This window comes from Leisingera methylohalidivorans DSM 14336 (genome assembly GCF_000511355.1).
In the GTDB taxonomy this organism is placed as follows: Bacteria; Pseudomonadota; Alphaproteobacteria; order Rhodobacterales; family Rhodobacteraceae; genus Leisingera; species Leisingera methylohalidivorans.
This window is the reverse complement of the sequence record NC_023135.1, coordinates 1,858,281-1,915,669: the sequence shown is the minus strand read 5'-3', so window position 1 is coordinate 1,915,669 and position 57,389 is coordinate 1,858,281. Positions and strand designations below refer to the sequence as shown.

Sequence of the window (57,389 nt, the reverse complement as noted above, 5' to 3'; positions counted from 1 at the left end):
TAGTCGTTCACATAAATCCAGTCGCCGCCCTGGATATGGCCTTGCCTCGCATGGCGTTTCTTAACCTGGCCGGGCGCATAATGGGCGGCGCTGTTTTTGTGGCCCGGGGCTCCTTTTTTCGGTCCGGCAAGGGTGGCGGCGGGGGCAAAGGCGAGGCTTGCCGCAGCAATTGCGGCCGCTATCGCTGTCTTGTGCATTGCGGGTTTCCTGTGATCACCGTGTTGGGTGTCTAGATGATCAGGGCTGACGGAAAAGGCAAATCCGTTGCGCTGGAAAACGCCGGTGCAGGGCGGAAACCGGCGGTCCGGCGCCGGTTTCTTGCTGCGCCCTGGCCAGCTGCGTTTTTCTGAGGATTGCCGCATTCTTGCATAGGCGCCCGCCGTGAGCTTGAAGGCGGCAGCGCAGGTTGCAGGAACGCAGAGCACCGCGAGTGCAGCGGAAGGGAAGCGGATCAGGCTTCGCCTGTGAACCGCACCTTGCCAATGTGCGGCAGGTTCCGGTTGCGCTGCGCGTAGTCGATCCCGTAACCCACGACAAATTCGTCCGGGATCTCAAAACCCACCCAATCCGAGCGGAAATCCACCTCGCGCCGGGATGGCTTGTCCAGCAGCGCAATGGATTTCAACCGTGCAGGATTGCGGCTTTGCAGCAGGTGGGTCACGTGGTTCAGCGTGTGGCCGGTGTCGACGATATCCTCGACCACCAGCACGTCGCGCCCTTCAATGGCACCGCGCAAGTCTTTGAGAATGCGCACTTCCCGGCTGCTTTCCATCGCGTCACCGTAGGAAGACGCCTCCAGGAAATCAACCTCGATCGGCAGGTCCAGCTCGCGCACCAGATCGGCGATGAACACAAAGCTGCCGCGCAGCAGGCCAACCACGATCAGTTTGTCGGTATCGGCGAATTCGGCCTGAATTTCCCCGCAAAGCTCTTCGATCCGTGCTGCAATGGCCTTGGCCGAGATCATCACATCAATGACATATGGACGCTGTGACATGGCTGCCCCCTTGAATTTTCCGCGCGTTCATAGGACATGACGCGGCACAATTGTAGCAGAAAAACAGCAGGCCGATGCCCACACACTCGGAAACCCGCCAGATGCCGTATTCCGCGCAGCAGATGTACAATCTGGTGGCCGATGTCGCGCAGTACCCGAAATTCCTGCCCTGGTGCGCTGCAGCCCGTATCCGCAGCCGCGCACCGCTGGGGGAAGCCGAGGTGATGGAAGCGGATCTGGTGATCTCCTTCAAAGTGTTCCGCGAACGCTTCGGCAGCCGGGTGACGCTGTATCCGGACGAGCGCAGGATCGATACCGAGTATCTGGACGGCCCGTTCCGCTATATGAAATCCCACTGGTCCTTTGCCCCGCGCGAGGATGGGTCGTGCGACGTATCCTTCTACGTCGATTTCGAGTTCAAAAACGCGGTGCTGCAGGGGATCATAGGCGTGGTCTTTAACGAGGCGATGCAGCGGATCGTGCGTGCCTTTGAACGCCGTGCGGCGGAGCTGTACGGCTAAGCCTCTGCTGGGCAGAAACCTGTTGCCCTGAAGCGGGCTTCAAGTCGTATCAATTTCTGGAAACGGCATTTTCCACGGAAGGAGCACCCCGCAATGGAGCAGGAATTCTGGCAGACACGCTGGCGCGAAAACCGGATCGGGTTTCACGAACCGGCACCTAACTCATTGCTGAAGAAGTATTTTGACCGGCTTGATCTGATAACTGGCCAGTCGGTCTTTGTGCCGCTTTGCGGTAAGGCGCTGGATCTGGACTGGCTGTGCGCGCAAGGGCTGCGTGTGACCGGAGTGGAGTTCAATCAGGGCGCGGTGGAGGACGTGTTCGCACGGCAAGGGCTGGCGCCTGAGATTTCCCGGCAGGAGGGCCTCATCCGGTTTCAGGCAGGCAATTTGACCCTGTACGCCGGAGATTTTTTTGCCCTGTTACCGGCGCTTCTTGGGCAGGTTGATGCGGTCTATGACCGGGCGGCGCTGGTTGCGGTGAAGCCGGAGGACCGGCAGGCCTATGCGGCGCATCTGAACCGGATCACGGGCACGGCCAAGCAACTTCTGATCGGGTTCGATTATGACCAGTCCCTGATGGAAGGGCCGCCGTTTTCGGTGCCGGGGCCAACTGTGCAGGCGCTTTATCAGGGCAGCCATGACATCAACCTGATCGAGGAACGAGCCGCGGACGGCCGCATCGGCGAACACTGCAACGCGCTGGAGCAAGCCTGGCTGCTGAAACCCCGGCGCTGAAGCCGCTGATTGAAGCAGAAAACGGGCCCCCGCAGGGACCCGTCCGGTGCCAATATTGCACCGTCTGCCGTGAGTGGTGGCATTCGTCATTGCCGGGGTCAGCTGTTCATGTCGTATGCGCGCTCACCGTGAACTGAAAGATCGAGGCCATTGGTCTCACTTTCAAGATCAACGCGCAGGGATGTGATCGCGGCGGAGACTTTCACCACCACGATGGTCACAACCACCGTGAAGATACCGACGATGACCAGCCCGCCCAGCTGCGCGGCCCAGCTGCCGGCGCCGAAGACCGCAATCATCAGGGTGCCGAAGATGCCGCCGACACCATGCACGGCAAACACATCCAGAGTGTCGTCGATCTGTATCTTGTTGCGCACAAGGTTGACCATCTCCTGGCACAGCACACCGGCAATGGCCCCGATGATCAGTGCTTCCACCGGGCCGACAAAGCCGGAAGCCGGGGTGATCGAGGCAAGGCCCGCAATGGTGCCAGTGACCAGACCCACCAGCGAGGCCTTGCCGTATTTGATCTTTTCCCACAGCGCCCAGCTGAGCGAGGCCGTGGCGGCTGAAAGATGGGTTACGGTCAGCGCCATCGCAGCACCTCCGTCCGCGGCAAGTTGCGAGCCGCCATTGAAGCCGAACCAGCCGACCCAAAGCATCGCGGCACCGATCATCACATAGCCGGGGTTGTGCGGCGGGATAGCGCGGTTTTTGCGCGGGCCAAGGTAAAAGGCGATGATCAGCGCCGCGATACCTGCAGTCTCATGCACCACGATGCCGCCGGCAAAGTCCTTGACACCGGTTTCGCCGAAGATGCCGCCATCCGCCAGGAAGCCGCCGCCCCATATCCAATGCACTACCGGCGCGTAGCACAGCAGCATCCAAAGGCCCGAGAAGACGAGGATAAAGCCAAAGCCCACGCGCTCGACATAGGCGCCGACGATCAGCGCGGGCGTGATAATGGCAAATGTCATCTGAAAGGCAAAAAACAGAACCTCGGGCAAAGTGCCGGACAGGCTGTCGGCGCTCACACCGTTCAGGAACATCTTGTCCAGCCCGCCCCATAGACCGCTGGTACCGCTGCCAAAGGCAATTGTGTAGCCGAATGCGAGCCACAGAACGCTCATCAAACAGGCAATGGCGTAGCAATGCATGAAGACGCTGAGCACATTGCGGGCACGTACCAGCCCGCCGTAAAACAGGGCCAGCCCTGGCAATGTCATGAAGAGGACCAGGGCCGTGGCCACAATGATCCATGCGGTATCCGCTCCGTTCATCCGAGTGTTCCTTCCCCTCAAAAACCGGTGAGGTCAGGACAAAGCGGAAAGTCTGCGCGAAAAAAAGCGGCAGAGGTGCGGAAGCCGCACAAATCGGGGGCTTTTCTGCAAGTGCTGGTTTTTTGGGCAGGCGTTTGCCGGTGCTGCCCGGAATGCGGCCGGTTTACGAAATTGCCCGCATCAGCAGAAAGAGCGCATGGTCGCGGGCGGCCATTCGGACATTGGCGCGGCCAATGGCGCCGAATTCCACGGTCTCAGTGACCGTTGAACGGCCTGCACGGGCCAGGCCAAAACAGACGCGGCCCTCGGGTTTGAACTCAGATCCGCCAGGGCCTGCGATGCCGGTGACGGAAACCGCGAGCGAGACTCCTGCTTTTTTCACGGCACCTTCGGCCATTTCAGACGCGACGTCCTCGCTGACCGCACCTTTGGCGTCCAGTGTTTCCGCCTTCACGCCCAGCATCTGCATCTTGGCGCCGTTGGAATAGGTGACAAAACCGCGGTCGACCACGGCGGAGGATCCGGGGATATCCGTCAGTGCCGCTGCAATCATGCCGCCGGTGCAGCTTTCAGCGGTGGCAATGGTCACCCCTGCAGCTTTAGCTTGGGTGACCAGCTTTGCAACATCAGGACTCATAACCCCAGTACCCCGTGCGAGAAGGCGGCCAGCAGGGCAACGCCGATGGCGGCCATGGCACCGGCGATGACATCATCCATCATAACACCAAACGGGCCTTCCTGGCGATCTGCCCAGCCGACAGGACCCGGTTTCCAGATATCGAACAGACGGAACAGCAGGAACGCGCTGATCCAGCCCGGCCAAAGCACCGTGATGGCAATGCCATGCGCCCAAGCCGGATAGGAGATGGCCCAAAGCGCGATCCACTGGCCTGCGACCTCATCCACCACGATTTCAGACGGGTCGTGATTGTCGCTGCCTGCGGTCATGACCCTGGTGGCCCATAGGCCTGCAGGAATGCTGGCAAGGGTTGCCAGCGCCAGCAGGGGGAATCCGCCCAGTTGATGCAGCCCGTAGGCCAAAGGGAGAGCCGCCAGAGAACCCCAGGTGCCAGGCGCTGGGCGCAGAAAGCCGACGCCGCAGACGGTGCCGATCAATTGCGCCGGAGTCATGCTTTCACCAGTGCGGCGGTGGCGATGGCCGCGATGCCTTCGCCGCGGCCGGTGAAGCCAAGGCGCTCAGAAGTGGTGGCCTTGATCGACACCCGGTCTGCAGCGATGCCCAGAATTTCCGCCATCACTTCGCGCATCCTGGCGGCGTGGGGGCCGACTTTGGGGTATTCGCAGACCAGGGTGCAATCGACATTGGAGAGGGTGAAGCCCATTTCACGCGCCAGACTGGCAGCATGGCGCAAAAAGATCTCGCTGGCTGCCCCTTTCCACTGCGGGTCGGAGGGCGGGAAGTGCTGGCCGATATCGCCGCGGGCCAGCGCGCCATAGATCGCATCGGTGACGGCGTGCATGCCGACATCGGCGTCGGAGTGGCCCTGCAGGGTCTTGTCGTGCGGGATTTCCACACCGCAGAGGATCACGCTGTCGCCGGGGCCGAACCGGTGCACGTCGTAGCCGTTGCCAAGCCTGATATCCATGTCAGCTCCCAGAATACGTTCCGCCCGGGCAAAATCCTCGGGGCGGGTGATTTTGATGTTGTCCGGCTCGCCCGGAATGATGCGGACGTCAAGCCCTGCAGCGCGCGCGACCTCAACGTCATCCGCGGCGCCGCCGGGGTGGGCGTTGTGGGCAGCGAGGATCGCGCCGTAGCGGAACCCTTGCGGGGTTTGCGCCGCAAACAAGCCGCTGCGGTCCTGGCTGCCGGTCACGCTGCCCTCCGCGCCGGTCCACAGCGCGTCGGTCACCGGGAGGGCCGGAGCTGCGGCCGGGCTTTCATCCAAGGCGCTGATAATGCTGTGGATCAGATCGCTGCTGACACAAGGGCGGGCAGCATCGTGGATCAGCACCTTGTCTATGCTGTTCTGTTGCAGCGCCCTTAGCCCGTTGACCACCGACGCCGCGCGTTCGGTCCCGCCTTCGGCAAGGATCAGGCCGGGTTTTCCCGAAAACTCATCCCAAGCCCGATGATCGTCTGACGAGAGCACAAGCACGGTGAGGTCCACACCTGCTTTTTCGAAGGCGCCCAGCGTCCAATCGATCACCCGCCGGGTTTTCAGCGGGCGCCATTGTTTCGGCGTGCCGCCGCCTGCACGGGTGCCGCGGCCGGCGGCGACGATCAGGGCTGCTGTGGTCATGCGGGCCTCTTGATAAGTTCGGCATTTGTTTATGAGGTGGCGCGGGGATAGGCAATCACCCCGCGGAATGCGCCTGAAAAATAGGCAAATGATGATTTGCTGTGCCTTGCAAGGGGCAGTTTCATTGCTGCATAGCAGAGACTTCAGTTAAACACCTCTCAATTGCACAAGGATTAGGCAGTTGTCCTTCACGCTTGGAACCACTTCCATGTCGCCGCCGATCGCTCTGGCACCGATGGCTGGAATCACCGACCGGCCGTTCAGGGATCTGGTCCGCTCTTTCGGGACCGGGCTGATGGTGAGCGAGATGGTGGCAAGTCAGGAGATGGTGCAGGCCAAGCCCGGTGTGCGCGAGCGGGCGGAACTGAGCGCGGATGTGGAGAATACAGCGGTGCAGCTGGCCGGGCGTGATGAATACTGGATTGCCGAGGCCGCCCGGCAGGTCGCAGGGCAGGGCGCGCGGATCATCGACATCAACATGGGTTGCCCGGCGAAAAAGGTGACCAATGGCTATTCCGGATCAGCTCTGTTGAAGACGCCGGACCACGCGCTGCGGCTGATCGAGGCTGTTGTGGGAGCCGTGGATGTGCCGGTGACGCTGAAGACCCGGCTGGGTTGGGACGATAATTGCCTGAACGCGCCGGATGTGGCGCGCCGGGCCTGCGCGGCAGGCGTGCAGATGGTCACGATCCATGGCCGCACCCGCTGCCAGTTCTACAAGGGGGCGGCGGATTGGAGGGCGATCCGGGCAGTGAAGGATGCAGTCAGCGTTCCGCTGCTTGCCAACGGCGATATTGTGGATACGGCAACCGCACGCCGGGCGCTGGAGCTGTCCGGTGCTGACGGTGTGATGATCGGGCGCGGCGCGGGAGGCAAGCCCTGGCTGCTGGCCGAAGTGGCGCATGAGCTGTGGGGGACGCCGGCACCGGATGTGCCGGCAGGCGATGCGCTGATTGCAATGGTTGCAGAACATTACCGGGCGATGCTCGACTTTTACGGACTGGATCTGGGCATACGCGTCGCGCGTAAGCATCTGGGCTGGTACATGGATGAGGCCGGAACCGGTCCTGCAATGCGACGTGCTGTGCTGACAGAGAAGGACCCGGAAGACGTGATTGCGTTGCTTCCCGAGGCGCTGACCGCGCAACAGCCGGAGGCCGCCGCATGAAGGACAGCATTGCCCTCTGGGCCTCTTTGCCGGTGCCTGCGTTTCTGATCGATGCCTGGGACAAGATTGCCGATGTAAATGCGGCTGGCGAGGGGTTCTTGAATACCTCGCGCAAGGCGCTGGTGGGGCTGCCGGTTTGGGATGCGCTGGCCATTGATGCGCCCATTGAGGTGGCCTTTGCCCGTGCGCGGGTGCAGGGCACGCCGCTGTTCGTGAATGACATCGACGTCGGCTCCGGCAGCCGGGCACCGCTGCAATGCGGGGTTCAGATTGCGCCGCTGCATGGGCAGGAGGGGGTGATGCTGCTGATGGTCACCCCGCGGGAGCTGGCCGGGCGGATGACCCAGACCCATTCCGCCAAATCCGCTGCCGCCTCGGCCATTGGCATGGCAGAGATGCTGGCGCATGAGATCAAGAACCCGCTGGCCGGCATCACCGGGGCGGCGCAGCTTCTGAGCATGAACCTGAGTTCTGATGACTTGGAGCTGACCGAACTGATCGTCAGCGAAAGCCGCCGGATTGTGAAATTGCTGGATCAAGTGGAACAATTCGGCAACCTGACCGGGCCGGCGTTCAAGCCGGTGAACCTGCACGATGTGCTGGACCGGGCGCGGCGATCAGCGCTGCTGGGGTTCGGCGCCCGCATGACCATTACGGAAAACTATGATCCCTCGCTGCCATTGGCCTGGGGGGATGCGGATCAACTGCTGCAAGTGGTGCTGAATTTACTCAAGAACGCCTCGGAGGCTGCTGGTTCGAAAGGCGGAAATATTTCTATCCGCACTTTCTATGAACATTCTTTCCGGCTGCGCCGCAGTGATGGAACCGGCAAACTGCTGCCTTTGCAGATCGAAATCTGCGACGATGGGCCGGGGCTGCCGGAGAAGATCAAGGATGACATTTTCGACCCGTTTGTGTCGGGCCGGGAGAATGGCACCGGGCTGGGCCTTGCATTGGTGAGCAAGATCATTTCGGAGCATAATGGCTGGATATCCGTAAGCTCGGTTCCCGGGCGCACGGTGTTCCGGCTGTCGCTGTCGCGCGTTCCGCGTGACGGAAAACCGCAGGAGAGCTGATCCATGGACGGCACCGTACTGGTCGCAGATGACGACCGCACCATCCGCACCGTTCTGACCCAGGCGCTGACGCGCGCGGGCTGTAAGGTGCATGCGACCTCTTCGCTTACCACGCTGATGCGATGGGTGGCAGAGGGCAAGGGTGATGCAGTCATTTCGGATGTCATGATGCCGGATGGGAACGGGTTGGAAATGCTTCCCAAAATCCAGGCGGACCGGCCCGGTCTGCCGGTGATCGTGATTTCAGCGCAGAATACCATCATGACTGCGATCAAGGCGGAGGAGGCCGAAGCCTACGACTATCTGCCGAAACCGTTTGACCTTCCGGAGCTGATGAAGCGCACGGCCAAAGCATTGGCGGCCAAGCGGGTGGCGCCTGTAGCCGCAAAGGCCGAATCGCAAGATCATCCGGAAGAGTTGCCGCTGATTGGCCGCAGCGAGGTGATGCAGACGCTGTACCGGCTGATCGCGCGGGTGATGAATACGGAACTGCCGCTTCTGATCACCGGTGAAAGCGGCACTGGTAAATCACTGATCGCGCAGGCCATTCACGACTTTTCCGACAGACGGACTTTGCCCTTCGTTCATGCTGATGCCGCGGCATTGATCGAGCTGGAAGGGCCGGCGCGGCTGCTGGCTCAGGCCAAGGGCGGCTCGCTGGTGATAGATGAACTGGCCGACCTGCCGGAAGAGGCCCAGGCGCGGCTGGTGCGGATGATGGACACGCCGGGTGACCATGCGCCGCGGTTCATCGCCTCCAGTCAGAAAGATCTGGCCGCGGCGATCGAGGCCGGAGAGCTGCGCCAGGATCTCTACTACAGGATTTGCGGAACTGCACTGCATGTGCCAGCGCTGCGCGAGCGGGTGGAAGACATACCGCTGCTGGCGGAGCATTTTCTGATCCGGGCTGAAAACGAAGGCGGGCCGCACCGCGAGCTGAGTGAAGGTGCGCGGGACGTGCTCCGCAATTTCGGCTGGCCTGGCAACGTGCGCCAGCTGGAAAACACCGTCCGGCGGCTGGCGCTGACAGCCCGCGGCGAGGAAATCAGCCAGGCGGATGCGGCAGCGGTGCTGGGGCCGCAGAACGGGCCGGAGCCTGCCACGGCGGGCCTTGCCAATGAAAAACTGTCGGAGTCGGTGGCCCGCCACCTGCAGCGCTATTTCGATCTGCATGGCGACTTGCTGCCGCCGCCGGGGCTTTATATGCGGCTGCTGCGCGAGGTGGAAGCACCGCTTATCGAAATCGCGCTGGCGGCGACCGGCGGCAATCAGGCAAAATGCGCCGAATTGCTGGGGATCAACCGGAATACTTTGCGAAAGAAGATCACGGATCTGGATATTGAGGTGACACGCCGCCGCAAACTGATGTAATATCGCCACAGAAATGTGGCCTTGTTGTGAATTCCCTAGGCAGGGCCACGAGATATGGCGGTGACTCGCAAAGAGTTGCACATCAGGATGAGGGCAGTCAGTGGCGCATAAGTCACATCTGAGGGCGGCATACGGGCCTTTTGCGGCCTTGGACCGGTGGCGGAGAACCCGCCGGGCGCGCAATATCGGCACCATTGGCCTGGTTCTGCTGGGACCGGTGCTGGCATTGGCGACTTTTTTCATCATCGGCCCGTTGGGGCAGGGGGCGTCCTCCAGACCGCTGCGGCTGATACTGTTGGCAGACCTGGTTTACATCCTGACCATTGCGGCGCTGGTGATGACGCAGATCGTCCGGCTGTTTGCGGCCCGGCGTTCCAAATCGGCGGGCTCCCGGCTGCACTTGCGGCTGATCGGGGCCTTTGGATTTCTGGCGTTGATCCCCACTGTCATTGTTGCCGTATTCGCCGTGCTGACGGTGAATGTCGGGCTTGAGGGCTGGTTTTCCCAGCGGGTGCGGCAGGTGATCGGCAGTTCACTGGCTGCGGCGGAAGCGTATCAGGCGCAGCAGAAAAACGACCTGACCGAAGATGCCCGCGCGCTGGCGCGCTACTTGGACAACAGCCGTGCCCGCAGTTTCTTCATCAATGACGCAGAGCTGCGTCTGGTGCTGTCACAAGGCCAGCTGCAGATCCAGCGCGGGCTGCGCGAGGCGTATATCGTCGACAGCGCCGGCCTGATCCGGGCGCGCGGCGAGCGGTCTTACGAGTTCGACTTTGAGAAGCCGAATGACCGCCAGATCAGTGCCGCCCGCGAGGATGGCTTTCTGCTTATCGAGGACTGGAGAGATAGTGAGTTCCGCGCGCTGGTGCGGCTGGAGGCGTTTGTCGACCGGTTTCTCTACATCAGCCGTGATGTGGACGGGGAGCTTCTGAACCTTCTGGATGACACCCAGGAAACCGCGCATCTGTATCAGCAGCTGGAAAGTGAGCGCGGAAGGGTGCTGTTTGAATTTGCGCTGCTCTATATCGGTTTTGCGGTGATCCTGATCCTCGCGGCGATGTGGCTGGGCATGTGGTTTGCCGAGCGGTTGTCGCGCCCGGTCGGGCGTCTGACAGTGGCGGCGCAACGGGTTGGATCCGGCAACCTGGATGTGCAGGTGCCGATAGATGACGGTGGCGATGAAATCTCGCAATTGGGTCAGTATTTCAATCAGATGACGCGGGAACTTAAGGCGCAGCACGGGCGCCTTCTGGACAATACCCGGCAAATCGAACGCCGCCGCCGACTGTTTGATTCTGTGCTGTCATCGGTAACGTCGGGGGTTGTCGGGCTGGACGCCGCCGGGCGTGTCACCTTTGTGAACCGGTCGGCGGAGCGGCTTTTGGACTGGCAGGAGGATCAGCAATCCCTGGCCTTGTCGGTGGCAGTGCCGGAGTTCGGACCGCTGTTTGCCGAATTGGTGGAAACCAGCGCCGAAGTGGTGCAGGAGGAAATCAAAGTCTCCCGTCAGGGCCGGCTGGAAAACCTGCTGGTGCGGATGTCGTTGCGCCGGTCGGAACAGGGACGGCTGGAAGGCTATGTGGTGGCCTTTGACGATGTGACCGATCTTGTCAGCGCTCAGCGGATGGCGGCCTGGGGCGATGTGGCGCGCCGGATTGCCCATGAGATTAAAAATCCGCTGACTCCGATCCAGCTGAGCGCGGAGCGGATCAAACGCAAATTCGCGCCCAAACTGGGAGAGGAAAACAGCGACCAGCTGCAATCGATGACCGATGTGATTGTGCGCCAGACAAATGATCTGCGCAGGATCGTTGATGAATTCTCGAAATTCGCCCGCATGCCGGAACCGGAGCGGCGCGAAGAGGATCTGGTCCAATTGCTGCGGGATGCGGTCATCCTGCAGCAGCAGGGCCAGCCTGGTGTCCGGATCAAGGCTGAGTTGCCCGAAGCAGCCATGCCCTCCGATCTGGATGCCACCATGATTGGCCAAGCATTGACCAATCTAATTAAAAACGCGGGCGAAGCCATTGAAAGCCTGCAGATAAAGGAAAACCCGCAAGGGCTGGTGCCGGAGATCCGGGTGACGGCAGCCAAGGCGGGAAATTTCTATGAAATCCGTATTGCCGACAACGGCATCGGCTTGCCCGAAGACCGGGCCCGGCTGTTCGAGCCTTATGTGACTACGCGGGATGCGGGCACCGGGCTGGGGCTGCCGATTGTTAAGAAAATCATCGAAGAGCACGGGGGCACGCTGACGCTGGAAGATGCCCCGGTATTCGAGGGACACGCGCATTACGGCGCGATGGCGGTAATCCGCCTGCCAGCCGTGAACCGGACGGCGGCGCCAAACAAGAGCACAGTGAAAGCAGGTCTGACATGAGTGACATTCTGATTGTAGACGACGAGCGCGACATCCGCGAACTGGTCTCGGACATTCTGGAGGATGAAGGCTACGCCACCCGCAAGGCGGCCAATTCCGACGAATGCATGGCCCGTTTGGAAGAATCCGAGCCGGCACTGATGATTCTGGACATCTGGCTGAAGGACAGCCAGATGGACGGTATCGATATCCTTAAGGCCGTTAAACGCGACAACCCGGAGATCCCGGTGGTGATCATTTCCGGCCATGGCAACATCGAAATTGCAGTCGCGGCGATCAAGCAGGGGGCCTATGACTTCATCGAGAAGCCCTTTAACATCGACCAGCTGATGGTGGTGATCCGACGTGCGATGGAAACTTCGCGCCTGCGCCGGGAGAATTCGGATCTCAAGCGCAAGGATACCGGTCCGGCGGAAATGATCGGAACCTCTGCGTCGTTCCGGACACTGATAAGCCAGCTGGACAAGGTGACCAAGTCAAACGGCCGGGTGATGCTGACAGGCCCGGCCGGCAGCGGCAAGGAAATTGCCGCGCGCTACATCCATGCCAATTCAAACCGGGCCTCCGCCCCCTTCATCACCGTGAACTGCGCCAGTATCGAACCCGACCGGATGGAAGAGGTTCTGTTCGGCCGCGAGTCGTCGGAGCGCGGGGTGGAACCCGGGCTGCTGGAACAGGCCCATGGCGGTGTGGTGTTCTTTGACGAAGTTGCCGATATGCCGCTCGGCACCCAATCCAAGATTCTTCGGGTGCTGGTGGATCAGCAGTTCCAACGGGTCGGCGGCTCGGACAAGGTCCGGGTCGATCTGCGGGTGGTGTCTGCAACCAACAAGAACCTCGACGCTGAAATCGAGGACGGCCGCTTCCGCCAGGAGCTGTATCACCGGCTGAATGTGGTGCCGGTTGCGGTGCCCTCGCTGGCGGATCGGCGCGAGGATATTCCGCTGCTGGCCGGCCATTTCATCGCCCAATTCAATGAGGCCCAGGGGCTGCCGCTGCGGGAGCTGACCGAAGAGGCTGTGGCGCTGATGCAGACCATGCTGTGGCCTGGCAATGTTCGCCAGCTCAAGAACCTGGTGGAGCGGGTGCTGATTCTTGGCGATGGCAGCGGTCCGATCGAGGCCAAGGATTTGCCGCGTGAAGAAGACAAGCCGCAGGAAGAAGGCCGGGTGGTCCTGTCCGGGGCGCTGGCGACACTGCCGCTGCGCGAGGCACGGGAGGCGTTTGAACGTGAATACCTGCTGACCCAGATCAACCGCTTTGGCGGCAACATCAGCCGCACGGCGTCTTTTGTCGGCATGGAGCGTTCAGCGCTGCACCGTAAGCTGAAGTCGCTGGGGGTTGTGACCTCAAACAAGGCGGGCGCCCGTGTGGCGCATGTGGAGGCCGAGGAGGAACAGGCCTGATCAAGCCGCCCTTGCGCCCGGAATTTCCGGGCGCGGGCGGTTTTGCATCGCCGGATCAGAACAGGTCTTGGCGGATCGGGTTCAGCGCGAAATGGACCTGTGCGGCCAGTTGCAACTGGCTGATGGCATCACTGGGAACGGTTGCGGGCAGACCTGCTTGGCGCGCCCAATTCGCCAGCTGATTGCGAGACGCCGGGCCGAACTGGCCGTCAATGGCGATCCCCGCCCCCAGCTGGCGCAGGATGTATTGGGTGCCTGCGGCGATGTCTGATTCCGCCATGCCGGACAACAGCTCCCGCGCTGCGGCGCGTGCATCGGGATTATTCAACGCCATCGCCTTGCCCGCCCGCGCCGCGGCGGCGTGGGCAGGGATCCGGTCCGGCAGCCTGTTGAGGGCAACCCAGGCGCCGTTGGCGCCGCCCCAGGCGTCGCCGCGCGACAGCCCCATGTCATACCATTCCAGCGCTTCGGCTGCGTCGCTGCCAGGCAGGTCGCCGCTCATGATCATCCGGCCGATTTCAGCCGGCGCATGGGGATGGCCCAGCTGTGCGGCCTCGGCAAACAGCGTGCGTGCTTTTTCCTTGTCCACTGTCTGGCCCGCACCGCCATCGCGGTACACATAGCCAAGGTTGGCAGTGCCATAGATATCGCCGCGCCCGGCAGAAGCCTGCAGGTAGGAAAAGCCGCGTTCCGGCTGCGCCAGTTCATCCCCGCTCCACAGAAAGAAAACCCCCAGCTCATTCATTGAATAGGTATGGCCCAGCTCCACTGCCCGGCTGAGCAGGTCAAAACCGCGCTGCTTTTCTTCCGGCGTGCCGTTTTTGCGCAAAAGCCGCTTGCCGCGAGCGTGCATCGAAAAGGGGTCGCCCGCCTCGATCCCCTTGTCCCATAAGGCAAAGGCCTTGTCCGGGTTATAGGGAATGGGCACAGTTTCGCGATCGACATTCGGGGTGACATGGAGATAAGCGACCGCGTTGTAGGCGCGGACATGGTTCAGTTCCGATGCCTTTTCAAAGGCCTCATAGGCTTCGATCAAGCGCCCCTGGCCCTGCAGAGCGCGGCCGAGCTGATAGTGCAGGCGGCCGATTCCCGGAGCGGCCCCGATAGCGTCACGGCAGGCAGACTCGGCTTCCTTAAGGTTGATTTCGTTGGGATAACGGTACAGGCCAACCCCCTGCAAATCCAGTAAATCACCGGCTTCGAGGTCGCATTGCCGGGCGATCATTTCCAGGTTCACGGTCACGTCGCGCACCGCGCCGGCCTGGGCCAGCCGCAGCACCATCCGGTCTTTGCGGACCTGACCGCCGTCTTTGCGGGCAGGAAGCTCGGTCAGTTTCGGCGCGTAGCTGAGGCTGAGACCGGTACTGTCCCCGGTTTGCAGCGACGTCACCCCGGACGAGGGCGATTCAACAATCGACACGGTGGTTCCGGAGCGGACATATGGGCTGATTTCCGGCGCCAATTCCAGCGCACGGCCCAAGGGGATTTTCACCGACAGTTCGGCGGGCATCCGGTGAAGGCCGGCCACTTCGGTTTCGGATTCAGCCATGGCAATATTCAATGATCGCTCCGCCGGGCGCAGGTAGACCTTCTGCATCAGAGTCGAGCTTTCCCAAGGCACCTGCGTGTTGCCGGTCGCCGCATAGACATCGCCGCGTATTGCTGAAAGGACGGTCATCGCATCTTCGTCAGGCCGGTCCGGAAAATGCCGCACGACCGAGGCGGTATAGGGGCTGTTGCCGCCAGGCTCGCCATCCAGCGCCGTTGCGCCGGGCGACGTGGAAAATGCCACCAATGTGTTGAGCGGCGGTCGGAACACGTCGAACCCTTCGCGCGCTTCATAAAGCTGGGCGCCGACCTCGGCGTTAAGCTTGGCGTCTGGCACCGGGTTGTCGCGGCAGGAATCCAGCATCAGGATCTGGCTGCCCGCCTTGCCGCCGAGAATGGCAGAGACACGGTCAAGGGTGACCGACTGAAAGGGCAGATCGTGAATGCCGGTAAGCTCCGCGTCGCTGGTCAGCAGGTAATTGCGCCGCCCCAGCTGGATACCGTGGCCTGCATAATAGAAGAACACCTGGCTGCCGTCGCGGATGTTGAGAGCGGCCTGGCGCAGCAGCGCTTCAAACCCGCGCTTGTCCAGGTCGTAGCCCTCGTAGACCGTGTAGCCGAAGGAGCTGAGCATCTCTGCCATTGCCTTGGCGTCCTGGCGGGTGTTGGTCAGGTCGGTGACGTGGTCATAATCCTGAATGCCGATCACGATGGCGGTTTCCGGAGCATTGCCCCGCTCGCTGGTTTCATAGGCCGCCTGGGCAGCTGAGGACAGCAGCAGTGCTGTACCGGTCAAAAGGGCTGCTGCAAGGGAGGGAAATCTAGACAGATGGGGGATCATGGCAGCGCCCGGGTTTAACCCCAGCCTCCGCCGCCGCCGGACCCACCGCCGCCTCCGCCGGACCCTCCACCGCCGCCGCCGCCGCCGGCTCCGCTGCCCGACCCGGGGCCACTGCCTCGATAGGCGGGCTCAGGCGATTCTTCTGCCGGGATGACCGGGGCCCTGGTGGCCGCCGCAGGTGCCGGGCGCGCTGACGGCGTGGTATAAGATGCAGGCGCAGACGCCGGGGCTGCTGCCGGAGGCGGGGCAATCGGAGCCACGGGCTCGCAGGCTGCTGTCACGGCTGCAAGAGGGAGCGCGGCAAACAGGAAATGTATCCGCATCGGGAACCTTTCTCTATGAACTACTGGTCAGCAAACAATCCGCGACCAGCTTACGTGATCCGGTGGCGCAATTCAAAGTTAGCCTGCCGCGCACCGCCGGCAAGGGAGTGAGCCTAACCGCCTGTGCGGATGCTGGTGCTGCCATCCTTGTTGCGCTGCGCGCAGGATGCGTCGCTCAGCGGGGCCAGCTGCGGTCCGGCCACCGCGGCCGGGTTGGGGCGGGTGCAGCGTTTCAGCGCGATCTGCTGGTAGCCCTTGGTTGCCATGCAGGATTTCTCCAGACGTTGGCGCAGGGGCTTGTTCACATCCACCGTGTAGATGCCGCCGTCTGCCCAATATCCGGGCCGGTAATAGCAGCTGCCGCCGGAACAGACTTTGCGGCCGGGGTAGAACACCGGGGGGTGCTGGCGGATTTGATTGGCGACGGGCGCATCCCGCAGTGCTTGTGCCGCACAGCCAAGCTCATCACTTTGCAGGAGCGATACATCCGCCCCCTGCCTGTAGTAGACAGGCACCGGGCCGCAAGCCGCTGTGCCCAACAGCAAAACCAGGGCCGCCATGATCGACCGATCCTTGCACATACGCAAAGAATGGCTGCAATCAGAGCAAGTTACAATTAAATTGACCGTGAAAGCGGCTTCTGTCATTCACATCGGACGAAACTCCGCCCGAAATTCCGCCAAGGGACACGCAAATGAAGGTCATTATCTGCGGTGCGGGCCAGGTCGGCTGGCAGATCGCCCGCCATCTGTCCGGCGAGCACAATGATGTGACGGTTGTCGACAACAACCCGGAACTGGTGCGGCGGGCGACAGATACACTGGACGTGCAGGGCATCCATGGGTTTGCCTCTTATCCGGATGTGCTGGACCGGGCCGGGGCGCGGGATGCCGACATGATCATCGCGGCCACCCATTCGGACGAGGTCAACATGGTGACCTGCCAGGTGGCGCACTCGGTCTTCAAGGTCCAGCGCAAGATCGCCCGTCTGCGGGCCAAAAGCTATCTGACGGCGATTTATTCCGACCTTTACCAGCGCGAGCATCTGCCGATTGACGTGGTGATCAGCCCCGAGAGGGAGGTGGCGGCAGCGGCAATGCAGCGGCTGTCGGCGCCGGCGGCGTTTGACACCGAGACCTTCATGGGCGGCAAGGCGCAGCTTTTGGGGATCCATATCGACGCTGATTGCCCGGTGGTGAATACGCCGCTGCGGCAGCTGACCGATTTGTTTTCGACGCTGCGCGCGATTGTGGTCGGGGTGCGGCGCGACGGCACATTGTTTGCGCCGGAACCGGGCGACCAGCTGTTTGTGGGCGACAGCTGCTATGTGTTCAGCCACGCCGATGACGTGCCCCGCACCATCGAAGTGTTCGGCAAGCACGAAAAGCGCCAGGACCGGGTGGTCGTGGTCGGCGGCGGCAACGTCGGCCTGGAAGTGGCCAAGGCGCTGGAGGCCAGCACAACACGGATCCGGGCCAAGATGATCGAACGCGACCGCGCCTGTGCCGAGCGGGCGGCGGAAACCCTGGAACGCACCATTGTGCTGAACGGCGACGGGCTGGACCGGGCGCTGATGATCGAAGCGGGCATCGAAAAGGCGGACGCGATGCTGGCGGTAACTGATGACGACAAGACCAACATGCTGGCCGCTGTGCGTGCCAAGGCCGAGGGCTGCCCGCTGGCGATTGCGCTGATCAACGACCCGACCCTGGTGCCGCTGCTGCCGCATCTGGGCATCGATGCCTATATCAACCCGCGCTCCACCACCGTCAGCTCAATCCTGCGCCATATCCGCTATGGCCGGGTGCGCCAGGTCTACTCATTGGGCGATGCCGAGGCTGAGATGATCGAAGCCGAGGTGCTGTCGACCTCGCCGATTGCCGGCCAGATGATCCGGGAAACGGATTTCCCCGAAGGCGTGCTGGTCGGCGGGGTGCTGAAAAACGGCGAGATGCTGCGACCCTCGGGTCAGATGCGGATCGAGGAGGGCGATGTGATTGCGCTCTTTGCGGTGGCGGCCGATGTGCCTGAGGTCGAGCGCCTGCTGCAGGTTTCGATCGACTATTTCTAAGATGCGCCGCCCTGTCAAAGCTCCCATTGGCGTGCTGCGCCTGCCGCTGTTTCTGCTGATCTGGGGCATTGCCTCGCTGGCGATGTGGCTGCCGGCCGTTCATGCGCTGGTGCTGGACGACCATCATACTTCGCGCAGTTTTTTCTATGCCGGTGTTGCCGGGCTTGTACTGGTGGTGCTGATCGGCCTGTCGATGGGCAACCGGGTCCCGCGCTACGGGATGCCGGGGCAATTGCTTTCGCTGCTGGCAACCTTCACCGTGCTGCCGTTGTTTCTGGCGGTGCCGGTTCAGGATGCGCTGGTCAGCACCCGGTTTTTGAACGCCTATTTCGATATGGTCAGCGCCATCACCACCACCGGCGCCGACATCTGGGGCGACCCGGGGCGGCTGCCGCCCAGCGTGCATCTGTGGCGGGCGCTTGTCGGCTGGCTTGGCGGGCTTTTGATGTGGGTGGCCGCGTCGGCGGTGCTGGCGCCGATGTCATTGGGCGGGTTTGAAGTCACCGCCAAAGGGGAACCCGGCGGCGGCATGGCCGGTCCATTGCATATGGAACGGGCAGACCCCCGCCGTCAGCTGGTACTGGTCACCCGCACCTTGGCGCCGGTTTATGCCGGATTGACTCTTGTACTGTGGCTTTTGCTGATGATCACCGGCGAGCAGGCACTGGCCGGTCTCAGCCATGCGATGTCTGTCATGGCGACCTCGGGGATATCTGCGACTGGTGGCGTCGAGAACGCCGCCAGCGGTCTGGCGGGCGAAATGGTGATGTTCCTGTTCATGTTCTTCGCGTTGTCGCGGCTGACCTTTTCCAGTGACACAGTCACCGCAGGGGAGGGGCGGCTGGACAAAGACCCTGAGTTCCGCACCGGGTTGTTGATCGTCTTTGGAGTGCCGCTGCTGCTGTTCCTGCGCCACTGGGTTGCCGCCTACGAAGTGGATGCCGGGCAAGATCTGCTGCAAGCCTTGCGGGCGCTATGGGGCACCGTGTTTACGGTGCTGTCGTTCCTGTCGACCACCGGTTTTGAAAGCGCTCATTGGGAAGCCGCCCAGGCCTGGTCGGGACTGGAAACTCCGGGGATGATCCTTCTGGGGCTGGCGGTTTTCGGAGGCGGCGTCGCCACCACTGCTGGCGGGGTCAAGCTGCTGCGGGTCTATGCGCTTTACCTCAACGGTTTGCGCGAAATGGAGCGTCTGGTGCATCCCAGCTCGGTGAGCGGTGAAGGCAACCGCACCAAGCGGCTGCAAAAGAACGGGGCGTTTGTGGCTTGGGTATTTTTCATGCTTTTTGCTTTGTCGCTGGCCGTGGTCAGCACTGCACTGGCCGCAGTCGGCTCGGATTTTGAGCAATCGCTGGTGCTTGCGGTTGCCGCGCTGTCGACCACCGGCCCGCTGGCAGAAGCGGCCGGCAGCACGCCGATTGTGCTGAACCTGCTGACAGCTCCGGCCAAGCTGATCTTGTGCATTGCGATGGTGCTGGGGCGGCTGGAGACGCTGGCCTTCATCGCGCTGTTGTCACCCAACCTCTGGCGCAGCTGACCGCCCTTCAGGGTGAAAGGTGTTTTTCGGGTGGAAACTTGCAATTTCTCCGTTCATAGTGAACTTAATGTGCGCGCTGGTCCGCGGCGCGCGGCAAGAACAAAGGCGAGATACTAAAAATGGCTTCGGACAGACAGAATCTTCAGGATGCCTTCCTGAATCACGTTCGCAAAACCAAGGTTCCGGTTACAATCTTTCTGATCAACGGGGTCAAACTGCAGGGTGTGATCACCTGGTTCGACAACTTCTGCGTGCTGCTGCGCCGCGACGGACAGTCGCAGCTGGTCTACAAACACGCGATTTCGACTATCATGCCTGCCCAGCCGATCAGTCTCTATGAGGGTGAAGACTCCAATTGATGGAGCATGAAAGGACGCGCACCCGTGCCTGGGTGCTGCATCCGGAAATCAAATCCGACAGCGGGCGCCGCGAGGCGGCTCCTGCGCTTGATGAGGCCATTGCACTGGCAGCGGCCTTGCCCGATCTTGATGTGATCGGTTCCAATGTGGTGCGCCTGCCCAAGGCGCACGCGGGGATGCTGTTCGGCTCTGGCAAGATCGAAGAGCTGGCAGGCATCCTGAAGGCGAATGAGGTGGAGCTGGTCCTGATTGACGGGTCGGTGTCTCCGGTGCAGCAGCGCAATTTGGAGAAAGCCTGGAAGGTCAAGATCCTCGACCGGACCGGACTGATCCTCGAGATATTCTCGGACCGTGCGGCCACCCGAGAAGGTGTATTGCAGGTCGAAATGGCGGCGCTCAGCTATCAGCGGACCCGGCTGGTGCGGGCCTGGACCCACCTGGAGCGCCAGCGTGGCGGATTGGGATTTGTCGGCGGACCCGGCGAAACCCAGATCGAGGCCGACCGCCGTGCCATCGACGACCAGTTGGTGCGCCTGCGGCGGCAGCTCGATAAGGTGGTGAAGACCCGGACGCTGCACCGTGCCTCGCGGGCCAAGGTGCCCTATCCGATTGTGGCTTTGGTGGGCTATACCAATGCTGGCAAATCGACGCTATTCAACCGGCTGACCGGGGCCGAAGTGATGGCCAAAGACATGCTCTTTGCCACGCTTGACCCGACCATGCGACGGGTGCAGATCCCGGACGGCCCCGAGGTGATCCTGTCCGATACAGTTGGTTTTATCTCGGACTTGCCGACCGAACTGGTGGCTGCCTTCCGTGCGACGCTGGAGGAAGTTCTGGCTGCGGATGTGATCCTGCATGTGCGCGACATCAGCCATGATGAAAGCAAGCAGCAGGCCGCGGATGTGGAGGCAATCCTGGCCTCATTGGGGGTGGATGAAAACCGCGCCCGGATCGAGGTTTGGAACAAGCTGGACCAGTTGCCCGCAGAAGACGCCGAAGCCCGCCGCCAGCGTGCGGAACGTGAGGATGGCATCCACGCAATCTCGGCTCTGACGGGTGAGGGGCTGGATGGGTTGCTGGCCGATATCGCAGAGCAGCTTCAGGGCGTGCGGCACGAGGAGCTGTTGAAACTCACCTTTGCCGAGGGCAAGCAGCGGGCCTGGTTGTTCAGGGAAGATCTGGTTCAGAGCGAAGAACAGACCGAGACCGGTTTTGACATCACCGTGCTGTGGACCGACCGGCAAAAGGCCAAGTTCGAAAGACTGTGAACCTTTTGGGTCATGCGAGAACGGAAAAGGGCGCCGCAGCGCCCTTTTTTATTGCCTTGGAGTGATCCGGGTGATGCCGACGGCTGCGGCGCGGGCCAGGTTCTCGTCCAGCGACATCGGAATGTATTCGCCGCGGCGCCACAGCTGGGCCATGTCATCATAGTATCGCGACAGAGGATGGCCGGACTGGCCGGTTGAAACGATAAAGACGGAACTGTCGGGGTCGGCGAAATCATAGACCCCGCGGTAGCCGGCGGAATGGATGTTCTGAAAAGGATCGGGATCCCTGCCTGAGCTTTTCCCGCGCTGCAGGGTGTTGCCGCTGCCGCTGGTGGACTGGCGGATGTTCACGAAATAGCGCAGTACCGGGACCTCGCCCAGAACCGGGTGGTCCTGTGCAGCCTGATGGGCATCGCCCCAGCGCAGCGATTCCAGCGCGTCGCCATAACGTTCCTCGATCCAGATCAGTGCATCATCCAGTGCCAGCCGGGCCATTTCGGTGCAGTTTTCCTGCGGTGCGCTATGGCGCACGTTGCACCAGGCGGCAGCGCCATCAACGTCGCGGTAGACCCGTTCAATAAACAACGGCTCGACATGGCGGAAGGATTTAGCCACCGGTCCCAGCTCGTCGGTGATCAGCCGGGTCTGCAGCGCCCGCAGCCAGGCGGCATAGATCAGCGGTTCCGGCAGATGCTCGTTCATCTCGCCGTTCCATCCCGACAGCAGGGTCAGGGCAATCTGGCGCTGGCGCTCGCGGGTGCCGGCGGGCGCGGCCTCGCCGGTGAACCACAGGTCGGCTCCGATCAGCGGCAAAAGGGTGCGGGCGGTGTAGGAAACAGTGTCCAGCTGCGCCTCGATGAAACTGTCGCGGGTATGCACCTCGCGGTTCTGCATCAGTTTTTGCCAACGGTGAATGCGCTGGGTGTCGCCCCAGTCAAAGGAGACGTGGTTCGGGAAGGGCCGGTCCAGTATCTTGTTGTTGGTATTGCCCAGGATACCGCCTGCGGGGCTGATGAATTCCGGGTTATCCGCATAAGGCGCGCGGCCCTGCCAGCGGTTCTCCGGGCGCCAGCCCTGGCTTGGCATCCGGCCCTTGCTTTGGTGCGCGGCGTCGCGCACTGGAAAGGCGCCGACGGTTTTCAGCGCAATTGTATTCTGATCCGCCAGAGTCAGGTTTTGCGAGGGGGCGACAAAGTCTTCACCTGCTATGATTGCGTCCTGTACCGTGGTGGTGCGCATCAGGCTGATGGCGGCGCTCATCGAGGTATCCTTTGGGCTGAGCACAGTCCAGCTGAGCGACACCACATGGCCGGGCGGGGTGATCTCGGCCAGTTTGAACATCGAGCCGGGAAGCACCGGGCCGTTGTCGGTCCAGCGCAGGGTCAGGGTGACTGGGGCCTCGTCCTTGATCTTGATGATCGAGGGACGGGAAATGAACTTCTTGTAGCCGTCAATGCCGAGATATTCTTGGGTATTTTCCGGGTTCAACCGCTCAACGAAAAGATCCTGGTCGTCGAGGTAAGAGGAGGTAATGCCCCAGCCCAAAGCATCCGACCGTCCGGTGATCACAGCCGGGATTCCGGGGATGGTGCCGCCAATCACCCCGCCGCTGCCCAGCTCCAGCCGGGCCAGATACCAGACTCCGGGGGCGCTTAGCTGCAGGTGCGGGTCGTTGGCCAGCAATGTGCCGCCCGCCGCCGACCGGCCAGAGGCAGCCGCCCAGGCATTCGAGGCCCCTGCCAGCCCTCGCGGCGCCACGGGGAACAACAGTTTGCTTTCCTCAGCAGGTGCGGCCAAGGCGGACTGCCGGACGCCGGGAACCAGAGCGGCATATTCCGGCAGAGCGGTCAGGCCCTTGCCGGGCGCATCCGGCAGGATGTCCTTGATCCGGGTGGCGTCATTCAGCGCCAGCGAGGTGCGGGCGCGCAGGATCTCTTCCTTCATATGGCCGGAGAGCTGCAGCGCCATCAGCTTCATGATCGCGATACTGTCGGCAGGCTGCCAGGGAGCCACCGGCATGTTGAACAGGAACATTTCCGGTGCACCGCGGCCAAGCGCGTCTTCGTTGATCTCCAAAAGGCGGGCGTTGACCCCGGCGGCATATGCGTTGAGCGCGGCCATTGCTTCGGGGGATTGCACCGCCACCGATTGCTGCGCCAGGCGGTAGATATCCAGGCGGCGCAGGTAGGTGTCGGTTTCCAGCGTGCGGGTGCCGAAGATTTCCGACAGGCGGCCCTGGGCGGTGCGCCGCATCACCGTCATCTGCCACAGGCGGTCCTGCGCATGGGCATAGCCAAGGCCGAAGTACACATCCTCGTCGCTGGCGCCGAAACTGCCGAAAATATGCGGCACATTGGCGTTGTCGCGGACAATCTCTACGGGCGAGGAGAGGCCGGGCAGGGCAAGCTCCTTGTCATAATCGGGCAGCGATTGCGAGGCGAGGTAATAGACCAGTGCTATAGCCAGAACGCTTAGCAGAATCAGCCCCGCAGAAAGTCGCAGAAGCCAGCGGAAAAGATGTCCCATCAGCGTTTGTTTTCCCTTAGTTCTGTTGTGTCCAGCCACATGCCAGATTGCGCCCGGCGGCGGCGGTGTTAGGGTTGGCGCCAACATAAGCGAAGACAGATCAAGGGAAAAGCAGATGGCAAAAATCGCGTTTCTGGGGCTCGGCGTCATGGGCTATCCGATGGCCGGGCACCTGCAGGCCGCGGGCCATGAGGTTACCGTCTACAACCGCACCGAAGCCAAGGCCAAGGCTTGGGCCGCCGAGCATGGCGGCCAGTTCGGCGCCACACCGCGGGCGGCTGCTGCGGGGGCTGAATTTGTAATGGCCTGCGTTGGAAATGACGATGATCTGCGCTCGGTCTGCCTGGGGGCGGATGGCGCCTTTGCCGGGATGGGCGAAGGGGCGGTGTTTGTTGATCACACGACGGTGTCGGAAACCGTGACCCGGGAACTGCATAGCGCCGCAGAGGAGAAAGGCATGTTCTTTGTTGATGCACCGATTTCCGGTGGTCAGGCAGGGGCGGAGAATGGCGTGCTGTCAGTTATGTGCGGCGGAGACGAGGCCGCTTACGCCCGGGTTGAGCCGGTGATTGATGCCTATTCCAAAATCTGCCGCCGGATCGGTGGCAGCGGCGCGGGGCAGCTGGCCAAGATGTGCAACCAGATTGCCATTGCCGGGCTGGTCCAGGGCTTGAGCGAGGCGCTGCATTTTGCCGAGAAGGCGGGCCTAGACGGGCGCGCGGTGGTCGAGGTGATCAGCCAGGGCGCGGCGGGCAGCTGGCAGATGGCCAACCGCTATGAAACCATGCTGGACGATCATTTCGAGCACGGCTTTGCAGTGGACTGGATGCGCAAGGATCTGGGCATCTGCCTGGACGCTGCTGATGCGACCGGTGCCAGCCTGCCGGTGACGGCCCTGGTGGATCAGTTTTACAAGGACGTGCAGAAGATGGGCGGCGGGCGCTGGGACACCTCATCGCTGTTCAAGCGGTTGCGCAGGCTGGACTGAGGAATAAAGAAATGGCCTTTCCTGAAGGAAAGGCCATGCCTCCGGCAGGAGTATTTCCGGCCAGAAAGAAGCGAAGGCTGTGGCCCCCGCCTTTGGGGCCGGTCAAGGGATGATGCGGGTGTATTTGGTGCCTTCCAGCGTCGCGCCGACGCGCAGGCCAGCCTGGCCGAAGACCACTGCGAGAATTGGGGAGGTCAGCGTATTTGTGTCGGCAGTCAGCGCATTGCCTTCATCTTTGATCACGTATTCCACATCTGCTCCTGCCGCCCAGCCGGTTGAGCGGCGGAACCCGGCCAGCGCGTCCTGAGTCATGAAAAACAGCACATGGGCATATTGCTGGGCGCCGATCTGCAGGCCGGCATTACCCTTGACAGTGGAGTAGTAATCCACCGTCACACCGTTGATCAGCAGGGCGCCGCGGCCATAGGCGCCGCCAAAGACAAAGCCTGCCTCGGTGACCAGCGGCATCACCAGCATGCCTGTTGCCTTCTCGGCCAAGGTGCGGGTGTTGGGGTACTGGCTGTACATCTGGTTCAGTGTTGCATCGACGCGGGCGTCGATCTTGGCGCCGTTGCTGTTGCCAACGCCGTTGCCGCAGGCGGCGGTGACGCCGGCGCCGGCCAGGGCCGTCAGGGCAAAACCGCGGCGGGTCATGCGGGAAGAGGAAAAACTGCTCATTTTTCAGGTGCCTGTAATGATTTGCTCCAAGGCCGGTATGCTCCGGCTCTGACCAATTGTATACGCGGAAAACCGCTGCCTGTCATCCGCTGCAAAGCGGATAGCGGCGGCTTCCCGCTGAACTGATCGCCTGCCGCGGCAATCGGCAGTGTCAGCCGTTCAACAGCCGGGCCGCGGCGGGTGCGGAATAAGTCAGAATGCCGTTGCAGCCCGCCCGTTTGAAAGCCATCAGGCTTTCCATCATCACCTTTTCGCCGTCGATCCAGCCGTTTTGCGCCGCGGCCTGGATCATCGCGTATTCGCCGGAGACCTGATAGGCAAAGGTCGGCACGCCAAAGGCGGATTTCACCCGGTGGCAAATGTCCAGATAGGCGATGCCGGGCTTCACCATGACCATGTCGGCGCCCTCCATCAGGTCGCGCTCAACCAGCCGCAGCGCCTCGTCGCTGTTGGCCGGATCCATCTGATAGGTTTTCTTGTCGCCCTTCAGCGCACCGGATGCGCCGACTGCATCTCGGAATGGTCCATAGTAACCAGAGGCGTATTTGGCCGAGTAGGAGAGGATCGCCACATTCTGGTGGGCTGCCTTTTCCAGGGCGCCGCGCATTGCCTCGATACGCCCGTCCATCATGTCGGAGGGTCCGATGATATCGGCACCGGCATCCGCCTGGGCGAGGGTCATCTTGACCAGCGCCTCGACGGTGGCGTCATTGACGATTTCACCGTCCACCACATAGCCGTCGTGGCCGTTGATGTTATAGGGGTCCAGCGCCACGTCGGTCATCACCGCGATATCCGGCGCGGCATCCTTAATCGCGCGGATCGCCCGGTTGGTCAGGTTATCCGGGTTCCAGGCTTCGGCGCAGTCCCCGGTTTTGAGCGAGGCATCGGTATAGGGAAACAGGCAGATCGCCGGGATCCCCAGTGCTTGCGCCTCAACCGCGGCTTCGGCAATCTTGTCCACTGATCGGCGCATAACGCCGGGCATCGAAGCAATCGGTTCCTCCAGACCTTCGCCGTCGCGGACAAACACCGGCCAGATGAAATCAGCCGGGGTCAGAGTGTTTTCCCGGACCAGGTCACGGATGGCCTGGCTGGCACGGGTGCGGCGCAGGCGGGCGGCGGGAAAGGGCGCGACGGTGGGCTTCATGGCGGTCTCTCGTTTTGGCTTGCCCATGGGTGGCATGGAAGCGCCCCCGGGAACAAGAGGCACAATCGCCGCGCCGGAAAACTTGTGCAGCAGGCAGGGCTTGCCTGCGCGCGTTTCCCGGTTGATATAGGGCCGGTTGACAAATTCCAGCCCGAAGACCTGCGGGCAGAACAGGGGGGCTGGCGTGGATCTGCTTCATATTATCTATGAGATGATTGAGCTGCGGTCATTCTCCAACCTGTGGTACTGGATTGCACTGGCGGTGCTGTGGTCGACGGCCAGCCATTGGATCCTTGGGGTTCCCTATGACATGGTCCAGCGGGCGCAGCGCAACGGCGGCCAGGCGGAACGCGATCTGGAGGATGTCGTTCGGGTCTATGTGAACCGTCTGCTGTACATTGCCGAGGTTTCGGGTCCATGGATTGTGGCCCTGTCCTGTTTCGTGATGTCCGGCCTGGCAGTGCTGGGCTTTGTATTCCTGCTGGAGATCGCCCAAGCGGTTTTCCTGCTGGTATTCCCCATGGCCGTGGTCGGGCTGATCAGCTTATTGACCGCGCGCCGGATCTGGCAGGAAGGTGCCACAGGCGTGGCTCTGCGCAAGCGATTGGCGTTCTGCCGGCTTTATGTGCAGCTCGTGGGGGTCATCTCCATTGTGGTCACCGCGTTCTGGGGCATGTATCAAAACCTGAACATCGGGGCATTCTAACTGGCGGGTAGTGACCCATTGAGGACACCCGGAAAGGATAAGGCATGGCACAGCGTGCAATCACCATGGGCGGCGCGCCTGAAGGGTTTGATGCCCGGCTGATCCTGAAGGAAGTGCAGAAATCAGGCGCGCCGGTTCTGCATGTGGCGCGCGACGACAAGCGGATGGAGGCAATGCGGTCTGCACTTGCCTTTTTCGCGCCGGAAATGCCGGTGTTCGCCTTTCCGGGCTGGGATTGCCTGCCGTACGACCGGGTATCGCCGAACGCCGATATCTCGGCTGCACGGATGGCGACTCTGGCGGCCCTGGTGCATCAAATGCCCAAGCAGTTTGTGCTGCTGACCACGTTGAATGCCGCCAGCCAGCGGGTGCCTGCGCGCGAGGTGCTGCGCGAGGCGGCCTTTACCGCCCGCGTCGATCACCGGATTGACGAAGGGGCGCTGCGCAGTTTCCTGGTGCGTATGGGGTTCACCCAAAGCCCGACGGTGATGGAGCCGGGCGACTATGCGGTGCGCGGCGGTATCATCGATATCTTCCCGCCGGGTGAAAGCGGCCCGGTGCGGCTGGATCTGTTCGGCGATGTGCTGGATGGCGCGCGCCGGTTCGATCCAGCCACGCAACGGACCACCGAGAAACTGGATGTGGTGGAACTGGCACCGGTATCCGAGGTGATCCTGGACGAGGCGGCGATCACCCGGTTCCGGCAGAACTACCGGATCGAATTCGGCGCTGCGGGCACCGATGATCCGCTGTATGAAGCGGTCAGCGCAGGCCGCAAGCACCAGGGGATCGAGCATTGGCTGCCATTCTTCCATGAAAAGCTGGAAACCCTGTTTGACTACCTGCCGCAGGCGACCGTGACGCTGGACGACCAGGTGACACCGGCGCGGCTGGCGCGCTGGGACACAATCGAGGACCAGTTTGAAACCCGCAAACACGCAATGGCGCAGAAGGGGCGGATTGATACCGTTTACAAACCCACGCCTCCAGGATTGCTGTATCTGGATGATGCCGCCTGGGAGGCTGCATCGGCAGAACACCGTGTGGTGCAATTGCACCCGCTGCCACAGGCTTCGGGCCCAGGGACTGTGGACGCAGGCGGGCGGATCGGGCGCAATTTCGCACCCGAGCGGCAGCAGGAAAGCATAAGTCTTTTTGGTGCCTTGGCGTCCCATATCAAAGCGCGGATGCAGGAGGGGCCGGTTGTTGTTGCCTCCTACTCCGAAGGCGCGCGGGAACGCCTGACCGGGCTGATCGAAGACGAAGGCCTGGCAGAAGCCATCCCGGTGATGGATGGCACGCGGATCGGAAAAAGCGGGTTGCATCTGGCGGTCTGGGCGCTGGAGCACGGGTTCGAGGCGCCGGACATGACGGTGATCTCGGAGCAGGATGTACTGGGCGACCGGCTGATCCGGGCGCCGAAGAAACGCCGCAAGGCCGAGAACTTCCTGACCGAGACGCAATCCCTCAGCCCTGGCGATCTGGTGGTGCATGTGGACCACGGTATCGGCCGCTACAAGGGGCTGGAAGTGGTGACAGCCGCAGGTGCCGCGCATGAGTGCATTCTGCTGGAATATGCCGAAGCGTCCAAGCTGTACCTGCCGGTCGAAAACATCGAGCTGCTGTCCAAATACGGCCATGACGAAGGCCTGCTGGACCGGCTTGGCGGCGGTGCCTGGCAGGCCAAGAAGGCCAAGCTCAAGGAACGCATCCGTGAGATGGCGGACAAGCTGATCCGTATCGCTGCCGAACGCGCCCTGCGCAAGGCGCCGGTGATGGACCCGCCGTCGCATGCCTGGGAGGAATTCTCGGCCCGCTTCCCCTATCAGGAAACCGAGGACCAGCTGCGCGCAATCGAAGATGTGATGGAGGATCTGCACTCCGGCCAGCCGATGGACCGGCTGATCTGCGGCGATGTTGGTTTTGGCAAGACCGAGGTGGCGATGCGGGCGGCCTTTGTCGCGGCGATGACCGGGCTGCAGGTGGCTGTGGTGGCGCCGACCACGCTGCTGGCACGCCAGCATGCAGCCTCTTTTGCCGAGCGTTTTCGCGGGTTTCCCTTGCAAGTCAGGCAGCTGTCGCGGTTTATTTCCGCCAAGGAAGCCGGCAAGACCCGCGAAGGACTGGCAAAGGGAACCGTCGATATCGTCGTCGGCACCCACGCAGTCCTGGCCAAGAACATCAAGTTCCAGAACCTCGGGCTGCTGATCATCGACGAAGAGCAGCACTTTGGCGTCGGTCACAAGGAACGGCTGAAACAGCTGCGCAGCGACATTCACGTTCTGACCCTGACCGCGACACCGATCCCGCGGACGCTGCAGCTCAGCCTGACCGGTGTGCGGGACCTGTCTATCATCGGCACCCCGCCGGTGGACCGTCTGGCGATCCGCACCTACGTCAGCGAATTCGACACCGTCACCATCCGCGAGGCACTGCTGCGGGAGCATTACCGTGGCGGGCAAAGCTTCTATGTGGTGCCGCGGATCACCGACCTGCCGGAGGTCGAGGCGTTCCTGCAGGCACAGTTGCCGGAGCTGTCTTATGTGGTGGCGCATGGGCAGATGGCAGCGGGGGAACTCGATGACCGTATGAACGCCTTTTATGACGGCAAGTACGACGTGCTGCTGGCGACGACGATCGTGGAAAGCGGCCTGGATATTCCTACCGCCAACACCATGGTGGTGCACCGCGCCGACATGTTCGGCCTCTCGCAGCTCTACCAGATCCGTGGCCGGGTGGGGCGGTCGAAAACCCGTGCTTACGCCTATCTGACGACCAAGCCGCGCCAGCGGCTGACACCGGCGGCTGAGAAGCGGCTGCGGGTTCTGGGCTCGCTGGACACACTGGGCGCCGGCTTCACCTTGGCCTCGCAAGACCTTGATATCCGGGGCGCCGGTAACCTGTTGGGAGAGGAGCAGTCCGGCCAGATGCGCGATGTTGGCTATGAACTGTACCAATCCATGCTGGAGGAGGCGATCGCTAAAATCAAAGCGGGCGAGATGGAAGGTCTATCGGATGCTGATGAGCAATGGGCGCCGCAGATCAACTTGGGCGTTCCGGTACTGATCCCCGAGGACTATGTGCCGGACCTGGACGTGCGCCTGGGCCTCTACCGCCGCTTGTCCTCGCTGTCGACCAAGGTGGAGCTGGAAGGCTTTGCCGCTGAGCTGATCGACCGTTTCGGCAAGCTGCCCAAGGAAGTGAACACGCTGATGCTGGTGGTTCGGATCAAGGGAATGTGCAAGCGCGCAGGCATTGCCAAGATGGACGGCGGGCCAAAAGGCGCGACGATCCAGTTCCACAATGACAAATTCGCCTCGCCGCAGGGGCTGGTGGAGTTCATCCAGGGCCAGAATGGTCTGGCTAAGGTCAAGGACAACAAAATTGTTATAAGGCGGGACTGGAAGAAGGACAGCGACAAGATCAAAGGGGCTTTTGCCATTGCCCGCGACCTGGCGGAGAAAGTCGTTGCGGAGAAGAAGAAGGCCAAGGCAAAAGCAAAGGTTTGATACTTGGAACCAAGGAGGATCAATTTTCCTTGGCAAATTTCTTCGAAGAAATTTTGGTCAACCGCAGCAGCTGTCCGGCTTTATGGGCCGCCTGGGTGCGGAAACAGGACGCAGCCACCACCTGGTCTGAGCGGGCCAGTGCTATATAAATTTTCTGTTTTAAGTGCCGGATTTTAAAATGTTAGCAATGGACCTTCCGGCATTAGTGCAGGCCTCTCAGGCTCCGGCTATTGTCCGGATGGATCGACGTGCGCGGCAGGGTACTATCCAGCCCAAAAAGTTACCTTTGCGGTACGCAATATCGCCGCGCAGCATTTTGGTTGTGATTTCATTAACCGCTTCGTCGCTTGACAAGCGGCCCGTTGCCGCAAATCCGATGGCGCGGGGGTGATGGCTGTTGGCAGTCAAGATACAATACAGGGATAGGTCGTCGGGCGGTTCCAGCGCCATGGCCTCGTCCCAGCGGCCAAACGAACCACAATCTGCGGCTGCAAAGCCATTTACCCATCAAAGAAATCCGCGATGGCCGGCTTTGGACCAGCAGCATTTCCGGCGGGGTAGCTTGCAGAGTACATAGATTGGCCCGCAGGGCAGGTTCGATCTGACCAAGAAATTCGCGCCGAAGAGTGCGGAATTGTAGTTATGCTTGCGGTAGCCTGTCTATATATTGAGGACGCCCTCGCGCTGGCCGAACTTTTGATCCGCCTCAATCGCCTTTTGGTTCCAGTGCGCGAGGCTGTGGAAATCAATTTGGAGCATGTCAATATGGGGCGGCATCTGTATCAGATGGCCTGCATCGGGCATCAGTGCGCGCAGGACATCGGCGGCCTTCAGGGTCTCTTCAGGCGCGGGCGGCATCTCCATCAGATGAACATCAATACAGATTCCCGGGATGCCGCATCGTTTTTGAGGCGTTGCTTATTGCCGATTTAAGTACTTCCTGAGCCTTCCCAGGTCGCGGCCCCGCCGGCAGGTTGGCCGGACTTTGGATCCCGCATCTTCCAGGACCTCAGCTTCAGTAGGCTTTAGGTATAGACCGCGCGCAGATCCAAATGGTCCCGGCAGGCGGCATAGGCTTGAGCATGGCGCCAGCGGAAGCGTAGTCTCAGGCGTGCATGTGCTCGATTGCGTCTCGAAGGGGATAGCGCGCCTGGATGGCGAGGATCAGCTGCCGAGGTTTTAATCGTGACCCATGAATATACCTCTCGCGGTGTCTGGAAAGGTCAGGCAGGGGCGTTCATCCGGACGAGTTATTTATTCGGCGGACAATTGCGCCTCCGCCCGTGCCATTTGCAGCATCAGCAGGAACGCAAGGCCGGCCATTGTCAGCAGCCCGGCGGCCAGCGGCAGCAGCGAACCGTCGAACAACAGGCCCACGGGGGCGGCAATTGCGGCGGCAAGAACAGTGGAGATCGCACCGATCACCGAGGCCGCCATGCCGGCGATATGGCCCATCGGCTCCATCGCAATGGCGTTGAGATTGCCAAGCGTGGTGCCCGCCAGAAAGAACACGCTGGTTTGCCACGCGACAAACAGGCCAAACAGCAGCGTTTCCGGCAGCGCCTGGCCGCTGAGCATCAGCATGATGGCGGAAATGCAGACCTGCGCAGCCAAAGACCAAGTCACGATCCTGCGCATGCCAACGCGGACAACGATGGCTGCGTTCAGCAGGCTGGCGGTTCCTGCCATCAAGGCCACAAATCCAAACCAGAAGGGGAAGCTGCCGGCGCGGTCAAAGATCACGTCATAGACTTGCTGCACCATTGTCAGCATGGTGAACAGCATGCCGAGGCAAAGGGTCTGCACCAGGATCGACAGGCGCACGGCAGGATGGGCGAACATCTCTTTCACGGCGCTCAGAAGCAGCGGCAGACGAAAGGGGCGGCGGTTTTCCAGTGCCAGCGTTTCCGGGAGGCGCAGACCCATCCACATCACGATGAGGATGGCGAAAACGGCAAAGGCCAGAAAGATACCGCGCCAGCTGGAAAACGCGATGATGCCTGCGCCCAGCATCGGCGCAAAGGCGGGAACCAGCGTGAAGATCATCATTGCAATCGACATCAGCCGCGCCATTTCCCGGCCTGAATAAAGGTCACGCACAATGGCAATGCCAACCACCCGCGGCCCGGCTGCACCCAGCCCCATGACGACGCGGGAGGCCAGCAGCAGCTCCAATGATTGCGCCTGCCAGGCTACGGCTGCTGCGACGATATACAGGGCTGCACCGCCGGCAATGACCTGCTTGCGGCCAAAGGTATCGGACAGCGGGCCGGTAAAGAACGTGCCGATCCCCATGCCCAGCACAAAGGAGGTCAGCACCAGCTGGGCACGGTTGCTGTCATCGGGGCTTAGCGCCTGGCCGATTTCGGGCAGCGCGGGCAGCATCGCGTCGATTGAAAAGGCAATGGTGGCAAACATCATCGCGATAAGCGCAATGAATTCAGCCTTGGCCATGCCATGGGCCGGAGATTGAACCTGAGACTGAGACTGAGACATTTGAATCCTCTAACAGCTCTTCAGAAGGTTCCGGGGATCAAGGCCGGTCCGGGAGCTGTCCGGTTCCGGTAGCACGAATCCATGAGCCGGACCAGCGCCCGGCTGCACAGGAAATTGTGCATTGTTGCGATGCTAAGTAGTTTCCGTGAGGTTATTCGGCCTCTGCGGCCTTCTGCTGCTGCAGGATGTCCTCAATCACTTGTTTCCACAGCTCCGGCGGCTGGGCGCCGGGCACGGCGTGCTGGCTTGCAACAATAAACGTCGGCACCGAACTTACCCCCATTTTACGGGAGTGGGCGTCGCGGTTCTGGATGGTCTGCACATCGCTGTCGCCTAGGAGCAGGCGCGCGGTGACGTCAGCCTCCATTCCAACCCCGCTTGCGATTTCCGTCAGAACCGCGTGGTCTCCGATGTCCTTCGCGTCAATGAAATAAGCTCTGAACAGGGCGTCCACCACCTGCGTCTGCTTGCCCTCGATCCCGGCCCAATGGATCAGCCGGTGCGCATCCAGCGTGTTAGGGGTGCGCGTCATCGCCTCGAAATTGATGGCGAGGCCGGCCTTTTCGGCGTGTTCCACCACTGGCGCATAAGCCTTCACCGCGCCGTCCTTGCCGCCGAATTTACGCTCCAGGTAGTCGCGCCGGTCCATGCCTTCACGCGGCATATCCGGGTTCAGCTGGAAAGGGTGCCATTCGATGATAAAGGGATGATCGGGCACTTCGGCCAGTGCCTTGTCCAGATGGGTCTTACCGATATAGCACCATGGGCAGATCGGGTCCGACAGGATGTCGAGTTTGACGTCGGTCATTTGGGTCATCCTTTGAACAGGGCGGGCAGGGCGCGGCGCAGCAGTTTGCCATTGGCACCCATAGGCAGGGCATCGAGGTGGACATAAGCGCGGGGCTGCTTGTAACGGGCCAGGCGCTGGGATGCAAAGGCCTGCAGCTGTTCCGGGATCAACTCTTCGGGACCGGTATAGAAGGCCGCGATGACATAGGTGTCCGGCTTTACCTCAACCGCTGCGGCACCGGCCTGGGTGATGCCGGGATGGGCGGCGAGCGCGGTTTCAACTTCGATCGGCGAAACCCGGTAGCCGCCGGCGTTCATCATGTCGTCTGCACGGCCCAGGTAGCGGATCTGGCCGTTCTCAGACATTGTGCCCTGATCACCGGTCAGGAACCAATCCCCCTGATAGCGGGCAGCAGTTTCTTCAGGCGCATTCAGATAGCCGAGCATCAGCCCCGGGTCCGAGCGGTGGATTGCGATGGTGCCTTCCTCCCCCATCGGAACCGGTCCGCCGCTGCCCAGTATGGCGGTTCTGCGGCCGGGTTGCGGCTGCCCGAGCGCTCCGTCCTGTGCAGGGCAGGACGGCGAAGAAGAAATGAAAGTGGAACATTCCGACATGCCGAAAGCCTCGAACAACCCGCAACCTGTTGCGGTCTCCCAGGCTGCGTGAAGATGGCGGGAAAGCTTTTCACCAGCGCAAAGCCCATGCCGCAAGTCCGGCAGTTCGAGCGGGCCGGCGTGCAGGAATTTCCGGTAAACGCCGGGGGCGGCGGCAAAGAGGGTTGCCCGGTGGCGGCGCAGCAGTGCGGGCAGGTCCGCTGGCGGGGTCCCAGGCTGCGGGATCAGCGCGGTTGCACCCGCCGCCCAGGGGTCCAGCAGGCCGGTGCCCAGCGTGTAAGTCCAGTTGAAAGCGCCAGCATGCAGCAGCCGGTCGTCTGCTGTCAGACCGTACCAGCCCTCCACCATCATCTGCCGCGCCCAAACTGCCCGGTGTGCGTGGGCGACGGCGCGCGGATTTCCGCTGGTGCCGGAGGTGTAGACCACATAGGCAAGCCGCTCCGGGTCTCCAAAAGCGTAATCACAGGGAGGCAGCCGGTGCATTTCCAGCAAGCTGGCGCTGCTGATTTGCAGCGGGTGACTCGCGCAAGCCACAGCAGGGTCGCGCAGAACTGCAGCCGGGTTCAGATCGGCGATCATCCGGGCGGTTTCGGGCGCTGTCAGCTGGGCTGAGGTTGGAACCGGTACCAGCCCGGCCGCAATGGCGCCGAGATAGGCAATTGGAAACTCCACCGTGTTCCCCAGCCGCATCAGCACGATGTCTCCGGGTTTCAGCCCAGCCTTGAGAAGCCCGGTCCCGGTGCCGCGCACGGCGGATTCAAGCCGGGCGTATGTCCAAACTTCGCTGCCATCGCCTTGCAGAACTGACAGCGCGGGTTTATCCGCCAGCCGCCGGGCATGGCGCAGCACATGGGCCGCGAGATTAAAGGGTGCGGGGCAGGGCGCAAAGGGCCCCTGATCAAAAACAGACAGCATGGCAATTGGGTAGCCCGCACCGTCCTGCGTTGCAAGCTGCGCCGGTGCGGCTTATAGAGTGGCTATGACTGGCCGTGACCCGAAATCCCTGATTACCATCGCCCGTGCAAACGGCGGAGATGACGAAGCAGAGCCATTGGACCTGGGGGCACGCGTGCGCGAACTGCGCAAGGCGCGGGATTGGACACTGGAGCATGCTGCCAATCAGGCCGGGCTGGCGCGTTCGACCCTGTCCAAGATTGAAAATGGCCAGATGTCACCGACTTATGAGGCGCTTAAGAAGCTGGCTGTGGGCCTCCAGATCTCGGTGCCGCAGCTGTTTACCCAGCCGCAGCGCGATCAGGTGAACGGGCGGATGACGGTGACCAAATCGGGTGACGGGTCAGCCCATGCCACCGCGACATATGAGCACGAGCTGCTGGCGGACGGTCTGTCGCGCAAGCAGATGCTGCCGTACAGGGCGCGGGTGCGGGCACGGTCGCTGGATGAATTTGACGGCTGGGTGCGCCATGATGGCGAGGAATTCCTGTATGTGCTGACCGGGGTGGTCAAGCTTTATACGGAGTTTTATGAGCCGATCGAAATGCGCCGCGGTGACAGCGCCTATTACGACGCGGCCATGGGGCACAATGTCATATCCGTCAGCCCTGAAGATGCAATGATCCTTTGGGTGACGTCGCTGGCTTGATTGCGGGACCTGAAACAGGGGCTGTGCTGCTAGTGCGGCCGCCCGTCCAGTTCTCTCAGCAGGCTTTCGATATAGAGGAAGTCGTCCACCTCCTCCCTGGCTTCGTTCAAGGTAAGGTGATGGGTGCGGGCCAGATAGGCAACAAATCTGTCCCGGTCATCCACAAGTGACGGCGCGTTGCTGGCTTTCAGATGCGGAAAGCGCTGTTTGATGCGGGGCATCCTGTCAATCCAGCTGGCAGCTGCTGTCTGTACAGGCATTGGGGGGCCTCCCTGACAAACGGATTTGGGTTGTTGGACCCTTATGCTAGCATTTTTCAAGCTTTGTGTAACGGCGGCCGCGGGGCATCAGCCCGGGGCCGCCGCAATCAGCAAGATTCCGCCAGTGATCAGCCCCGTGCAAACAGCCGCGGCAGAGTGATGTGGCCAATGCCCACCGCGATCACCTGCATGGCAATGAACATCGGAATATGGCCCGGATAGATGCCTGCAAAGGTGTCGCTGAAGCCGCGCGCAATGGTCACCGCCGGGTTGGCAAAGCTGGTGGAAGAGGTGAACCAGTAAGCCCCGGTGATATAGAGGCCGACCAGCGCGGGCACCGCATCGGGACGCGACCGCAGCCCGCCGAAAATTACGAACAGCAGGCCGAAAGTGGCCAGGATTTCGGACAACCACTGAGCCGTTCCGGTTCGGTGCATGGTTTCGGAGCTTTGCAAAATTGCAAGATCAAACATGACGTGGCAGGCCCAGACCCCCAGGATGCCACCAATGATCTGCACCGCGATATAGGGTGCTGACGCGCTCCAGGAATGGTCGCCGCGCAACGCAAAGGCGAGGGTCACCGCCGGATTGAAATGCGCACCGGAAACCGGCCCCAGCGTGGTGATGATTACATAGAGCATGCAGCCGGTGGCAATTGCATTGGCCAGCAGCGCCAGCGCCACGTTCCCGCCGGCCAGGTTTTCAGCCATGATGCCGGAGCCGACAACGCCAATCAGCAGCATAGCCGTGCCCAGCCCCTCGGCCAGCAGTTTCTGCCCGGTCATACGATCTCTCCAATCCGTTTGAGCTGCTGCGTCAGTTCGGTTGCGTTCATGGTCTCAAATGGCAGATCCAGCAGCGCTTTGGCACGCTGTTCCAGTGTGATGTAAGCGGCGCGGAAGGCTGTGTCCCATTCCGGCTGGTCTGCGGCAGCCGGATCTGCGACGCCCCAGTGCGCGCGAACCGGCGTGCCGGGCCAAATCGGGCAGGTTTCACCAGCAGCCGAAGCGCAGACGGTGATCACCATGTCCATTTCCGGCGCGCCTTCAGCGGCAAACTCGTCCCAGCTCTTGGAGCGGGCGCCGGCGGCATCTTGGCCAAGCTCTTCCAGCAGCGCCAGGGATTGCGGATGCACCTCGCCGGTGGGTTTGGAGCCAGCGGAAAACGCACGGGTGCGGCCCGCGCCGAGGCTGTTGAAAATCGATTCCAGCAGGATGGAGCGGGCAGAGTTGCCCGTGCAAAGGACGAGAATGTTCATGGGTGTTGACCGTTTTATTGGGTTAGTCGGATGAATTCACGCGGCCGATATCGTCAAGCTGATGTTGAAGCGACAGGCGGTCGAGAGTTTCAAAGGGCAGCGCCACAAAAGCTTTGATCCGGGTGCGCAGCAGCCCGTAGGCCTGCTGGAAGGCCAGCCGCCGTTCGGCATCTGTGCCTGTCGCCTTGACCGGATCCTCGAGCCCCCAATGGGCACTCATCGGCTGTCCTGGCCAGGCCGGACATTCCTCGTTGGCGGCGTGGTCGCAGACGGTGAAGATGAAATCCATCTTTGGTGCCTCCGGGGCTGAGAACGCGCCCAGATCCTTGGGATAAAGCGTGCTGGTGTCATGGCCTTTGGCCTGCAGCAGGGCGGTCACCTCCGGGCGCGGTCCGGGTGAAGGGCGGGTGCCTGCTGAATAGGCGCGGAATTTACCCTCGCCGGATTGGTTCAGGATAGATTCGGCAAGCAGCGACCGGGCGGAATTGCCAGTGCAGAGGAACAGAATGTTCAACGGGCGCTCAACCGTCGGCATGATCGGTTCATCACTCGTGACAGGGCTGCAGATACCGGGTCGGTTCTGGCAGCACCCGGACAGCAGGGCATCAAACATGCCGCGCAAACCAGTCAGGTCGGCGGTGTACATCAGGGAGGTGCCGCTCCGGTGCTGGTTGATCAGTCCGGCCTGGTTCAAAACTGACAGATAAACAGAGGCCGTGTTGGGCTTGAAATTCAGTGCTGAGGCAATCTCGCCAGCGGGAACAGCATCCGGATAGCGCCGCATCAGCAGGCGGAACAGGGCCAGACGGTTCGGATGCGCCAGTGCACTGAGTTTATCTGCGATATTAAATTCCATATTTCATGAAATATGGAATTAGTTGCCGAAAGTCAAATGCTCTGGCCTGCAGCGCCCGCTGGCCGGCGCGTCAGTCTTTTTGATACCACCAGACATCCGGCATGAACTCGGTCCGGTCGCCGTAAATCGGCAGATACTCCGGGAACCGCATTTCCTTGACATGGGCGATCCGTCCCGCATCGAACCTCCAGAATGGAATGACATAGCGGCCCGCGGTCAAAACCCGGTCCAGCGCCCGCACCGCGGCTGTGAAGTCTTCGGGCTCCGTCGCGGTTAGCATGGCATCAATCATTGCTTCAGCCGCCGGGCTTTCCATGCCCATCAGATTACGGCTGCCGGGCTGGCTGACACCGTCGCTGCCCCAGTAATAGCGCTGCTCGTTTCCGGGGCTCAGCGACAACTCCCGGCGGTAGCGGGTGAGGTCGAAATCATAGGCGGTCTGGCGTTCGACATATTGTGCGTTGTCGACGGTTTCCGCCGTCAGCGTGATGCCCAGACGTTCAAGTGCGCGGGCAAAGATTTCAGTGATGGTTTTCAACTCGCCGTCGCCCTGGCGGATCAGAACTGTGAAGTTCAGTGCCGCACCATCGGTATTGCGCAGCACGCCATCGGTGACGCTCCAACCCGCGTCGGCCAGCAGTTTCATTGCTTTGCGCAGGTTTTTGCGGTTTCGCTTGGTGCCGTCGCCCTGTGGCAGTTCGTAGCCGTCCAGCGTGCCGGGCAGCAGCGTGTCTGCAAAGGGTTCCAACAGCTTTTGAACCTTGCCGGCAGCTGGGCCGGGCTGCATGCCAAGCTCGGACCCCGAGAAATATGAGGTGATCCGCGGTTGCACGCCGCCTGTCACCGTGCCGTTTATATATTCGAAATTGAACGCCAGTAGCAGCGCTTCGCGCACGCGCCAGTCGTTCAGCGGGGCACGGCGGCTGTTCATCACCAACCCGGTCATGCCCGAAGGACGCTGATGCGGTATTTCGCTTTTGACTACATCGCCGCGGGTTACGGCAGGAAAGTTGTAGACGCTGTCCCATTTGTCGGCGTTGAATTCACGCACCGCACTCAGCTCGCCTGCCTTGAAGGCTTCGAACAGCACAGTTGCGTCGCCAAAGAAATCCAGGCGCATTTCGTCAAAGTTCCGGGTGCCGCGGTGCAGTGGCAAATCCTTGCCCCAGTAATCCGGATTCCGGGTCAGGGTTACAAAGCGGCCGGGTTCGAAATTCTTGACAACATAGGCGCCGGTGCCGATCGGAGCGCCGGGCAGCTCATCTGTACCGAAGTCCTTGCCCTGCCACTGTGCCTTCTTGAGGATCGGACGCATTCCGGCGATCAGTGCCAGCTCGCGGTCTATCGTGTTGAACGTCAGCCGCAGGCTGCGCGGCCCGGTCTGTTCCATCCGCTCGACCTTAGTCCAGAAGCCGCGGTAGCGCGGGTGGCCTTTGGTGCCCAAAGTTTCATACGACCAGAGCACATCTTCGATGGTCACCGGGCTGCCATCGGAGAATCGCGCCTCTTCCCGCAGGGTGAATTCGACCCAGGAGCGGTCCTCGGGCACCTCAATCGATTCGGCCAAAAGACCGTAAAGCGTGAACGGCTCATCCCAGGAGCGGCCCATCAGGCTCTCGTATCCCCAGAACCTCAGCTGCCACGGCGCGGTCCCTTTAAGGGTGAACGGGTTCAGCGTGTCAAAGCCGCCGGTGTTGCCGAAAACCACCTTGCCGCCTTTGGGCGCATTCGGGTTGGCATAGGGTAAAGACACAAAATCCGGTGGCAGGGCAGGAGCGCCATACATAGCTATGCCATGACCCGATTCTGCCTGAGCAAAGTTCGCAGCAAAAGCCAAGGTGATTCCGGTCAGTGCCGCACTGAGCGTGACGAAATTTTCTATACGCAGTTTCACAACAATCCCGCTCTGCCCTTATTTTCTTGCTTCCGCACGCTACGTGCGCCTTTTCGTCTTTTCAAACTTTTAGCTTGGACGAAAGCCGGAAATTGCTTATAAAGAGATCACTGCTCGATAGGTTTCTTGCCTGTATGAAACCTGCCTCAATAACTAACGCCCGCCTTGTGCGGGCGTTTTTTTTCGGACAGTTCCACACTGCCTCTGAAGGGAAATGCCCAAACTTTGCAAGGAACGATCCGTAGTCTTACGCGTTTCTTTTGCATCTGCAGCATGGCACAGTGGCGGCAGTTTCATTCAGCCGAGGGAAAGATGCCGATGTCCTTGCAAGGGAAGACCGCCGTTATCACCGGATCGAATTCAGGTATTGGCCTGGGGGTTGCACGCGAACTGGCGCGGGCTGGGGCCGATGTGGTTCTGAATTCATTCACCGACCGGGAAGAGGATCACGCCCTGGCGGCAGAAATCGCCCGTGAATTCAGCGTCAACGCCCAGTACATCCAGGCTGACATGTCCAATGGTGCCGATTGCCGGGCGCTGATTGAGAAGGCCGGCGTTTGCGATATCCTGGTGAACAACGCCGGCATCCAGCATGTGGCGCCGATCGATGCGTTCCCGCAGGACAAATGGGACGCGATCATCGCGATCAACATGAATTCGAACTTTCATACCATGGCGGCGGCCTTGCCCGGAATGCGCGCGGCGGGCTGGGGGCGGATCGTAAATATCGCCTCAGCGCACGGGCTGACTGCCTCGCCGTTTAAGGCCGCCTATGTGGCAGCCAAGCACGGGGTCGTAGGCATGACCAAGACAGTGGCGCTGGAAACAGCGGAGGAGCCAATCACCTGCAATGCGATTTGCCCGGGCTATGTGCTGACGCCGCTGGTGGAGGCGCAAATTCCGGACACCATGGAAAAATACAACATGGGCCGGGACGAGGTGATCAAGAAGGTGATGCTCGAACGCCAGCCGAGCCGCGAGTTTGCTACTGTGGAGCAATTAGGCGGCACCACGGTGTTCTTGTGTTCCGATGCCGCAGCGCAAATTACCGGCACGACGCTGAGTGTCGATGGCGGCTGGACGGCGCTGTAGGCGTTGCCTGGAAGCGGCGGGAGGGGCCGGCCCCCAATGCCGCGGCCGGGGAAATTCAGCCCCGAAGCATTTTCGCAACGATGAAATGGGCAGGTGTATTTTGGTGAAACGCATTAATCTGGCCCTTCAGGGCGGCGGCGCGCATGGAGCGTTCACCTGGGGTGTGCTGGACCGGCTGCTGGAAGATGAGGGTATCGAGGTGGCCGGGATTACCGGAACTTCGGCTGGCGCGCTGAATGGCGCAGCATTCAAGTCCGGCATGGTTCAGGGCGGGCGCGAGGGCGCCAAGGCGGCGCTGAACAGTCTGTGGCGGCGGATGGGGGCGGTGGGGGACATGCGGTTTGCCCATTGGCTGACCCGGTTTGATGCGGTGGCCTGGGCAGGCGCCTGGGAGGCGGTAATGCCGTTTTCTCCGATGGCATCCATGAGCCAGGCGATCTCACCCTATCACTATGGTCCGTTCTACAAGAACCCGCTGCAGGAGGTTGTGGAGGCGTTCAATTTTTCGAAAGTCTGCGCCGAGGAAGGCCCAGAGCTGTTCGTTTGCGCCACCTGCGTGCGCAGCGGCAAGATCCGCATTTTCGAGGGGCAGGAGATCAGCACAGATGCGATCCTCGCTTCGGCCTGCCTGCCGGACATGTTCCAGGCGGTGGAGATCGAGGATCCGGACACCGGGCGGGTGGAGGCCTATTGGGATGGCGGATTTACTGGCAATCCGGCCCTGTTTCCCTTGTTCCGCGCCGGGCTGCCGGGAGATGTGGTGATAGTGAACATCAACCCGCTGGAGCGCGACGAGATTCCCAAGACCCCGCAGCAGATCCGCAACCGGGTGAATGAGATCAGCTTTAACACTTCATTGCTGCGGGAGTTGCGGGCTATCAGCTTTGTTCAGCGTTTGCTGGCGGATGGAACGCTGGAACCCGGGCGGATGAAGAAAGTGCGGGTTCACATGATTGCCGATGATGTTCTGATGACGCAGCTGTCAGTTACCACCAAGCTGTTTCCTGTGCCGCAGATCCTGGCGCGGCTGAAACAGGCGGGGCGGGATGCGGCAGACAGCTTTCTAACGCAGGACGGGAAGAACCTCGGGGTGCGTTCCTCGACGGATTTGCCCGCGATGTTCAGCTAGGTCAGGCGGTTTCTTTCAGTGCCGGTTTCTTGCCGTTCTCCAGCGGTTTTGAGGGATCCTTGGGGTTCGGATAGACAAGGCCTGCCGAAATCACCAGCTTGGCGGAATCCTCCACTGACATGTCCAGCTCGATCACATCTTCCTCGGGGACGAACAGCAGAAAACCGGATGTCGGGTTTGGTGTGGTTGGCAGAAAAACACTGACAAGGCCGCGGCTGGTTTCGACCTTCTTGGAGATCTCACCTTTGGCAGTGGTGGAAATGAACCCGATCGCCCAGATGCCCTTGCGCGGGTATTGCACCAAGCAGGCCTTTTCAAAACTGCGTTCCGACTGGGCGAAAACGGTTTCTGAAATCTGCTTGATACCGGAGTAGACCGTGCGGACCACCGGCATGCGTTCCACCAGACTCTCGGCAAAATTGATCAGCGACCGGCCAAGGATACCCTTGGCAATCCAGCCAACGACGATTGTGAACAGCAGGAAGATAATCAGCCCGACACCGCGCAGGTTGATGCCGATGTACTGCTCGGGCCGGAAGGTGGTTGGAACCAGCGGCAGCACCACGCTGTCAATCCATCCCATCACCGACCACAGCAGCCAGATGGTCAGGCTCACCGGTGCAATGACGACGATCCCGGTAAAGAAGGACGCCCGCAGACTTGCAAACAGTCCGCGGCGGCGGTGAGGTTCTTCGTCGAAGGGCGTGGTCATGGGGCTGCTTCACCTGAATTTCGAATGGAACCTAGGCACTGATTGCGGGCGGAGCAATGGCATCCGCCCGGAAAATCAAGTCATTGAGCCAGTTTGTTCAGTTCCAGTGCGATCTTTGCCGCCAGCCGGGCATTGTTGCGCACCAATGCGATATTGGCGGTGAGAGAACGGCCCTCGGTCAGTTCGAAAATGCGGCGCAGCAGGAATGGGGTTACATCCTTGCCCGAGATACCCTGTTGATCCGCTTCGGATTGAGCCTTGGCAATCACCGGGTCCAGCTCCGCGGCCGCGATTTCGGCATCTGCCGGGATCGGGTTGGCAACCAGTTGGCCGCCGGGCAGGCCCATCGCCAGCCGGGTGGCATGGGCGCGGGCGATCTTGTCGGGCGTGTCCATGCGCAGGGGGGCCTTAATATCAGACTGCGCGGACCAGAAAGCCGGGAAACTGTCCTGGCCGTAAGCGATGACCGGCACCCCTTGTGTTTCCAGTACTTCAAGTGTCTTGGGGACGTCGAGAATGGCCTTGGCGCCCGCAGCCACCACGGTGACCGGGGTTTGCGCCAGTTCCATCAGGTCGGCGGAGACGTCGAATGTGGTCTCGGCCCCTTTATGCACGCCGCCGATGCCGCCGGTTGCAAAAACTTCGATCCCGGCCAGCCGCGCGGCAATCATAGTCGCCGCAACCGTGGTGGCACCGGTGCCGCCGGTGGCGATGCAGGCGGGCATATCGGCGCGGGATATCTTGGCAACCCCCTTTGCCTGGCCAAGCGCCTGCAATTGATCGGGTTCAAGTCCCACATGCAGCACGCCTTTCATAACGGCCATTGTCGCGGGAACAGCACCGGCATCGCGGATGTCCTGCTCCACTTGGGCGGCGACTTCGACGTTCTGCGGGTAGGGCATGCCATGGGTGATGATGGTGCTTTCCAGCGCAACAATGGCCTGTCCTGCGGCCTTGGCGGTCTGGACTTCGGATGAATAGCGGATCTCGATCACAGCGGGGGTTCTCCTGAAACATATGTGGCCGCGGCCGCGAGGGCGGAGGCCAAAGCGGTCTTGCGGTCTTCGCCCCGTGCCTCGGAAACGATATGGGCGGCCATGAAGGTATCTCCGGCGCCGGTCACCCGGGCGACGGTCACGCGGGGCGGAACAAGGGTGATGGCGCCTTCGGCATCGGCGACGGTGGCAGAGGAGCCGCCATCAGTGACCAGCACCCGAGCCGCACCGCGATCCAGCATTGCCTGCGCAGCGGTTTCGCTATCGGTGAACTCTGCCTGGCACAGGATGCCAGCCTCTTCGAGGTTCACGTAAAGCGTGCCGCGGGTGCGGTTGAGAAATGGACGCAACCGTTCCGCCTTTCCCGGCGACGCTGGAGCGACGCGAAGGTCGGCGCTGGCAAAGGCGGGGCTGGCCACGATGTCATCCAGCAGCGAAAGCGTCAGGTTGCCATCCAGCGCAACCTGGCCCCGGTACGGGGCATCGCAGGTGCCCAGTGCGCCGTCGGACAGCGGACGCAGGATCTTGTCGCCTGCGGCCTCCAGCGAGTGGGCGTCGGCAATGGCGGCAATCAGCCCATTGGCGCCTTCGACTGCCATGTAGCGGTCGGTGGGCAGATCCTCGGACCGGTAGATGTAATCCGTGATCAGGCCAAAGTGGCTGCAGGCGCGGATCAGCTCGTCACCTTCGGGATCGCGGCCCACGGCCGTCAGCAATGCGGGCTGTATCCCGAAACGCGACAGGGTCATGGCGATGTTCATGGCAACGCCGCCGGGCAGCCGGGTGATGCGCCCGGGCATGTCCGAGCCGCGCTGCATCTCCGTACTGCAGCGGCCGATAATGTCCCAAAGGACCGACCCGATGCACAGCATGGCGGGGCGCTGGGAAGCGGAATTTTGTGTCATAATGACCTATTGCCGCCTTTGCCGGTTCGTCGCAAGAGGCATCACGGTGCAGGCACCGCAAAGGTCAGTGCCGCCCAGAGGCTTTCCCAAACATAATCCTGGCCTTCAGGGGCCGGACGAAGCACCACAGCGTCAAGCAGGTAAGAATGCCCGGGGGTAACGGGGATGACGGCCTCACCCCGTGCATCGGTTGGCATGGTACTGATGCTGATGCTGCCATCCGGCGCTTTTGCAAAAATCTCAACCTGTGCCTGGGGGCGTGGCTTGCCTTGATACAGCACCTGAACCGGGAGACCTGATGACAGGTCATCGGTATAAGGATTGGCGAGGGCAACGATCTCGGTCTCCAGCCCTGTGTCCTGATCTGAGCCTGCACCGCTGCCGATGGCAATCATAGCCTTGGCATAGCGGGTGTATTGCTCGGCAAAGCCCGCGTCCGGCAGGCCAAGCGCATGGTGCTGACTGGGGATGCCGGCAAAACCCTTGTGATCGATGAAGGCCTGAAAGTCCTCCCAGGTGTCATAGATCAGCATCTGCGGCTGTGTCTGGTGGATGATCACGGCCAGGCCGTCACCTTCTTCGTCAGCGGCAAACGCAGGCATGTCGCCCATCCGGCCTTCATAAGCGGTCGCAGATCCGTTCTGAACAACCTCGAACCGGGCGATCCGGTGGTCCAAGTAAGGCTGCTCGGCACCTTTGAATTGCTGTCCGTTGCGTAATCTCGCCACTACCACGGTGCCGATAGGCACTTGATATTTTTCCGGCTCAATCCAAAACTCGTGGGATAACAGGGGGGCGGTCCCCAAAGCCAGCCCGGCGCAGATAATTGAGCAGAACAGGCGGTATTGCATGAAATTGTCCTTGGCTGTCAGGCGCAGTGTGACTTGGCTGCAGATCCTATTTGCGCTGCTGTTCAGTGTGGTTGCAATAGGTGCTGCAAGTGTCCGCGCGCATGAGGTCACACCGGCGATTGCCGACTTCCGGGTGGAGGACGGGCAGATCACGCTGGGGCTGCGGCTGAATGTCGAGGCGTTTGTCGCCGGCATCAATCTGGATGGCCTGTCGGATACAAACCAGACTGCGCAGGCCGCCGATTACGATGAACTGCGCGGACTGGGGATGCAGGATCTCGAACCGATGGTGCGGCTGTTCGCCGAAGAATGGCTGGAAACGTTTTCCTTGCGGGCCGCCAGGGCGGTGGACCTCCGCCTGTCGCAGGTCACTATACCGGAGGTTGGCGATGCCAGCCTGCCGCGCACGTCTTTCCTGGAGCTGACCGGGAAAATTCCGGCAGCGGCCGAGAGCCTGCGAATTTTCTGGCCTGCCGGGTCCGGCGGCGTGGTGCTGCGGCAGAACGGGGTCAAGGAACCCTATACCGGTTACCTTCAGGGGGGAGAGACCTCGCCGCCGATCCCGTTGAAGGGCGGTGCCGCCAAGACAGCGGCCGAGGCCTTTGTGGAATACATCCCCGTCGGCTTTACCCATATCCTGCCGAAGGGGCTGGATCATATCCTGTTTGTACTGGGGCTGTTCTTTCTCAGCCCGCGGGTAAAGCCGCTGCTGCTGCAGGTAAGCGTCTTTACAGTGGCGCATACCACTACACTGGCGCTGGGCGCCTTGGGGGTGGTGTCGGTCAGCGCAAGTATTGTCGAGCCGCTGATTGCACTGTCGATTGTCTTTGTCGCGGTCGAGAACATCTTTGCCCGCAAGCTGCACAGCTGGCGAACCTTTGTGATTTTTGGGTTCGGGTTGTTGCACGGGCTGGGTTTTGCCAGCGTATTGGGCGCGTTCGGCCTGCCGTCCAGCCAGTTCCTGCCAGCCCTGATCGGTTTTAACATCGGCGTGGAACTGGGCCAGCTTGCAGTGATTGCGGCGGCTTACCTGGGTGTGCGGCTGTGGTTCGGGCAGCATCCGAAATACCGCGGCCGTGTGGCGATTCCGGCCTCGGTCACCATTGCGATGATAGGGGGGTACTGGTTTATCGAGCGGGTGTTCCTGTAAACCCCCGCTGATAGGTCAGCCCATTGCCCGCATCAGGGTTTTGATCTGTGCAAGCGGGTCCTCGGCATGCCAGATTTCGTCTCCGATGCCAAAGAAATCGGTATAGGGGGCGATGCTGCGTACCAGATCCTCGGTCAGGCCGCCCTCTGCGACCACCGGAACCTCGATCATCTGGGACCACCATTGGAACAGATCAGCCTCAGCCTGTGCGCCATCCCCCAGGCCCGACGTGCCGACAGGCCCGAAGCTCACGTAGTCCACGCCCGCTTCACCTGCCACCATGCCGTCGTGCTGCGACGCGCCGCAGAAACAGCCGACAATCGCATCCGGCCCCAGTGCCTTGCGCGCGGTGCGCACGGATTTGGACGCGTCTGTCAGATGCACGCCGTCCAGGCCCAGCCGCTCTGCCAGGATCTGATGATCCGAGATCACCAGCGCCACATCGCGTTCCATGGTGACCTCACGCAGTGCGTCGCCTGCACGGCTGAGGGTGTCTTCGTCGCGGCTGGCCAGATCCAGGCGCACGCAGGCCACGCCGATCTCGTCCAGTACCCGTGCCAATTGGCCGGGAAACTTGCCCAGCTCAAAGCTCGGCGGGGAGATCAAATAGATCTGCGGCTGTTCCGGTGCGTCAGAAGGGCTGTCCATGGTGGCGCTCCATTGTTCAGGCGATTGAACGGTGTTTAGCCGATTTGCCGCCGGACGCAAGGATTTGCGCAGCCCGAGCAGGCGGGAAATACCGGCAAGCCAGGTGCCGGACCTTGCCCCGGACGCCTGCGGGGATTACAGCAAGGCGGAATTTACGCGCAACAGACGGATGCCTGCAGCAATGCCCACTGATACGCCTCAACCCGCCTTTGTCCTGGTCCGCCCGCAGATGGGCGAGAATATCGGCGCCGCGGCGCGGGCGATGTGGAACTTCGGCCTCGACCGGATGCGCATCGTGGCGCCGCGGGACGGCTGGCCGAACGCCAAGGCGGTTGCGATGTCCTCAGGTGCGGGCCGCCTGCTGGACGAGGCACAGCTCTGTGCGGATGTGCCCGAGGCGCTGGGCGATTGCACCTATGTCTTTGCCACCACCGCCCGCCAGCGCGGGCTGACCAAACCCGTCTACAGCCCCGAACGGGCGATGCAGATCGCAGCCGGGAAGATCGCGGCGGGCGAGAAGGTCGCGGTTATGTTCGGGCCCGAGCGCGCGGGGCTGGAGAATGAAGACATCGCCAAGGCCAACGCCATTATCTCGGTGCCGGTGAACCCGCTCTATGCCTCGTTGAACCTGGGCCAATGCGTGCTGCTGACCGGCTATGAATGGATGCGGCAATCCGGAGAAGTGGAGCATGAAACCACTGACCTGGGCCGCAAGGGCGACTGGGCGAGCGGTGTGGAAGTCGAGAAACTGGTGGAGCATTACGAGAACCGCCTGGACCAGGCTGGCTTTTTCTTCCCGCCGGAAAAAGCCGAAAGCATGAAGACCAATCTGCGCAATCTGTGGAGCCGGATGCGGATGACCCGCGCGGACGTGCAGATGCTGCACGGGATCATGCGGCAGATGGTTCGCTGGAAAGAGCGCGGCGGCGACTGAGCCGCTCTGGACCAATATCAAATCCGTCCCTAGCTTGGCAGCAATGGTAAAGAGGCAAGCATGAGCAAGCGCAGCATTTTCGAAGAGGTTGAGGGCGAGAAGTCCGACGTACCCGCAGTACAGCCCGGACTGATCGACCGCGGCCGCGGCAGCGCCCGCAAGGGCATCCGGGCCTGGCTGATGGTGCTGTTTGCGCTGGTGGTTGCGATGATCGTGGTGGGCGGGTTGACGCGGCTCACAGACTCTGGCCTGTCGATTACCGAATGGCGCCCCGTGACCGGAGCCATCCCGCCGATGTCCGAAGCGGAATGGCAGGCGGAATTCGAAAAATACCAGCAGATCGACCAGTGGCGCATCCAGAACAAATGGATGCAACTGTCTGACTTTAAATCTATTTACTGGTGGGAGTGGGGCCATCGCCAGCTGGGCCGCGTCATTGGTCTGATCTGGGCGGTTGGCTTTCTGGGTTTCCTAGCCGCGCGCAAAATCCCGGCGGGCTGGGCCGGACGGCTGGCACTGCCTGGTGTTCTGGGCGGTGTGCAGGGCGCGATCGGCTGGTGGATGGTTTCCTCAGGCGTGAACCCGGGCGAGGGGATGACGTCTGTCGCCTCCTACCGGTTGGCGGTGCATTTGGGGCTGGCGTTTGTGATCCTTGGCTTCATTGCCTGGTATATAATGATGCTGGGCCGCGAAGAACGTGAGCTGATGCAGGCGCGGCGCGCCAAGGAGGCTAAGCTGTTCAGCCTCTCGACCGGTCTCATGCATTTCGCATTCCTGCAGATCCTGCTGGGCGCACTGGTGGCGGGGATCGATGCGGGCCGCTCCTATACCGATTGGCCGCTGATGGGCGGTCAGGTGATCCCGCCGAACCCCTTCATGATCGAGCCGGTCTGGAAGAACTTCTTTGAAAACCCGGGCCTGGTGCAATTCATTCACCGGCTGGCAGGCTATCTGCTGTTTGCCTTTGGCGCAGTGACCTGGCTGCGCGGGCGCGGAAGTGCCCACGGCCGAACCCGCTTTGCCTTTAATGCAGTTTTTGCGGCGCTGTCCCTGCAGGTTCTGCTGGGGATCATTACCGTTCTTTATGCCGCACCGCTGCACGCCGCGATCACCCATCAGCTGATCGCAATCGGCCTCTGGGTGCTGATCCTGCGCGCCCGTTTCCTGTCTGCCTATCCCATTGCAACTTCGATCAAGGACCATTGACCCGATGAGCGCATTTGACGAACTGATGGCCTTCCAGCGCGACACGCAAGCGCTGGGGCAGATTGCGGGCCGGCTGGGCTGGGATCAGGAAACCATGATGCCCCGCGGCGCGGCGCCGCAACGGGGCGAGGAGATGGCCGCGATCGAAGCTGTGCTGCACGCCCGCCGATCCGATCCGCGGGTGGCTGAGTGGCTGCAGCAGGCGGTGGCGCCGAATGAGGCGGGCGAGGCCCAGCTGCGCGAGATCCGCCGAAGCTATGAGCGCACCGTCAAGGTGCCCGCTGATCTGGCCAAGAAGATCGCGCAAGTCACCTCCGAAGCGCAGGGCAAATGGGCCGCTGCGCGCGCGGACGAGGATGTCGCTGCCTTTGTGCCGGTGCTGGAAGAAGTCGTCGCCCTGAAGCGCGAAGAAGGTCTGGCGCTGGCTGAGGGCGGTGACGTCTATGACGCGATGGTTGAGGATTACGAGCACGGCATGACCGGGGCAGGGATCGCCGAAATTTTCGACGCCATGCGCCCGGGCCTGGTGGAGCTGCGCGCCAAAGTGCTGGAGAAGCCCGCGCCGAAAATGCTGCAAGGTACTTTTGACGAAGCGGCCCAAATGAAACTGACCCGCAAATTGGCCAAGGTATTCGGCTATGACATGGCGCACGGGCGGGTGGACAAGGCAGTGCATCCATTCAGCTCAGGCTCGGGCCTGGATGTGCGGATCACCACCCGGACCAGCGAGACCGACCCGTTCAACTGCTTCTATTCGACCATCCACGAGGTCGGCCACGGCGCCTATGAGCAGAACATCAGCCGCGATTACCTGCTGACCCCGCTGGGCAGCGGCGTGTCGATGGGCGTGCATGAAAGCCAAAGCCGGATCTATGAGAACCAGATCGGCCGCAGCCGCGCGTTCACCGGCTGGCTGTTTGAGGAAATGAAAGGCGCTTTTGGCGATTTTGGCATTGCCGATGCGGATGCTTTCTATGCCACGGTGAACGCTGTGCATAAGGGCTATATCCGCACCGAGGCGGATGAGCTGCAGTATAACTTGCATATCATGCTCCGGTTCGGCCTGGAGCGTGCACTGATGAGCGGCGATCTGGCCGTGAAGGATCTTGAGGGCGCCTGGAACGAACGGTTTGAGGCCGATTTCGGCTATGCCGTCGACAAACCCTCGAACGGCTGCCTGCAGGATGTGCATTGGTCGGTGGGGCTGTTTGGCTATTTCCCGACCTATTCGCTGGGCAACGTCTATGCCGGCTGCCTGTACCAGGCGCTGCGACGGGACGTGCCGGGGCTGGATGCACAGCTTGCCCAAGGTGAAACCCGGGGTGCAACTGCCTGGCTGAAAGAAAACCTGCAGCAGCATGGCGGATTGCGCAGTCCGCGCGACACGATCATCCATGCAGCGGGTATGGAGCCAGGGCATCAGCCGCTTCTAACCTATCTGGAAGAGAAGTTCAGCACGATCTATGATCTCTGACGGCCTGTACTCTCAATCCTTAACCATTTCCGGGGCAGCTGAAACTCTGCTGCCCCTGAAATGCCGTATTTTAAGTATATTCTCGGATGCTCATGGGGATGTGAGTAAGAGAGTAAACTGATGCATACAGCCGTAGCTTATCTGATTTTTGCCAGCTTCGTACTGGCGCCGACCCTGATCTGAGGCGCAAGCCGTCAGATCAGCGCCATCCGCTCCGCCCTCTCGGGGTCCGGGAAAGGCCGGTAAAGGCCGGTCTCCGACATGGCGATCAGCGCCGTGACATTCGAGTAGAGCTTTTCAACCTCCTCGTCATGTTCGCCCAGGACACGAAAGGCCTGATCCAGCTGGGTCATGTCCTTGAATTCAATTTCCAGCAGAAAATCACGGCACTTGTCGCTGGCAAGGTTCAGCTTGCGGCGCATCAAGCGCCAGCCCAGGATCACGCCGCGTTCCTGAAGATAGCTCATCCATTGGTCCACCGCGCTGGCAAAGCTCAACGCCTTGGCTTCGTGATGCAGATCGATGGAGCATTGATAGAGATTCATAGGACGATCCCTTGGTTGAAACAGCTCAAGCGATAGTCTGGCACAGAAAGATTAGGCAGCCGTTAAACATAAGAACGCCGCCCTGGTGATCCGGGGCGGCGCTGCTGAATTCAGGTTGGGCAACAGTGCTATTCTTCGCCGCCGCCTTCTTCCTCTTCGCCGTTCTCGGCAATCCAGGCGACGGATACCACTTCTTCGCCCTTGCCGGTGTTGAACACCCGGACACCGCCGGCCGAGCGCGAGCGGAAGGAAATTCCGTCCACCGGAACCCGGATCGACTGGCCCTTGGAGGTCGCCAGCATGATCTGGTCATCCATTTCGACCGGGAAGGAGGCGACGATCTCGCCGCCGCGCATTGCCTTGTCCATCGCGGTGACACCCATTCCGCCACGGCCGCGCACCGGATAGTCATGCGAAGAGGACAGCTTGCCCGAACCGCCGGTGGTGATCGTCAGGATCAGGTTTTCCGCTGCCGACATTTCCGCGTAAAGCTCAGTCGAGAAATTCGGATCCTCGACGGCATCCTCGTCAGCGGTTTCGGCATCGTCGGTCAAACCGGCCATGGCGCGGCGCATCTTGAGGTAGGCGGTACGCTGTTCCGGCGTGTATTTCGAGTGCCGGATCACGGACATGGAGACCACCCGGTCCTCGCCGCTCAGCCTGATGCCCCGCACACCAGTGGATTCGCGCGAGTTGAAGACGCGCACATCGGTGGAGCGGAACCGGATCGCGCGGCCCGAGTCGGTGAACAGCATCACGTCATCATCTTCCGAGCAGATGCGGACGTTCACCAGCTGAACCGATCCGTCCTCGGGCAGCTTCATCGCGATCTTGCCATTGCGGCGGACGTTGGTGAAATCCGACAGCCGGTTGCGGCGCACATCGCCGCCGCTGGTGGCAAACACCACCTGCAGGTTTTCCCATTCCTCATCCGGAACATCGACCGGCATGATCGCTGCAATGGAAACGCCGGTCGGGATCGGCAGGATGTTGACGATGGCCTTGCCCTTGCCGGTACGCCCGGATTGCGGCAGTCGCCAGGTCTTGAGTTTGTAGACCATGCCATCGGTTGTGAAGAACAGCAGCTGGGTATGGGTATTGGCGACAAAGAGGGTGGTGATCACATCCTCTTCCTTGGTCTGCATGCCCGATACACCCTTGCCGCCGCGTTTCTGCGAGCGGAAATCTGCGAGCGGAGTTCGCTTGATATAGCCGCCCGAGGTCACGGTCACCACCATGTCCTCGCGCTCGATCAGGTCTTCGTCCTCCATGTCGCCGGACCAGTCGACGATCTCGGTGCGGCGCGGCACGGCAAAGTTGTCGCGCACCTCGCGCAGCTCATCGCCGATGATGCCCATGATGCGTTCGCGCGAAGACAGGATTTCAAGGTATTCCTTGATCTTCTTGGCCAGTTCTTCCAGCTCGTCTGTGACTTCTTTGACGCCGATTTGGGTCAGGCGCTGCAGCCGCAGTTCCAGAATCGCGCGGGCCTGGGTCTCAGAGAGGTTGTAGGTGCCGTCTTCGTTGGCTGTATGGGTCGGATCATCAATCAGTGCGATGTATTCCAGGATCGGCTGCGCCGGCCAGCGCCGGGTCATCAGCTTTTCGCGTGCCTCAGCGGCATCGGCAGATTGCCGGATTGTGTTGACGATTTCATCAATATTGGTGACCGCAACCGCCAAGCCGCACAGGATGTGGCTGCGTTCACGGGCCTTGCGCAGCAGATGAGCCGTGCGGCGCGCTACCACGTCTTCGCGGAAATCGATGAAAGAGGTCAGGAACCGGCGCAGCGTCAGCTGTTCCGGCCGGCCGCCGTTCAGCGCCAGCATGTTGCAGCCGAAGTAGGTCTGCATCGGGGTGAAGCGGTACAGCTGGTTCAGCACCACTTCGGGTGTAGCGTCCCGCTTCAGCTCGATCACCACGCGCACGCCGTTACGGTCGGATTCGTCCTGCACATGCGCGACGCCTTCGATCTTCTTTTCGCGGACCTGCTCGGCGATCTTTTCGATCATTGCGGCCTTGTTCACCTGATAGGGAATTTCGTCCACAATAATGGCATAGCGGTCTTTCCTGATCTCTTCGGTGCGGGTTTTCGCACGGATGACCACACTGCCGCGGCCCTCCAGATAGGCCTTGCGCGCACCGGAGCGTCCCAGCATCACACCGCCGGTCGGAAAGTCCGGACCGGGCACGTAATCGATCAGCTGTTCGCTGGTCAGGTCCGGTTCGTCGATCAGTGCCAGTGTGGCGTCGATGACTTCGCCCAGGTTGTGCGGCGGGATATTGGTGGCCATGCCGACCGCAATACCGCCCGCACCATTGACCAGCATATTCGGAAACCGGGCCGGCAGCACTGTCGGCTCGCGGTCCTTGCCGTCATAGTTGTCCTGGAAATCGACGGTCTCTTTTTCAATGTCCGCCAGCAGCGCCGCGGCAGGTTTGTCCATGCGAACTTCGGTGTAGCGCATGGCCGCCGGGTTGTCGCCATCCATCGAGCCAAAGTTGCCCTGGCCGTCCAGCAGCGGCAGCGACATCGAGAAGTCCTGCGCCATCCGCACCAGCGCGTCATAGATCGCGCTGTCGCCGTGCGGGTGGTATTTACCCATCACGTCGCCGACCGGGCGGGCCGACTTGCGGTAGGACTTGTCATGGGTGTTGCCGGATTCGTGCATTGCATAAAGAATGCGCCGGTGAACCGGTTTCAACCCGTCCCGCAGGTCCGGGATGGCACGGCTGACGATGACCGACATCGCATAGTCCAGGTAGGACGTGCGCATTTCGGATTCAATGGATACCGTAGGGCCGTCATATGCTGGCCGTTCCGGTAGGTTTTCGTCCATGTTTTCAGGAGTTTCCGGCGTATCGCTCACGTTGGCTGCCCGCTCTTTCTTCTGGCTCTATATATTGTGTTCGCACCCTATCAGATACCGTATATGGGGCGCAAGCAAACAGCCGGGAAAGCTGGAAACAGGCCGTTCACGTGGCGGTAACACACTGTTTTTGGAGAAATTAACCAATAGCAGCCTAGCATCAGTAACAGGCGAAAATTTTTGGAGGCTGTAAATGGAGACCACTGAGACCGAGCTGATGCTGAAAGGATACGGGCTGACCACGGCGGAATTCACCTATTGTATGCCCGATTACATCCACGTTCTGAACACCTTTGTGTGGCAGGAGTACGACCTTGCCCCGGATCATCCGCGGTTGTTCGAATTTATTGAGTTCTGGCAACGGGAAATTGACGGCCCGCTGCATTCAGTCCGCTTCAATCACCGCAAGATGATCGGCCCGGGAGAATGGCGTAACGTGGTTGGAGAATTTCAGCTGCATTGAACCGGCTGGCATTTTAACGTGATTGCAAGGCCGTACGGCAGTCTTTGCCGTTGCGTGTATGCAGGGACCGTCATAACCCTATGCGTGTTTGAAGTTCCCGGGCGGGGCCGGTCTACGGCATTCCCGTACCGACCCGGGGCGGACTGAAATCAGGCAGGTATTAATGCGCAAGACTTTTTTTGGAAACCAGTTCGAAAACATCTATGCGGCGTCCTCGACGATCCGGGAGAGTTTTTACGGGCGGGGCGGCGACGATTTTTTCACGCTTTATCATCACGATCCGGATGGGGTTGATATTCCGGATCTGACCGACCGGTACTTTGGCGGAAGCGGCGATGACACGCTGGATCTATTGAGTTTCAGCGTGACCGCCGATAGCGACGATCTCACCAGGTACAGTCAGCTCAGCTTTGATGGCGGCGGCGGTTACGATACTGTAAAATCACAAGTGTCTGCGGTGATGTCAAGCGGCTCCACTCTGGATCTGGATACAATAGAAACCAGTGTCATTTCGGTTGAGCATTGGTTTTATGACATATTTCTATCCGGAATTCCGGAAGATGGCGATTTCACGATCCGGAGCGGGATGAAGGACGACACGCTGAATATCTTCCAGCAGGCAGACGCGAGGGAAATCAGCATCCGTGTCAATACATTCGCGGGCGCGGACAGCGTTCTGTACACAGCGAACGCCAGCGTGAGCGACCTGAAAGTAAACACAGGCAGCGGCAAGGATTATTTCGAGTTCACCGGCAAGTGGGGCGTTACTGCAGACATCGAAGTGAAAACCGGCAGCGGGAAAGACATAGTTGTCATCAACGGTTCTACGGTCACCTCGCCGGGCGGGTTGGACGCGGTCATCAATACCGGCAAAGGTGCTGACACAGTTGTTCTGGAAGGCATGCATTCGGAATATCTGAATGCTGGCGGCGGGTCGGATGACATCTATGTGCTGACCGGCAGCTTTGCGAACGCTGCCGATACCATCAAGACAAGCGGCGGCAAGGATCGTCTGTTTGTGGAATTGGATGCCTATTCGACCGTTGCAGTTGTTGAAGATTTTTCCGCCGCAAAAGACGTTTTTGTGTTCGATCGCGAGGAATCCAGTCGGGCGATCCCCCGAAACACAGACGTCCTGTTCGACCGGGAGGAATGGGTGGCTTCGGAGGAAGACCGGCTGTTCATGGATAACGGCGCGGACAAGCTCTATTACGGCAGCAACGTCCTGGTGGAATTCGCGACGGATGTCGAACTGACAGCCGGCAACTTCACCGTGGGTAACTGGGACTACTAAGACCCGCCCAAGTGAGGAGGCGTCAGGCCGAGCAGCTGGCGCCTCCCAGAACGCAGAACTTTGCGCAGTGCGGGTGGTTCAGCTGCACCGGGCGTTCTGCTTCGGCAAGGGTTTCGCCCATCTCGAATTCCGGCGCATAGGGCAGCAGCGTGCAGGCCAGCACTGCGGGCGACTTGGCCCCTTTGCGTTTGACGACCATGCGGGACGAGGCGCACATGACGCTGTCCGGGGATTTGCCCAGGATGCCCCAGCAGTCGGAGGTGATTTCGGGCACTTCCACAGTTTCGTCCATCTCCGGGAACAAGACGGTCTGAGACGGGTTGTGCGCATCAATGGCAAAGCCATGCGCGGCAAACAGCGCCGCATAGCCGTCCCGGGCTTCCGCCTCGCTTTCTTCCCATACGGTGCGGCCGGCCACAGTCATCCGGACGCCATTATCGCGCAGCCACTCCATGCCTTGGATGGTTTTGGCAAAGCTGCCGGCGCCGCGCTCCTTGTCGTGCAGTGCCTCACAGTGATGATCGACCGAGATGCGCAGTGTCAGCTTGTCCCCGAAGGCCTCCCGCAGGGCCAGCAATCCGGCCTGCACTGTCTTGCGCATCATCGGGCGCATGGCATTGGTCAGGATCAGTACGTCAAACCCGC

51 protein-coding genes (2 of these 51 cut by a window edge) are annotated in these 57,389 nt (G+C 61.3%); 23 read left to right on the top strand and 28 right to left on the bottom strand.

Features of this window, described 5'->3' with window-relative positions; genetic code table 11:
• Both METH_RS09510 and hpt read right to left on the bottom strand, forming a co-directional pair.
• On the bottom strand, positions 1–197 hold the 5' portion of the coding sequence (locus METH_RS09510; protein ID WP_024090242.1) for a hypothetical protein. The gene continues 133 nt to the left of window position 1, outside the view; only the first 197 of its 330 coding nucleotides appear in the window; it begins with the start codon at positions 195–197; its stop codon lies off the left edge, out of view.
• 254 nt (positions 198–451) lie between these two features.
• Positions 452–997, bottom strand: coding sequence for a hypoxanthine phosphoribosyltransferase (hpt, locus tag METH_RS09505; RefSeq protein WP_024090240.1), 546 nt, complete (start codon positions 995–997; stop codon positions 452–454).
• A gap of 74 nt (positions 998–1,071) precedes the next feature.
• Between hpt and METH_RS09500 the strand changes: the two genes are divergently transcribed.
• Both METH_RS09500 and tmpT read left to right on the top strand, forming a co-directional pair.
• Entirely contained in the window at positions 1,072–1,518 is a 447-nt protein-coding gene (locus METH_RS09500) for a type II toxin-antitoxin system RatA family toxin (RefSeq protein WP_024090239.1), read from the top strand.
• Positions 1,519–1,611: 93 nt separating this feature from the next.
• Entirely contained in the window at positions 1,612–2,253 is a 642-nt protein-coding gene (gene tmpT / locus METH_RS09495; RefSeq protein ID WP_024090238.1) for a thiopurine S-methyltransferase, read from the top strand.
• Positions 2,254–2,351: 98 nt separating this feature from the next.
• On the opposite strand, the gene METH_RS09490 is transcribed toward tmpT, so the two are convergent.
• The 4 genes from METH_RS09490 to METH_RS09475 all read right to left on the bottom strand — a co-directional run bounded on the left by METH_RS09490 (position 2,352) and on the right by METH_RS09475 (position 5,797).
• Entirely contained in the window at positions 2,352–3,533 is a 1,182-nt protein-coding gene (locus METH_RS09490) for an ammonium transporter (protein WP_024090237.1), read from the bottom strand.
• Positions 3,534–3,696: 163 nt separating this feature from the next.
• The gene (locus METH_RS09485; RefSeq protein WP_044008380.1) at positions 3,697–4,170 is read right to left on the bottom strand and encodes a CinA family protein; all 474 of its coding nucleotides are present in this window, start codon (positions 4,168–4,170) and stop codon (positions 3,697–3,699) included.
• Positions 4,167–4,664, bottom strand: coding sequence for a phosphatidylglycerophosphatase A family protein (locus METH_RS09480; RefSeq protein ID WP_024090235.1), 498 nt, complete (start codon positions 4,662–4,664; stop codon positions 4,167–4,169). Before METH_RS09480 ends, METH_RS09485 begins: the two co-directional genes overlap by 4 nt.
• A complete protein-coding gene (locus METH_RS09475; protein ID WP_024090234.1) occupies positions 4,661–5,797 on the bottom strand; it encodes a bifunctional 2-C-methyl-D-erythritol 4-phosphate cytidylyltransferase/2-C-methyl-D-erythritol 2,4-cyclodiphosphate synthase in 1,137 nt (378 codons plus the stop codon). Before METH_RS09475 ends, METH_RS09480 begins: the two co-directional genes overlap by 4 nt.
• 181 nt (positions 5,798–5,978) lie before the next feature.
• Here METH_RS09475 and dusB point away from each other — a divergent pair, with 181 nt between their 5' ends.
• The 5 genes from dusB (at position 5,979) to ntrX (ending at position 13,198) form a co-directional block, all read left to right on the top strand.
• Positions 5,979–6,965, top strand: coding sequence for a tRNA dihydrouridine synthase DusB (dusB, locus tag METH_RS09470; protein ID WP_024090232.1), 987 nt, complete (start codon positions 5,979–5,981; stop codon positions 6,963–6,965).
• A complete protein-coding gene (locus tag METH_RS09465; protein WP_024090231.1) occupies positions 6,962–8,041 on the top strand; it encodes a two-component system sensor histidine kinase NtrB in 1,080 nt (359 codons plus the stop codon). The genes dusB and METH_RS09465 overlap by 4 nt, the downstream gene beginning before the upstream one ends.
• Positions 8,042–8,044: 3 nt before the next feature.
• The gene (locus METH_RS09460; RefSeq protein WP_024090230.1) at positions 8,045–9,412 is read left to right on the top strand and encodes a sigma-54-dependent Fis family transcriptional regulator; all 1,368 of its coding nucleotides are present in this window, start codon (positions 8,045–8,047) and stop codon (positions 9,410–9,412) included.
• Positions 9,413–9,512: 100 nt separating this feature from the next.
• The gene (locus METH_RS09455) at positions 9,513–11,792 is read left to right on the top strand and encodes a sensor histidine kinase NtrY-like (protein WP_024090229.1); all 2,280 of its coding nucleotides are present in this window, start codon (positions 9,513–9,515) and stop codon (positions 11,790–11,792) included.
• Positions 11,789–13,198 (top strand): nitrogen assimilation response regulator NtrX, encoded by a 1,410-nt coding sequence (gene ntrX / locus METH_RS09450; protein WP_024090228.1) that lies wholly within the window; start codon positions 11,789–11,791, stop codon positions 13,196–13,198. The genes METH_RS09455 and ntrX overlap by 4 nt, the downstream gene beginning before the upstream one ends.
• A 55-nt stretch (positions 13,199–13,253) precedes the next feature.
• On the opposite strand, the gene METH_RS09445 is transcribed toward ntrX, so the two are convergent.
• On the bottom strand, positions 13,254–15,542 hold the full coding sequence (locus METH_RS09445; protein WP_024090227.1) for a caspase family protein: 2,289 nt from the start codon (positions 15,540–15,542) through the stop codon (positions 13,254–13,256).
• Between the two features lie 481 nt (positions 15,543–16,023).
• Positions 16,024–16,470, bottom strand: coding sequence for a hypothetical protein (locus METH_RS09440; RefSeq protein ID WP_245602976.1), 447 nt, complete (start codon positions 16,468–16,470; stop codon positions 16,024–16,026).
• A gap of 134 nt (positions 16,471–16,604) precedes the next feature.
• Here METH_RS09440 and trkA point away from each other — a divergent pair, with 134 nt between their 5' ends.
• From trkA to hflX, 4 genes are all read left to right on the top strand, one after another.
• Positions 16,605–17,981, top strand: a complete 1,377-nt coding sequence (trkA, locus tag METH_RS09435) for a Trk system potassium transporter TrkA (RefSeq protein ID WP_024090225.1) — start codon at positions 16,605–16,607, stop codon at positions 17,979–17,981.
• Between the two features lies 1 nt (position 17,982).
• Positions 17,983–19,518, top strand: a complete 1,536-nt coding sequence (locus tag METH_RS09430; protein ID WP_024090224.1) for a TrkH family potassium uptake protein — start codon at positions 17,983–17,985, stop codon at positions 19,516–19,518.
• A 119-nt stretch (positions 19,519–19,637) separates the two neighbouring features.
• The gene (gene hfq, locus METH_RS09425) at positions 19,638–19,877 is read left to right on the top strand and encodes an RNA chaperone Hfq (protein WP_005611588.1); all 240 of its coding nucleotides are present in this window, start codon (positions 19,638–19,640) and stop codon (positions 19,875–19,877) included.
• Positions 19,877–21,148 carry a GTPase HflX gene (gene hflX, locus METH_RS09420; protein ID WP_024090223.1) on the top strand — a complete coding sequence of 424 codons (1,272 nt, stop codon included), beginning with the start codon at positions 19,877–19,879 and terminating at the stop codon, positions 21,146–21,148. Before hfq ends, hflX begins: the two co-directional genes overlap by 1 nt.
• Positions 21,149–21,196: 48 nt before the next feature.
• Here the strand turns inward: hflX and METH_RS09415 are convergent, their stop codons facing one another.
• Positions 21,197–23,674, bottom strand: a complete 2,478-nt coding sequence (locus METH_RS09415) for a penicillin acylase family protein (protein ID WP_024090222.1) — start codon at positions 23,672–23,674, stop codon at positions 21,197–21,199.
• A gap of 115 nt (positions 23,675–23,789) precedes the next feature.
• Here METH_RS09415 and METH_RS09410 point away from each other — a divergent pair, with 115 nt between their 5' ends.
• On the top strand, positions 23,790–24,662 hold the full coding sequence (locus METH_RS09410; RefSeq protein WP_024090221.1) for an NAD(P)-dependent oxidoreductase: 873 nt from the start codon (positions 23,790–23,792) through the stop codon (positions 24,660–24,662).
• A 102-nt stretch (positions 24,663–24,764) separates the two neighbouring features.
• Here the strand turns inward: METH_RS09410 and METH_RS09405 are convergent, their stop codons facing one another.
• Positions 24,765–25,340 carry a lipid-binding SYLF domain-containing protein gene (locus METH_RS09405; protein ID WP_024090220.1) on the bottom strand — a complete coding sequence of 192 codons (576 nt, stop codon included), beginning with the start codon at positions 25,338–25,340 and terminating at the stop codon, positions 24,765–24,767.
• Positions 25,341–25,491: 151 nt separating this feature from the next.
• On the bottom strand, positions 25,492–26,490 hold the full coding sequence (gene hemB, locus METH_RS09400) for a porphobilinogen synthase (protein ID WP_024090219.1): 999 nt from the start codon (positions 26,488–26,490) through the stop codon (positions 25,492–25,494).
• Positions 26,491–26,674: 184 nt separating this feature from the next.
• Here hemB and METH_RS09395 point away from each other — a divergent pair, with 184 nt between their 5' ends.
• Positions 26,675–27,196, top strand: a complete 522-nt coding sequence (locus METH_RS09395; RefSeq protein WP_024090218.1) for a hypothetical protein — start codon at positions 26,675–26,677, stop codon at positions 27,194–27,196.
• A 44-nt stretch (positions 27,197–27,240) separates the two neighbouring features.
• Positions 27,241–30,705 carry a transcription-repair coupling factor gene (gene mfd / locus METH_RS09390; RefSeq protein WP_024090217.1) on the top strand — a complete coding sequence of 1,155 codons (3,465 nt, stop codon included), beginning with the start codon at positions 27,241–27,243 and terminating at the stop codon, positions 30,703–30,705.
• A gap of 660 nt (positions 30,706–31,365) precedes the next feature.
• On the opposite strand, the gene METH_RS22660 is transcribed toward mfd, so the two are convergent.
• The 4 genes from METH_RS22660 to METH_RS09370 all read right to left on the bottom strand — a co-directional run bounded on the left by METH_RS22660 (position 31,366) and on the right by METH_RS09370 (position 35,520).
• A complete protein-coding gene (locus METH_RS22660) occupies positions 31,366–31,569 on the bottom strand; it encodes a hypothetical protein (protein ID WP_024090215.1) in 204 nt (67 codons plus the stop codon).
• A 390-nt stretch (positions 31,570–31,959) separates the two neighbouring features.
• Complete coding sequence (locus tag METH_RS09380; RefSeq protein ID WP_052348692.1) at positions 31,960–33,201, bottom strand: MFS transporter; 1,242 nt, start codon at positions 33,199–33,201, stop codon at positions 31,960–31,962.
• A gap of 151 nt (positions 33,202–33,352) precedes the next feature.
• The gene (locus METH_RS09375; protein WP_044008377.1) at positions 33,353–34,018 is read right to left on the bottom strand and encodes a DsbA family oxidoreductase; all 666 of its coding nucleotides are present in this window, start codon (positions 34,016–34,018) and stop codon (positions 33,353–33,355) included.
• Complete coding sequence (locus tag METH_RS09370) at positions 34,015–35,520, bottom strand: class I adenylate-forming enzyme family protein (protein WP_024090212.1); 1,506 nt, start codon at positions 35,518–35,520, stop codon at positions 34,015–34,017. The genes METH_RS09375 and METH_RS09370 overlap by 4 nt, the downstream gene beginning before the upstream one ends.
• 64 nt (positions 35,521–35,584) lie before the next feature.
• Between METH_RS09370 and METH_RS09365 the strand changes: the two genes are divergently transcribed.
• Positions 35,585–36,208 (top strand): helix-turn-helix domain-containing protein, encoded by a 624-nt coding sequence (locus METH_RS09365; protein WP_024090211.1) that lies wholly within the window; start codon positions 35,585–35,587, stop codon positions 36,206–36,208.
• 29 nt (positions 36,209–36,237) lie between these two features.
• Here the strand turns inward: METH_RS09365 and METH_RS09360 are convergent, their stop codons facing one another.
• From METH_RS09360 to METH_RS09340, 5 genes are all read right to left on the bottom strand, one after another.
• Positions 36,238–36,468: a hypothetical protein gene (locus METH_RS09360; RefSeq protein ID WP_024090210.1), complete on the bottom strand. Its 231-nt coding sequence runs from the start codon at positions 36,466–36,468 to the stop codon at positions 36,238–36,240.
• 128 nt (positions 36,469–36,596) lie between these two features.
• Entirely contained in the window at positions 36,597–37,253 is a 657-nt protein-coding gene (locus METH_RS09355) for an aquaporin (RefSeq protein WP_024090209.1), read from the bottom strand.
• Positions 37,250–37,726: an arsenate reductase ArsC gene (locus tag METH_RS09350; protein WP_024090208.1), complete on the bottom strand. Its 477-nt coding sequence runs from the start codon at positions 37,724–37,726 to the stop codon at positions 37,250–37,252. Before METH_RS09350 ends, METH_RS09355 begins: the two co-directional genes overlap by 4 nt.
• 22 nt (positions 37,727–37,748) lie before the next feature.
• Complete coding sequence (locus METH_RS09345) at positions 37,749–38,582, bottom strand: arsenate reductase/protein-tyrosine-phosphatase family protein (RefSeq protein ID WP_024090207.1); 834 nt, start codon at positions 38,580–38,582, stop codon at positions 37,749–37,751.
• A 70-nt stretch (positions 38,583–38,652) separates the two neighbouring features.
• Positions 38,653–40,368 (bottom strand): extracellular solute-binding protein, encoded by a 1,716-nt coding sequence (locus tag METH_RS09340; RefSeq protein ID WP_024090206.1) that lies wholly within the window; start codon positions 40,366–40,368, stop codon positions 38,653–38,655.
• A gap of 426 nt (positions 40,369–40,794) precedes the next feature.
• Here METH_RS09340 and METH_RS09335 point away from each other — a divergent pair, with 426 nt between their 5' ends.
• Together METH_RS09335 and METH_RS09330 are read left to right on the top strand one after the other, a co-directional pair.
• Positions 40,795–41,568 (top strand): 3-hydroxybutyrate dehydrogenase, encoded by a 774-nt coding sequence (locus tag METH_RS09335; protein ID WP_024090205.1) that lies wholly within the window; start codon positions 40,795–40,797, stop codon positions 41,566–41,568.
• A 100-nt stretch (positions 41,569–41,668) separates the two neighbouring features.
• Positions 41,669–42,697, top strand: coding sequence for a patatin-like phospholipase family protein (locus METH_RS09330; RefSeq protein ID WP_024090204.1), 1,029 nt, complete (start codon positions 41,669–41,671; stop codon positions 42,695–42,697).
• A 1-nt stretch (position 42,698) separates the two neighbouring features.
• On the opposite strand, the gene METH_RS09325 is transcribed toward METH_RS09330, so the two are convergent.
• The 4 genes from METH_RS09325 to METH_RS09310 form a co-directional block, all read right to left on the bottom strand.
• A complete protein-coding gene (locus METH_RS09325; protein WP_024090203.1) occupies positions 42,699–43,409 on the bottom strand; it encodes a DUF502 domain-containing protein in 711 nt (236 codons plus the stop codon).
• A gap of 80 nt (positions 43,410–43,489) precedes the next feature.
• The gene (locus tag METH_RS09320; protein WP_024090202.1) at positions 43,490–44,404 is read right to left on the bottom strand and encodes a pseudouridine-5'-phosphate glycosidase; all 915 of its coding nucleotides are present in this window, start codon (positions 44,402–44,404) and stop codon (positions 43,490–43,492) included.
• Positions 44,401–45,309, bottom strand: a complete 909-nt coding sequence (locus tag METH_RS09315; RefSeq protein ID WP_024090201.1) for a PfkB family carbohydrate kinase — start codon at positions 45,307–45,309, stop codon at positions 44,401–44,403. Before METH_RS09315 ends, METH_RS09320 begins: the two co-directional genes overlap by 4 nt.
• A gap of 41 nt (positions 45,310–45,350) precedes the next feature.
• On the bottom strand, positions 45,351–46,160 hold the full coding sequence (locus METH_RS09310; RefSeq protein WP_024090200.1) for a DUF4198 domain-containing protein: 810 nt from the start codon (positions 46,158–46,160) through the stop codon (positions 45,351–45,353).
• Here METH_RS09310 and METH_RS09305 point away from each other — a divergent pair.
• Complete coding sequence (locus METH_RS09305; protein ID WP_024090199.1) at positions 46,159–47,310, top strand: HupE/UreJ family protein; 1,152 nt, start codon at positions 46,159–46,161, stop codon at positions 47,308–47,310. The genes METH_RS09310 and METH_RS09305 overlap by 2 nt on opposite strands.
• 15 nt (positions 47,311–47,325) lie before the next feature.
• On the opposite strand, the gene METH_RS09300 is transcribed toward METH_RS09305, so the two are convergent.
• A complete protein-coding gene (locus tag METH_RS09300) occupies positions 47,326–47,958 on the bottom strand; it encodes a thiamine phosphate synthase (RefSeq protein ID WP_024090198.1) in 633 nt (210 codons plus the stop codon).
• Between the two features lie 181 nt (positions 47,959–48,139).
• Between METH_RS09300 and METH_RS09295 the strand changes: the two genes are divergently transcribed.
• From METH_RS09295 to METH_RS09285, 3 genes are read left to right on the top strand one after another with little or no spacing between them, the layout of a single operon-like run.
• Complete coding sequence (locus METH_RS09295; protein ID WP_024090197.1) at positions 48,140–48,892, top strand: RNA methyltransferase; 753 nt, start codon at positions 48,140–48,142, stop codon at positions 48,890–48,892.
• A gap of 60 nt (positions 48,893–48,952) precedes the next feature.
• A complete protein-coding gene (ctaA, locus tag METH_RS09290; RefSeq protein WP_024090196.1) occupies positions 48,953–50,098 on the top strand; it encodes a heme A synthase in 1,146 nt (381 codons plus the stop codon).
• Positions 50,099–50,102: 4 nt separating this feature from the next.
• On the top strand, positions 50,103–51,572 hold the full coding sequence (locus METH_RS09285) for a carboxypeptidase M32 (protein WP_024090195.1): 1,470 nt from the start codon (positions 50,103–50,105) through the stop codon (positions 51,570–51,572).
• A 194-nt stretch (positions 51,573–51,766) separates the two neighbouring features.
• On the opposite strand, the gene METH_RS09280 is transcribed toward METH_RS09285, so the two are convergent.
• Complete coding sequence (locus METH_RS09280) at positions 51,767–52,117, bottom strand: DUF6614 family protein (RefSeq protein WP_024090194.1); 351 nt, start codon at positions 52,115–52,117, stop codon at positions 51,767–51,769.
• Positions 52,118–52,245: 128 nt separating this feature from the next.
• The gene (gene gyrA, locus METH_RS09275; protein WP_044008376.1) at positions 52,246–54,957 is read right to left on the bottom strand and encodes a DNA gyrase subunit A; all 2,712 of its coding nucleotides are present in this window, start codon (positions 54,955–54,957) and stop codon (positions 52,246–52,248) included.
• A 223-nt stretch (positions 54,958–55,180) separates the two neighbouring features.
• Here gyrA and METH_RS09270 point away from each other — a divergent pair, with 223 nt between their 5' ends.
• Positions 55,181–55,450: an usg protein gene (locus METH_RS09270; protein ID WP_024090192.1), complete on the top strand. Its 270-nt coding sequence runs from the start codon at positions 55,181–55,183 to the stop codon at positions 55,448–55,450.
• Positions 55,451–55,613: 163 nt separating this feature from the next.
• On the top strand, positions 55,614–56,744 hold the full coding sequence (locus METH_RS09265) for a hypothetical protein (protein ID WP_024090191.1): 1,131 nt from the start codon (positions 55,614–55,616) through the stop codon (positions 56,742–56,744).
• 22 nt (positions 56,745–56,766) lie between these two features.
• Here METH_RS09265 and METH_RS09260 read toward each other — a convergent pair whose 3' ends face one another.
• Positions 56,767–57,389, bottom strand: the 3' portion of a protein-coding gene (locus METH_RS09260) for a radical SAM protein (RefSeq protein ID WP_024090190.1). It continues 331 nt past the right edge of the window; the window shows 623 of its 954 coding nt (coding positions 332–954); the start codon falls outside the window, past its right edge — the gene reads right to left on this strand; the stop codon is at positions 56,767–56,769.

Bases quoted from the DNA above. Each gene is read 5' to 3' on its own strand.
- hpt (WP_024090240.1), bottom strand. From the start codon at position 997: ATGTCACAGCGTCCATATGTCATTGATGTGATGATCTCGGCCAAGGCC.
- METH_RS09500 (WP_024090239.1), top strand. From the start codon at position 1,072: ATGCCCACACACTCGGAAACCCGCCAGATGCCGTATTCCGCGCAGCAG.
- tmpT (WP_024090238.1), top strand. From the start codon at position 1,612: ATGGAGCAGGAATTCTGGCAGACACGCTGGCGCGAAAACCGGATCGGG.
- METH_RS09490 (WP_024090237.1), bottom strand. From the start codon at position 3,533: ATGAACGGAGCGGATACCGCATGGATCATTGTGGCCACGGCCCTGGTC.
- METH_RS09485 (WP_044008380.1), bottom strand. From the start codon at position 4,170: ATGAGTCCTGATGTTGCAAAGCTGGTCACCCAAGCTAAAGCTGCAGGG.
- METH_RS09480 (WP_024090235.1), bottom strand. From the start codon at position 4,664: ATGACTCCGGCGCAATTGATCGGCACCGTCTGCGGCGTCGGCTTTCTG.
- METH_RS09475 (WP_024090234.1), bottom strand. From the start codon at position 5,797: ATGACCACAGCAGCCCTGATCGTCGCCGCCGGCCGCGGCACCCGTGCA.
- METH_RS09465 (WP_024090231.1), top strand. From the start codon at position 6,962: ATGAAGGACAGCATTGCCCTCTGGGCCTCTTTGCCGGTGCCTGCGTTT.
- METH_RS09460 (WP_024090230.1), top strand. From the start codon at position 8,045: ATGGACGGCACCGTACTGGTCGCAGATGACGACCGCACCATCCGCACC.
- ntrX (WP_024090228.1), top strand. From the start codon at position 11,789: ATGAGTGACATTCTGATTGTAGACGACGAGCGCGACATCCGCGAACTG.
- METH_RS09440 (WP_245602976.1), bottom strand. From the start codon at position 16,470: ATGGCGGCCCTGGTTTTGCTGTTGGGCACAGCGGCTTGCGGCCCGGTG.
- trkA (WP_024090225.1), top strand. From the start codon at position 16,605: ATGAAGGTCATTATCTGCGGTGCGGGCCAGGTCGGCTGGCAGATCGCC.
- METH_RS09430 (WP_024090224.1), top strand. From the start codon at position 17,983: ATGCGCCGCCCTGTCAAAGCTCCCATTGGCGTGCTGCGCCTGCCGCTG.
- hfq (WP_005611588.1), top strand. From the start codon at position 19,638: ATGGCTTCGGACAGACAGAATCTTCAGGATGCCTTCCTGAATCACGTT.
- hflX (WP_024090223.1), top strand. From the start codon at position 19,877: ATGGAGCATGAAAGGACGCGCACCCGTGCCTGGGTGCTGCATCCGGAA.
- METH_RS09415 (WP_024090222.1), bottom strand. From the start codon at position 23,674: ATGGGACATCTTTTCCGCTGGCTTCTGCGACTTTCTGCGGGGCTGATT.
- METH_RS09410 (WP_024090221.1), top strand. From the start codon at position 23,790: ATGGCAAAAATCGCGTTTCTGGGGCTCGGCGTCATGGGCTATCCGATG.
- METH_RS09405 (WP_024090220.1), bottom strand. From the start codon at position 25,340: ATGAGCAGTTTTTCCTCTTCCCGCATGACCCGCCGCGGTTTTGCCCTG.
- hemB (WP_024090219.1), bottom strand. From the start codon at position 26,490: ATGAAGCCCACCGTCGCGCCCTTTCCCGCCGCCCGCCTGCGCCGCACC.
- mfd (WP_024090217.1), top strand. From the start codon at position 27,241: ATGGCACAGCGTGCAATCACCATGGGCGGCGCGCCTGAAGGGTTTGAT.
- METH_RS22660 (WP_024090215.1), bottom strand. From the start codon at position 31,569: ATGGAGATGCCGCCCGCGCCTGAAGAGACCCTGAAGGCCGCCGATGTC.
- METH_RS09380 (WP_052348692.1), bottom strand. From the start codon at position 33,201: ATGTCTCAGTCTCAGTCTCAGGTTCAATCTCCGGCCCATGGCATGGCC.
- METH_RS09375 (WP_044008377.1), bottom strand. From the start codon at position 34,018: ATGACCCAAATGACCGACGTCAAACTCGACATCCTGTCGGACCCGATC.
- METH_RS09370 (WP_024090212.1), bottom strand. From the start codon at position 35,520: ATGCTGTCTGTTTTTGATCAGGGGCCCTTTGCGCCCTGCCCCGCACCC.
- METH_RS09365 (WP_024090211.1), top strand. From the start codon at position 35,585: ATGACTGGCCGTGACCCGAAATCCCTGATTACCATCGCCCGTGCAAAC.
- METH_RS09360 (WP_024090210.1), bottom strand. From the start codon at position 36,468: ATGCCTGTACAGACAGCAGCTGCCAGCTGGATTGACAGGATGCCCCGC.
- METH_RS09355 (WP_024090209.1), bottom strand. From the start codon at position 37,253: ATGACCGGGCAGAAACTGCTGGCCGAGGGGCTGGGCACGGCTATGCTG.
- METH_RS09350 (WP_024090208.1), bottom strand. From the start codon at position 37,726: ATGAACATTCTCGTCCTTTGCACGGGCAACTCTGCCCGCTCCATCCTG.
- METH_RS09345 (WP_024090207.1), bottom strand. From the start codon at position 38,582: ATGGAATTTAATATCGCAGATAAACTCAGTGCACTGGCGCATCCGAAC.
- METH_RS09340 (WP_024090206.1), bottom strand. From the start codon at position 40,368: ATGTATGGCGCTCCTGCCCTGCCACCGGATTTTGTGTCTTTACCCTAT.
- METH_RS09335 (WP_024090205.1), top strand. From the start codon at position 40,795: ATGTCCTTGCAAGGGAAGACCGCCGTTATCACCGGATCGAATTCAGGT.
- METH_RS09325 (WP_024090203.1), bottom strand. From the start codon at position 43,409: ATGACCACGCCCTTCGACGAAGAACCTCACCGCCGCCGCGGACTGTTT.
- METH_RS09315 (WP_024090201.1), bottom strand. From the start codon at position 45,309: ATGACACAAAATTCCGCTTCCCAGCGCCCCGCCATGCTGTGCATCGGG.
- METH_RS09305 (WP_024090199.1), top strand. From the start codon at position 46,159: ATGAAATTGTCCTTGGCTGTCAGGCGCAGTGTGACTTGGCTGCAGATC.
- METH_RS09310 (WP_024090200.1), bottom strand. From the start codon at position 46,160: ATGCAATACCGCCTGTTCTGCTCAATTATCTGCGCCGGGCTGGCTTTG.
- METH_RS09300 (WP_024090198.1), bottom strand. From the start codon at position 47,958: ATGGACAGCCCTTCTGACGCACCGGAACAGCCGCAGATCTATTTGATC.
- METH_RS09295 (WP_024090197.1), top strand. From the start codon at position 48,140: ATGCCCACTGATACGCCTCAACCCGCCTTTGTCCTGGTCCGCCCGCAG.
- ctaA (WP_024090196.1), top strand. From the start codon at position 48,953: ATGAGCAAGCGCAGCATTTTCGAAGAGGTTGAGGGCGAGAAGTCCGAC.
- METH_RS09285 (WP_024090195.1), top strand. From the start codon at position 50,103: ATGAGCGCATTTGACGAACTGATGGCCTTCCAGCGCGACACGCAAGCG.
- METH_RS09280 (WP_024090194.1), bottom strand. From the start codon at position 52,117: ATGAATCTCTATCAATGCTCCATCGATCTGCATCACGAAGCCAAGGCG.
- gyrA (WP_044008376.1), bottom strand. From the start codon at position 54,957: ATGGACGAAAACCTACCGGAACGGCCAGCATATGACGGCCCTACGGTA.
- METH_RS09270 (WP_024090192.1), top strand. From the start codon at position 55,181: ATGGAGACCACTGAGACCGAGCTGATGCTGAAAGGATACGGGCTGACC.
- METH_RS09265 (WP_024090191.1), top strand. From the start codon at position 55,614: ATGCGCAAGACTTTTTTTGGAAACCAGTTCGAAAACATCTATGCGGCG.